Annotated in this window: 56 protein-coding genes and 1 other annotated feature (1 of these 57 running past the window's edge); of the genes, 43 read left to right on the top strand and 13 right to left on the bottom strand. The window is 50.9% G+C overall.

Annotation, left to right across the window (positions count from 1 at the left end; genetic code table 11):
- From dgoD to EV209_RS03245, 3 genes are all read left to right on the top strand, one after another.
- A protein-coding gene (dgoD, locus tag EV209_RS03250; RefSeq protein ID WP_130432999.1) for a galactonate dehydratase crosses the window boundary here: on the top strand, positions 1 to 777 show its 3' portion. Its footprint begins 372 nt before the window's first position; 777 of the gene's 1149 nt are visible here — the last part of the coding sequence; the start codon falls outside the window, past its left edge; the stop codon is at positions 775 to 777.
- A 28-nt stretch (positions 778 to 805) separates the two neighbouring features.
- A complete protein-coding gene (locus EV209_RS16225; RefSeq protein WP_165388797.1) occupies positions 806 to 970 on the top strand; it encodes a hypothetical protein in 165 nt (54 codons plus the stop codon).
- A 62-nt stretch (positions 971 to 1032) separates the two neighbouring features.
- Positions 1033 to 1253 (top strand) — a binding site (T-box leader).
- A gap of 199 nt (positions 1254 to 1452) precedes the next feature.
- Positions 1453 to 4095 (top strand): valine--tRNA ligase, encoded by a 2643-nt coding sequence (locus EV209_RS03245; RefSeq protein WP_130432997.1) that lies wholly within the window; start codon positions 1453 to 1455, stop codon positions 4093 to 4095.
- 182 nt (positions 4096 to 4277) lie between these two features.
- Here EV209_RS03245 and mtnN read toward each other — a convergent pair whose 3' ends face one another.
- Together mtnN and EV209_RS03235 are read right to left on the bottom strand one after the other, a co-directional pair.
- Complete coding sequence (mtnN, locus tag EV209_RS03240) at positions 4278 to 4979, bottom strand: 5'-methylthioadenosine/S-adenosylhomocysteine nucleosidase (protein WP_130432995.1); 702 nt, start codon at positions 4977 to 4979, stop codon at positions 4278 to 4280.
- A gap of 167 nt (positions 4980 to 5146) precedes the next feature.
- Complete coding sequence (locus tag EV209_RS03235) at positions 5147 to 6028, bottom strand: alpha-hydroxy acid oxidase (RefSeq protein WP_130432993.1); 882 nt, start codon at positions 6026 to 6028, stop codon at positions 5147 to 5149.
- Positions 6029 to 6167: 139 nt separating this feature from the next.
- Between EV209_RS03235 and EV209_RS03230 the strand changes: the two genes are divergently transcribed.
- The 3 genes from EV209_RS03230 to EV209_RS03220 all read left to right on the top strand — a co-directional run bounded on the left by EV209_RS03230 (position 6168) and on the right by EV209_RS03220 (position 9012).
- Positions 6168 to 7220, top strand: a complete 1053-nt coding sequence (locus EV209_RS03230; protein WP_130432991.1) for an inorganic phosphate transporter — start codon at positions 6168 to 6170, stop codon at positions 7218 to 7220.
- A 110-nt stretch (positions 7221 to 7330) separates the two neighbouring features.
- Positions 7331 to 8494: an ImmA/IrrE family metallo-endopeptidase gene (locus tag EV209_RS03225; protein ID WP_130432989.1), complete on the top strand. Its 1164-nt coding sequence runs from the start codon at positions 7331 to 7333 to the stop codon at positions 8492 to 8494.
- The gene (locus EV209_RS03220; protein WP_130432987.1) at positions 8488 to 9012 is read left to right on the top strand and encodes a DUF4411 family protein; all 525 of its coding nucleotides are present in this window, start codon (positions 8488 to 8490) and stop codon (positions 9010 to 9012) included. The genes EV209_RS03225 and EV209_RS03220 overlap by 7 nt, the downstream gene beginning before the upstream one ends.
- A 123-nt stretch (positions 9013 to 9135) precedes the next feature.
- Here the strand turns inward: EV209_RS03220 and EV209_RS03215 are convergent, their stop codons facing one another.
- Entirely contained in the window at positions 9136 to 10011 is an 876-nt protein-coding gene (locus tag EV209_RS03215) for an AraC family transcriptional regulator (protein WP_130432985.1), read from the bottom strand.
- Positions 10012 to 10190: 179 nt separating this feature from the next.
- Here EV209_RS03215 and EV209_RS03210 point away from each other — a divergent pair, with 179 nt between their 5' ends.
- Complete coding sequence (locus tag EV209_RS03210) at positions 10191 to 13460, top strand: DUF5107 domain-containing protein (RefSeq protein WP_130432983.1); 3270 nt, start codon at positions 10191 to 10193, stop codon at positions 13458 to 13460.
- Entirely contained in the window at positions 13451 to 16066 is a 2616-nt protein-coding gene (locus EV209_RS03205) for a DUF8487 domain-containing protein (protein WP_165388796.1), read from the top strand. Before EV209_RS03210 ends, EV209_RS03205 begins: the two co-directional genes overlap by 10 nt.
- A 47-nt stretch (positions 16067 to 16113) precedes the next feature.
- On the opposite strand, the gene EV209_RS03200 is transcribed toward EV209_RS03205, so the two are convergent.
- Positions 16114 to 16485, bottom strand: coding sequence for a helix-turn-helix domain-containing protein (locus tag EV209_RS03200; protein WP_130432979.1), 372 nt, complete (start codon positions 16483 to 16485; stop codon positions 16114 to 16116).
- A gap of 158 nt (positions 16486 to 16643) precedes the next feature.
- Between EV209_RS03200 and EV209_RS03195 the strand changes: the two genes are divergently transcribed.
- The 3 genes from EV209_RS03195 to EV209_RS03185 all read left to right on the top strand — a co-directional run bounded on the left by EV209_RS03195 (position 16644) and on the right by EV209_RS03185 (position 20612).
- Positions 16644 to 19160, top strand: coding sequence for a beta-mannosidase (locus EV209_RS03195; protein WP_130432977.1), 2517 nt, complete (start codon positions 16644 to 16646; stop codon positions 19158 to 19160).
- Between the two features lie 112 nt (positions 19161 to 19272).
- Positions 19273 to 19830: an RNA polymerase sigma factor gene (locus tag EV209_RS03190; RefSeq protein WP_130432975.1), complete on the top strand. Its 558-nt coding sequence runs from the start codon at positions 19273 to 19275 to the stop codon at positions 19828 to 19830.
- On the top strand, positions 19827 to 20612 hold the full coding sequence (locus EV209_RS03185) for a hypothetical protein (protein WP_130432973.1): 786 nt from the start codon (positions 19827 to 19829) through the stop codon (positions 20610 to 20612). Before EV209_RS03190 ends, EV209_RS03185 begins: the two co-directional genes overlap by 4 nt.
- A gap of 306 nt (positions 20613 to 20918) precedes the next feature.
- On the opposite strand, the gene EV209_RS03180 is transcribed toward EV209_RS03185, so the two are convergent.
- Both EV209_RS03180 and EV209_RS03175 read right to left on the bottom strand, forming a co-directional pair.
- On the bottom strand, positions 20919 to 23012 hold the full coding sequence (locus EV209_RS03180) for a voltage-gated chloride channel family protein (RefSeq protein WP_130432972.1): 2094 nt from the start codon (positions 23010 to 23012) through the stop codon (positions 20919 to 20921).
- Positions 23009 to 24181, bottom strand: coding sequence for a class I SAM-dependent methyltransferase (locus EV209_RS03175; RefSeq protein ID WP_130432970.1), 1173 nt, complete (start codon positions 24179 to 24181; stop codon positions 23009 to 23011). The genes EV209_RS03180 and EV209_RS03175 overlap by 4 nt, the downstream gene beginning before the upstream one ends.
- 175 nt (positions 24182 to 24356) lie before the next feature.
- Between EV209_RS03175 and EV209_RS03170 the strand changes: the two genes are divergently transcribed.
- From EV209_RS03170 to EV209_RS03050, 27 genes are all read left to right on the top strand, one after another.
- Positions 24357 to 25286, top strand: coding sequence for an ATP-grasp domain-containing protein (locus EV209_RS03170; protein WP_130432968.1), 930 nt, complete (start codon positions 24357 to 24359; stop codon positions 25284 to 25286).
- 78 nt (positions 25287 to 25364) lie between these two features.
- Entirely contained in the window at positions 25365 to 25508 is a 144-nt protein-coding gene (locus tag EV209_RS16220; protein ID WP_165388795.1) for a hypothetical protein, read from the top strand.
- Positions 25508 to 26908: a tetratricopeptide repeat protein gene (locus tag EV209_RS03165; protein WP_130432966.1), complete on the top strand. Its 1401-nt coding sequence runs from the start codon at positions 25508 to 25510 to the stop codon at positions 26906 to 26908. Before EV209_RS16220 ends, EV209_RS03165 begins: the two co-directional genes overlap by 1 nt.
- A gap of 120 nt (positions 26909 to 27028) precedes the next feature.
- Positions 27029 to 27343, top strand: coding sequence for an STAS domain-containing protein (locus EV209_RS03160; protein WP_130432964.1), 315 nt, complete (start codon positions 27029 to 27031; stop codon positions 27341 to 27343).
- 16 nt (positions 27344 to 27359) lie between these two features.
- Positions 27360 to 27806 carry an anti-sigma F factor gene (spoIIAB, locus tag EV209_RS03155; protein ID WP_408608996.1) on the top strand — a complete coding sequence of 149 codons (447 nt, stop codon included), beginning with the start codon at positions 27360 to 27362 and terminating at the stop codon, positions 27804 to 27806.
- A gap of 19 nt (positions 27807 to 27825) precedes the next feature.
- The gene (locus EV209_RS03150; RefSeq protein ID WP_130432960.1) at positions 27826 to 28548 is read left to right on the top strand and encodes a SigF/SigG family RNA polymerase sporulation sigma factor; all 723 of its coding nucleotides are present in this window, start codon (positions 27826 to 27828) and stop codon (positions 28546 to 28548) included.
- A 55-nt stretch (positions 28549 to 28603) separates the two neighbouring features.
- Positions 28604 to 28936, top strand: coding sequence for a hypothetical protein (locus EV209_RS03145; protein ID WP_130432958.1), 333 nt, complete (start codon positions 28604 to 28606; stop codon positions 28934 to 28936).
- The gene (locus EV209_RS03140; RefSeq protein WP_130432956.1) at positions 28933 to 29565 is read left to right on the top strand and encodes a stage V sporulation protein AA; all 633 of its coding nucleotides are present in this window, start codon (positions 28933 to 28935) and stop codon (positions 29563 to 29565) included. Before EV209_RS03145 ends, EV209_RS03140 begins: the two co-directional genes overlap by 4 nt.
- The gene (locus tag EV209_RS03135; RefSeq protein WP_243647477.1) at positions 29562 to 29984 is read left to right on the top strand and encodes a stage V sporulation protein AB; all 423 of its coding nucleotides are present in this window, start codon (positions 29562 to 29564) and stop codon (positions 29982 to 29984) included. Before EV209_RS03140 ends, EV209_RS03135 begins: the two co-directional genes overlap by 4 nt.
- 129 nt (positions 29985 to 30113) lie before the next feature.
- Entirely contained in the window at positions 30114 to 30620 is a 507-nt protein-coding gene (locus EV209_RS03130) for a GNAT family N-acetyltransferase (RefSeq protein WP_243647476.1), read from the top strand.
- 41 nt (positions 30621 to 30661) lie between these two features.
- Entirely contained in the window at positions 30662 to 32335 is a 1674-nt protein-coding gene (locus EV209_RS03125; protein ID WP_130432954.1) for a serine/threonine-protein kinase, read from the top strand.
- A gap of 10 nt (positions 32336 to 32345) precedes the next feature.
- Complete coding sequence (locus EV209_RS03120) at positions 32346 to 33626, top strand: hypothetical protein (protein WP_130432952.1); 1281 nt, start codon at positions 32346 to 32348, stop codon at positions 33624 to 33626.
- Positions 33627 to 33628: 2 nt separating this feature from the next.
- Entirely contained in the window at positions 33629 to 34246 is a 618-nt protein-coding gene (locus EV209_RS03115) for an FHA domain-containing protein (RefSeq protein ID WP_130432950.1), read from the top strand.
- Entirely contained in the window at positions 34237 to 34851 is a 615-nt protein-coding gene (locus EV209_RS03110; protein ID WP_130432948.1) for a 4Fe-4S single cluster domain-containing protein, read from the top strand. The genes EV209_RS03115 and EV209_RS03110 overlap by 10 nt, the downstream gene beginning before the upstream one ends.
- Positions 34844 to 36718 (top strand): AAA family ATPase, encoded by a 1875-nt coding sequence (locus EV209_RS03105; RefSeq protein ID WP_130432946.1) that lies wholly within the window; start codon positions 34844 to 34846, stop codon positions 36716 to 36718. Before EV209_RS03110 ends, EV209_RS03105 begins: the two co-directional genes overlap by 8 nt.
- A gap of 12 nt (positions 36719 to 36730) precedes the next feature.
- Positions 36731 to 37498, top strand: a complete 768-nt coding sequence (locus EV209_RS03100) for a hypothetical protein (protein ID WP_130432944.1) — start codon at positions 36731 to 36733, stop codon at positions 37496 to 37498.
- 32 nt (positions 37499 to 37530) lie between these two features.
- Positions 37531 to 38277, top strand: coding sequence for a PP2C family protein-serine/threonine phosphatase (locus EV209_RS03095; RefSeq protein ID WP_165388794.1), 747 nt, complete (start codon positions 37531 to 37533; stop codon positions 38275 to 38277).
- Between the two features lie 136 nt (positions 38278 to 38413).
- Positions 38414 to 38878 carry a SpoVA/SpoVAEb family sporulation membrane protein gene (locus EV209_RS03090; RefSeq protein WP_130432940.1) on the top strand — a complete coding sequence of 155 codons (465 nt, stop codon included), beginning with the start codon at positions 38414 to 38416 and terminating at the stop codon, positions 38876 to 38878.
- Positions 38879 to 38891: 13 nt separating this feature from the next.
- Entirely contained in the window at positions 38892 to 39893 is a 1002-nt protein-coding gene (gene spoVAD, locus EV209_RS03085) for a stage V sporulation protein AD (RefSeq protein WP_130432938.1), read from the top strand.
- A 98-nt stretch (positions 39894 to 39991) separates the two neighbouring features.
- Entirely contained in the window at positions 39992 to 40222 is a 231-nt protein-coding gene (locus EV209_RS03080) for an HPr family phosphocarrier protein (RefSeq protein WP_130432936.1), read from the top strand.
- A gap of 13 nt (positions 40223 to 40235) precedes the next feature.
- Positions 40236 to 40436 (top strand): hypothetical protein, encoded by a 201-nt coding sequence (locus EV209_RS16215; RefSeq protein WP_165388793.1) that lies wholly within the window; start codon positions 40236 to 40238, stop codon positions 40434 to 40436.
- Between the two features lie 170 nt (positions 40437 to 40606).
- Positions 40607 to 40963 (top strand): stage V sporulation protein AE, encoded by a 357-nt coding sequence (gene spoVAE, locus EV209_RS03075; RefSeq protein WP_130434141.1) that lies wholly within the window; start codon positions 40607 to 40609, stop codon positions 40961 to 40963.
- 100 nt (positions 40964 to 41063) lie between these two features.
- Entirely contained in the window at positions 41064 to 42383 is a 1320-nt protein-coding gene (locus EV209_RS03070) for a glycoside hydrolase family 28 protein (protein ID WP_130432934.1), read from the top strand.
- A gap of 28 nt (positions 42384 to 42411) precedes the next feature.
- Positions 42412 to 43596: an N-acetylmuramoyl-L-alanine amidase gene (locus EV209_RS03065; protein ID WP_130432932.1), complete on the top strand. Its 1185-nt coding sequence runs from the start codon at positions 42412 to 42414 to the stop codon at positions 43594 to 43596.
- Positions 43597 to 43612: 16 nt separating this feature from the next.
- Positions 43613 to 44968: an oxidoreductase gene (locus EV209_RS03060; RefSeq protein ID WP_130432930.1), complete on the top strand. Its 1356-nt coding sequence runs from the start codon at positions 43613 to 43615 to the stop codon at positions 44966 to 44968.
- Between the two features lie 11 nt (positions 44969 to 44979).
- Entirely contained in the window at positions 44980 to 45771 is a 792-nt protein-coding gene (locus EV209_RS03055) for a 3-ketoacyl-ACP reductase (RefSeq protein ID WP_130432928.1), read from the top strand.
- Between the two features lie 29 nt (positions 45772 to 45800).
- On the top strand, positions 45801 to 47825 hold the full coding sequence (locus EV209_RS03050; protein ID WP_130432926.1) for an FAD-binding protein: 2025 nt from the start codon (positions 45801 to 45803) through the stop codon (positions 47823 to 47825).
- Positions 47826 to 47851: 26 nt separating this feature from the next.
- On the opposite strand, the gene EV209_RS03045 is transcribed toward EV209_RS03050, so the two are convergent.
- The 5 genes from EV209_RS03045 to EV209_RS03025 are packed head-to-tail and all read right to left on the bottom strand — an operon-like array spanning position 47852 to position 52145.
- The gene (locus tag EV209_RS03045; RefSeq protein WP_130432924.1) at positions 47852 to 48925 is read right to left on the bottom strand and encodes an ABC transporter substrate-binding protein; all 1074 of its coding nucleotides are present in this window, start codon (positions 48923 to 48925) and stop codon (positions 47852 to 47854) included.
- Complete coding sequence (locus EV209_RS03040) at positions 48922 to 49710, bottom strand: ABC transporter permease (RefSeq protein WP_130432922.1); 789 nt, start codon at positions 49708 to 49710, stop codon at positions 48922 to 48924. Before EV209_RS03040 ends, EV209_RS03045 begins: the two co-directional genes overlap by 4 nt.
- Positions 49704 to 50552: an ABC transporter permease gene (locus tag EV209_RS03035; protein ID WP_130432920.1), complete on the bottom strand. Its 849-nt coding sequence runs from the start codon at positions 50550 to 50552 to the stop codon at positions 49704 to 49706. Before EV209_RS03035 ends, EV209_RS03040 begins: the two co-directional genes overlap by 7 nt.
- A complete protein-coding gene (locus EV209_RS03030; protein ID WP_130432918.1) occupies positions 50524 to 51597 on the bottom strand; it encodes an ABC transporter ATP-binding protein in 1074 nt (357 codons plus the stop codon). The genes EV209_RS03035 and EV209_RS03030 overlap by 29 nt, the downstream gene beginning before the upstream one ends.
- Before the next feature lie 14 nt (positions 51598 to 51611).
- Positions 51612 to 52145: a helix-turn-helix domain-containing protein gene (locus EV209_RS03025; RefSeq protein WP_130434139.1), complete on the bottom strand. Its 534-nt coding sequence runs from the start codon at positions 52143 to 52145 to the stop codon at positions 51612 to 51614.
- Positions 52146 to 52372: 227 nt separating this feature from the next.
- Between EV209_RS03025 and EV209_RS03020 the strand changes: the two genes are divergently transcribed.
- Genes EV209_RS03020 through EV209_RS03000 form a run of 5 tightly spaced genes read left to right on the top strand, consistent with a single transcriptional unit; the run spans position 52373 to position 56977 of the window.
- Positions 52373 to 53431: a lactonase family protein gene (locus tag EV209_RS03020; RefSeq protein ID WP_130432916.1), complete on the top strand. Its 1059-nt coding sequence runs from the start codon at positions 52373 to 52375 to the stop codon at positions 53429 to 53431.
- 8 nt (positions 53432 to 53439) lie between these two features.
- The gene (locus EV209_RS03015; protein ID WP_130432914.1) at positions 53440 to 54543 is read left to right on the top strand and encodes a PTS transporter subunit EIIC; all 1104 of its coding nucleotides are present in this window, start codon (positions 53440 to 53442) and stop codon (positions 54541 to 54543) included.
- Positions 54540 to 55151: an ABC-2 transporter permease gene (locus EV209_RS03010; protein ID WP_130432912.1), complete on the top strand. Its 612-nt coding sequence runs from the start codon at positions 54540 to 54542 to the stop codon at positions 55149 to 55151. The genes EV209_RS03015 and EV209_RS03010 overlap by 4 nt, the downstream gene beginning before the upstream one ends.
- An 8-nt stretch (positions 55152 to 55159) precedes the next feature.
- Positions 55160 to 56146, top strand: coding sequence for an RluA family pseudouridine synthase (locus tag EV209_RS03005; RefSeq protein WP_130432910.1), 987 nt, complete (start codon positions 55160 to 55162; stop codon positions 56144 to 56146).
- Between the two features lie 51 nt (positions 56147 to 56197).
- On the top strand, positions 56198 to 56977 hold the full coding sequence (locus EV209_RS03000; RefSeq protein ID WP_130432908.1) for a polysaccharide deacetylase family protein: 780 nt from the start codon (positions 56198 to 56200) through the stop codon (positions 56975 to 56977).
- Between the two features lie 59 nt (positions 56978 to 57036).
- On the opposite strand, the gene EV209_RS02995 is transcribed toward EV209_RS03000, so the two are convergent.
- Complete coding sequence (locus tag EV209_RS02995; protein ID WP_130432906.1) at positions 57037 to 57228, bottom strand: hypothetical protein; 192 nt, start codon at positions 57226 to 57228, stop codon at positions 57037 to 57039.
- A complete protein-coding gene (locus tag EV209_RS02990; RefSeq protein WP_130432904.1) occupies positions 57221 to 57424 on the bottom strand; it encodes a hypothetical protein in 204 nt (67 codons plus the stop codon). The genes EV209_RS02995 and EV209_RS02990 overlap by 8 nt, the downstream gene beginning before the upstream one ends.
- Positions 57425 to 57520 lie beyond the last annotated feature (96 nt).

Here is a 57520-nt window from a genome sequence, read left to right as displayed (position 1 = left end):
CCTTCTGACGTGGGGGCCGCGGCGCTGGAAAAGAAGAACGCCGGGTTCACAGCTATAAAAATGAACGCTACGGAAGAGCTGCAGATGATTGATTCCTATGACAAGATTGACGCGGTGCTGGAACGGGTTGCGGCGATCCGGGAAGCCTGCGGAAAATATTTTGGAATCGCCATTGATTTTCACGGGCGGGTACATAAGCCTATGGCGAAAGTGCTGGCAAAGAAGCTGGAGGAATTTGATCCTATGTTTATCGAAGAGCCGGTGCTCTGCGAAAACATGGAAAATTTCAGGGAGATAGCCGCAGCCTGCAATGTGCCTATCGCCACAGGAGAGAGGCTGTTTTCCAAGTGGGATTTCAAACGTCTGCTGGAGGCCGGGGGAGTGGATATTATTCAGCCGGATCTGTCCCATGCAGGCGGGATTACAGAAGTGAAAAAGATCGCGGCCATGGCGGAAGCCTACGATGTGGCGCTGGCTCCCCATTGCCCGCTGGGCCCCATCGCCCTGGCTTCCTGCCTGAATGTGGACGCAGTGAGCTACAATGCCGTGATTCAGGAGCAGAGCATTGGGATTCACTATAATGTGGGAAAAAGTGTTCTGGATTATGTGAAAAACCAAGAGGACTTTAAGTTCACTGACGGCTTTGTACAGCTTCCCCAACTGCCGGGCCTGGGTGTGGAAGTGAACCGGGAACTGGTTCTGGAAGAAAACCGGACGCCCCACAACTGGAAAAACCCTGTATGGAGGCACGCGGACGGTTCCGTGGCGGAATGGTAAACCACCGACCCGAATGGAGGAAATAAGTATGGAAAATAATACAATCAACCGCAGTATAATTTCAGTGATCGTAGTGCTGATCCTGGCAGCCATCTCAGCCTACTGGCTGGGAGACTGTATGGTTCTGGCCTTCCCGGCGGGAATCGGATTCATTGTGGACGCGCTGGACCGGAACAGGGCAGAACGGAACTAGAAAAAGATTTTCAAAAAAAGCCTTGACAAAACAAAGTTCAATCGCTATGCTAATGCATATACAAAAAGGTGAAGACGGAGAAAAGTAAGAATCCCGTAGCCTCCAGAGAAGACGGTCCACCGGCTGAGAGACCGTCCAGGCAGAGCAGATTCCCAAAGTGGCTCCCGAACCGACCGCTGAAACAACAGTAAGCAGGTACGCTTTACCCCGGCGTTACAGGGAAAGAGGAGCAGGCCAGGCCTGCTTGAATAAGGTGGTACCGCGCAGACACAGCGCCCTTTTGCAATCAGCAAAAGGGCGCTTTTGGCATTGGCATTGAGCACTTAACGAGCGCAAGCCGAAGGCGCAGCGGGAGTTTAGTGCGAAAGCCCTTCGCGACCCTTAGAGAGCGAACCGGAGGTGAGCGAACTTAGTGGAGCGAAGAAACCGCTACAACGAGCGCAAGCCGAAGGCGCAGCGCATCACACAGAAAGGAAGAAAAAATGAAAGAACTGGAAAAGACCTACAGCCCCAATGAAATCGAAGACCGGCTGTATGAAAAATGGCTGGAAAAAAAATATTTCCACGCAGAAGTGGACAGGAGTAAAAAACCCTTTACCATTGTAATGCCTCCGCCCAACGTGACGGGACAGCTGCACATGGGCCATGCCCTGGACAACACGATGCAAGATATCCTGATCCGCTATAAGCGGATGCAGGGCTACAACGCTCTGTGGCAGCCCGGCACAGACCACGCCAGCATTGCCACTGAGGTGAAGGTTATTGAGCAGCTGAAAAAAGAAGGAATTGACAAACACGACCTGGGCCGGGAAGGCTTTTTAAAGCGTGCCTGGGAGTGGAAAGAAGAATACGGCAACCGCATTGTAAAGCAGCTGCGCAAGATGGGTTCTTCCGCAGACTGGGACAGGGAGCGTTTCACCATGGATGAAGGATGTTCCCAGGCGGTGAATGAAGTTTTTGTCCGCCTTTACAACAAAGGTTATATCTATAAAGGCAGCAGAATCGTGAACTGGTGCCCTGTCTGCAACACATCCATTTCCGACGCGGAGGTGGAACATGTGGAGCAGTCCGGCCATTTCTGGCACATCCGTTATCCCTATGCAGACGGCACCGGCTATGTGATCGTAGCCACTACCCGGCCGGAAACACTGCTGGGAGACGCAGCGGTGGCAGTGAACCCGGAAGATGAACGCTATCAGGATCTGGTGGGCAAAATGCTGAAGCTGCCATTGACTGACAGGGAAATCCCGGTGATCGCGGACGCCTATGTGGATAAAGAGTTCGGAACCGGCTGTGTGAAAATCACCCCTGCTCACGACCCTAATGACTTTGAGGTGGGGCGCCGCCACAATCTGCCGGAAATCAATATCATGAACGACGACGCCACCATCAATGAGCTGGGCGGAAAATACGCGGGAATGGAGCGGTACGCGGCCAGAAAACAGATGGTGAAGGATCTGGAAGAGCAAGGTCTGCTGGAAAAAGTGGAGGACCATGTGCATAATGTGGGAACTCACGACCGGTGCAAAACCACAGTGGAACCGATGGTGAAGCAGCAGTGGTTTGTGCGGATGGAGGAGATGGCAAAGCCGGCTATTGAAGCGGTGAAGAGCGGCGAACTGAAGCTGGTGCCGGAACGGATGGAAAAAACTTATATGAACTGGCTGGAGAATATCCGGGACTGGTGTATTTCCAGGCAGCTGTGGTGGGGACACCGGATTCCGGCATATTACTGCACGGAGTGCGGAGAGATGGTAGTATCCAAGGAGGCTCCCGCCGTTTGCCCCAAATGCGGCTGCACCCATTTCCACCAGGATGAGGATACGCTGGACACCTGGTTCAGTTCCGCTCTGTGGCCCTTCTCCACGCTGGGATGGCCGGAGGAAACGGAAGACTATAAGTATTTCTATCCCACTGATGTATTAGTGACCGGTTATGACATTATTTTCTTCTGGGTGATCCGTATGGTGTTCTCCGGACTGGAGCAGACAGGAAAACTGCCGTTCCATACTGTGATTTTCCATGGCTTGATCAGAGACTCCCAGGGCCGCAAAATGAGCAAATCCCTGGGCAACGGCATTGACCCCCTGGAGATCATCAGCCAGTACGGAGCCGATGCCCTGCGCCTGACGCTGATTACCGGAAACGCGCCGGGCAATGACATGCGTTTCTATATGGAACGAGTGGAAGCCAGCCGGAATTTTGCCAATAAGGTGTGGAACGCTTCCAGGTTCATTATGATGAATCTGGAGCGCGCGGAGATCCCTGCAGAACAGGATCTGAAAGAGCTGACCGCAGCTGACCACTGGATTCTGTCCAAAGTGAACACACTGGCAAAAGACGTGACAGAGAACATGGATAAATATGAGATGGGCATTGCAGTGCAGAAAGTATATGACTTTATCTGGGAGGAATTCTGCGACTGGTATATTGAAATGGTGAAGCCCCGGTTGTATGATGAATCAGACAATACCAAGTCTGCCGCTCTCTGGACGCTGAAGACAGTACTGATCCAGTCCCTGAAGCTGCTGCATCCATTTATGCCCTTCATCACAGAAGAGATTTTCTGTAATCTGCAGAATGAGGAAGAGACCATCATGCTGTCCTCCTGGCCGGAATACCGGAAAGAGTGGAATTTTGAGGAAGAGGAAAACTCCATTCAGACCATTAAAGAGGCAGTGCGCGCGATCCGGAACCTGCGCAGCGGCATGAATGTTCCGCCCAGCAGAAAATCAAAAGTTATTGTGGTTTCCGAGAGTGAAACAATACGCGGGATCTTTGAAAACGGCAGAGCATTTTTCGGAACCCTGGCCTATGCAGGGGAAGTGGCGGTGCAGGAAGATAAATCAGGTATTGCGGAAGACGCAGTTTCCTGCGTGATTCCCGGAGCCGTGATCTACATCCCCTTTGCAGACCTGGTGGATATCGAAAAAGAAATCGCCCGTCTGGAAGCAGAAGAAAAACGGCTTACAGGCGAGCTGGCCCGGGTGAACGGAATGCTTGGAAACCAGCGTTTTATCAGCAAAGCGCCGGCTGCAAAAATTGAAGAAGAAAAAGCAAAGCTGGCAAAATATACAGACATGATGGCGCAGGTACAGGAACGCCTGGCAGCGCTGAAAAAATAAGAATTTCCCCGACAGGGGAACCAAAAGCCAGCAAAAAAGTCAACACAATCTATGGTCAGAAAGAAGACCAGGCAGGGAGACGGCAGAAAAAACGGAGGAGGATATAGCCGATATCTTCTGCCGTCTCCCCGCGACTCCCTTTCAAAGCCCTCCAATAACAGAAATTTATATCAGGGAATCCCTTATGCCCATCCCTCCTGCCTGATCCTGTCAATCAGAAGCAAAGTAATATCCTTAGCCAGCTCAGCAGCTTTTTCACAGTTCAATTCAAACTGTTCACTGCCGCCGTGGTCCGGCGTATCCGTAATAGTTCTGATTGAAACAAAAGGAATTTTATTTACATAACATACATGCGCGATACTGCCCGTTTCCATATCAACAGAAAGCGGAGAAAAATCCTGGTTAATGCCCTCACGCATGCCATCAGTAATAAACGCTTCCCCTGTCACCATTCTTCCAAATACAATTCGATGTTTTGTTTTGCAGTCTGAAACAGCCTTTGCGCATAGCTCCAGCAGTTTCCGGTCAGCTGGAAAATAAACGCTGCTCATCCACGGATGAAATTCGGTGAGAATATCCTTACTGACATCGTGGTATGCAGCTTCCGTTGAGATTACAGTATCAAATATTTCCAAATCTCTGGTCATCCCGCCGCATGTTCCGGAATTAATGATACACTGAACATGAAAACAGTCAATTAAAATCTGAGCAGCAATGGCAGCATTTACCTTGCATACTCCGGAAAAACACGCGGTGACGCAGATATCATTGATTGTGCACTCATAAATTTGCAGCATAGCCCTTTCTGTTACTGTGCAGTTTTTCATGTGTTTAAAAAAAGGTTCAAGTTCCGTATCCGCTGCGCAGATGATCCCTATTTTCATAAATAATATCCTTTCGTAATTATAATCAATAAAGTTCCAGCTTTAATTTTTTAAAGGAAGTCCGTCCTATGAAACAAAACCCTCCGGGTGATGCGCACTACGCGCTGAGGAAATATGGCCGGGAAGGCGGCCGCGCTTGGGCGTGAGAGTCCGGCTCGCAGAACCCTTTAGTTCAGGATATGTACCACAGACGGATCAATATGATTCAGATCGGGAGAAGCAGTCCGGTACATGGCCTGCTTCAGCTCATCTGTCACGGATTTCACATATCTGCTCAGCCCTTCCGGACCGCTTTCATTCAAAACAGGCATAACAGCACGACCCAGTGAAATCGCGTCCGCGCCAAGGGCCAGCGCCTTAAAAGCGTTCAGCCCGTTATCGATACCGCAGTCAACGAAGATTTTCAGTTCCCTGCCCACTGCTTTTTTAATGGACGGAAGCAGGAACAGGGGAGGGACCGCGCTGCGGATTATGCCATGGTGGTGGGAAACCACAATGCCGGCTGCGCCTGCCTGGACACATTTTTCCGCGTCCTGGATGCTGAGCACTCCTTTCACCACAAAAGGAAGTCCGGCAGCCCGGGTCAGTTCCGCAAGCTCGCCAAAACTCAAAGGCTTCATGGGATATCCCAGACAATCCCCAAAGGCGTGGTCGATATCCACGCCCACCGCCAGAGCCCCGGAATCCTTCGCATGGGACATGCGGCGGTACAGAAGATCCCGGTCAGCATAAGGTTTAATAATTTTAATGGTTTCAGCGCCTGTGGACAGAATGTCCTCCAGCTCCGCCTCATCCCCCATGCCGGCCCACATCACGCTGCCCGAGAGGACGGCGCCCATGGCCATGGCAGTCATGCCGGGCACGCCTGATTCCAGAGGTTTCAGGTGGGACAGAGGAGACATCATCACCGGCGTTTCAAAGTGTTTGCCAAATAATTCCATAGAAGTATCGGGAGGAACACAGTCCAGCTGGCGCAGCTCAATGGCGATTTGTTCAAAATATTCTCCTGTGATCCTGTTGGAATCACCGGAAACAGTAATTTGCTCCATAAATAATACCCTCCGTTCTTTTTCCTCAATATAGCATAGGGAAACTGACGGCACAAGCATAATTTGGCCTCCTGTTCAGTCTTTTTCTCTGCGTTGCCGCATTTATTAGAGCAGGGCGGCAGTCCGGAAAGGAGAACCTATGGAAATGTCGTTTTTGTCCCTCTGGAATGAAATGATTGCGAATCCGATCCTGTTCATGACAGTTGTTCTGACTCTGGGAGTGATTTTTGTGAACGGCTGGACAGACGCTCCCAATGCCATTGCCAGCTGTGTATCCACAAAATGCTTAAGCTTCCGGGCGGCAGTTTGGATGGGAGCGGTATTTAACCTGCTGGGCGTCCTGGTCATGACACAGATCAACAGTTCCGTGGCGGCTACCATCAGCCAGATGGCGGATTTCGGGACAAACACACAGAGCGCATTGGCCGCTCTGTGCGCCGCTTTATTTTCCATTGTGGTTTACAGCATGGCCGCCTCCGTCTGGGGAATCCCTACCAGCGAAAGCCACAGTCTGATTGCGGGAATAACAGGTGCTGCCATTGCGATTCAGCATGGAACCAGTGGAATCCATATGGAAGAATGGAGGAAAGTCCTCTATGGGCTGGGGCTCAGCCTAGTTTTAGGATTTGCGGCCGGCTGGGCGGTGTGCAGGCTGGTGGTATTTGCCTGCAGAAAGCTGGACCCCGGAAAAACAGAAAAATTTTTTAACGGCGCGCAGATAGCCGGAGCAGCGGCCATGAGCTTTATGCACGGCGCTCAGGACGGACAGAAATTTATGGGCATTCTGCTGCTGGGAGCTGCATTTTCTGCCGGCAGAGCAGATATTGCCGGAATGGCGGTTCCGGCTTGGATGATGTTTTTGTGCAGCGGAATGATGGCATTGGGCACTTGTACAGGAGGAAAAAAGATCATACAATCCGTAGGGGAGGATATGGTGCGGCTGGAAAAATACCAGGGATTTTCCGCGGATCTGGCAGGCGCTGCCTGCCTGCTGTATTCCAGCCTTTTCGGCATTCCTGTGTCCACCACCCATACAAAGACCAGCGCCATCATGGGGGCAGGCGCTGCAAAGAGCCTGACGGCAGTAAACTTCAGAGTGGTGCGGGAGATGGTTCTGGCCTGGGTCCTGACGTTTCCGGTCTGCGGCGTGATCAGCTTTATCATGGCAAAAATGTTTATGGAAATCCTGTGAGCTCCATGCTCATGATTCTATAAAAAATTTTGAAAATCCGTAAAAAAGTAGTGATTTTTGGATTTTTTTTGATATACTATAATTAAATATGGTCGAAAGGAGGACGTACTATGCCAACAGTAAATGTTAATATACACCCAGCAATTTTAAGTTGGGCACTTAGCCAAACTAGCGAAGAAAAGTTGGGTACAAAACTTTTAGAAAATATTAAGCATTGGATTGATGGTACTAAAAGTCCAACTTTTAATCAGATAGAAGATTTTAGCAAAAAATCTCATATTCCATTGGGATACTTTTTTTTGCAGACACCGCCAGTAGAGCAGATTAGTTTGTTGAAATATAGAACGCTTGATAGTGTAGAATTAGCTAATCCGAGCCGAAATCTGATTGATACTATTCATGAGATGGAAATGGTTCAGGAATGGATGATTAATTACAGGAAAGAATGGAATTACGACACCATTAGAGTTATCGGAAGCTTAAAAGATGTAACAAATATAATTATAATTGCAGATAACATTCGTAATGATCTGGGACTTACTATTGAGTGGTATAAAGAATGTGCAAATTCTTCTGAGGCATTCAATAAAGTTAGAAGTCTTTTGGAAGAATGTGGAATAGTTGTGATGATGAATGGTGTTGTTGGGAAAAATACCCATCGTGCTTTAGATGTAAACGAGTTCAGGGCGTTTGCAATGGCAAATGAATGGGCTCCGTTAATTTTTATTAATGGTGCGGATTCTGCAGGTGGAAAACTGTTTTCTTTGTTCCATGAGATTGCACATCTTTGGGTTGGAGTAAATGATCTATATAATGACAGGAGATATTCTGCAAGTGAAATAAAGCCAATTGAGGCTATTTGCAACGCAGTTGCGGGAGAGTTAATGGTACCGAATGCAGCATTTCTTGAAAAATGGAATAACCATATAAGTGTTGATATATATGAAAAGATAAAGGAATTTGCCAAAATATTCCGTTGTAGCGGCAGTGTCATTGCCCGTAGGGCTCTAGACAATAAGAAAATAAATAAGAATGTATATAATCAGGTTATAGAAGAAGCCATTGAAGCATCCATCCAGGCTAAGCAGGAAAAAGGTTCTGGTGGAGATTATTATAAAGTTGCCCGCAGTAAATTAGACGGCGTTTTTGTACGTGCGTTATGTGAAAGTGTAAAGAGTGGCAGAACATCCTTTACAGAAGCATACCGATTAACGAATACTACCAGCAAAACATTTTTTGAAGTTGCAAGCGGACTTGGAGGTGTTTTATGGTAAATTTATCAGAAAGATTTTTGATTGATGCGAATACATTGATGACAGCATCAAGGTTTTTTTATGCTTATGATTTAACTCCTTCATTTTGGAAAACTTTTGAAGATGTGATAAAAACTGGTAATATAGTTTTGCTTGATATGGTAAAAGCCGAGATTGATAAGGGGGAAGATGAGTTAAAAGGGTGGGTATCTGAAAGGAAAGATGATTTTCAAGTCTGTAACCACGTTGATCCAGAAATAATCCCTAAATATGCGGAAGTGATGCAGTATATTCAGGAATGCGGCTTTTACAATGAAAGAGGGTTAAATGAATGGGCCAGAAATGAAGTCGCAGACCCATGGCTTATTGCAGCAGCGGCTGCTAAAGATTATAAGTTGATTACATTTGAACAATCTGCAGGTTCATTAAATGTTAAAAATAAAAGTGGCCGTGTAAAGATACCGGATGTTGCTAAACATTTTAATGTTGAGGTACATACTTTATTCCAGATGATGCGTCAGCTTAAGATAAAAATTTAATGAAGAAATAATTTACGGGGGCTGTCGCACAAATTATTTAGTGCGACAGCCCATATGATTACGGAAAATAACATCAAATGGTCAAAAATATGATACATCTGACATCATAATCGAGGTATTAAATCAGGTAGAAGCAATAAGCGGCCCGGAAAATTCTTTTTTATACTGCGCCGGGCGAAGTCCGGTATGCTTTTTAAACTGAGCAATATAGCTGCTGGCATCGGAAAACCCGCAGGCGGAGGCAATTTCTGCCACGGAGAGCTCAGTACCCCGCAGCAGCAATTTGGACTGGTTAATCCGGCAGTGGATCAGATAGCTGTAGGGCGTGACGCCCATGACCCGGCGGAACAGCCGGATAAAATGATACTTGGAAAGATGCACTGAGCCGGCTATCATATCCAGGGTGAGCGGTTCCGCGAAGTGCTCCCGGATGTAGGATGCCGCAAGCTCCGCCTCCTGGCAGGAAGCATGCGCTGCCTTGTCCGCATTCCGCACAGAGGACAGAAGAAGCTGGTGGAAAAGCTGGTGAAATTCTGAGGAAAGCCCGGAAGCATTTACAATATCCGTGTATTGAATGCGCGGCATCAGGCGGACCAGCTGCTGGCGGAAACTCTCTGAATCCTGCAGGTCAATGGCCCTGGGCTGTTTCTCATACAGCAAATTGTAAAAAGAACAGGCGCCCTGTCCCTGGAAGTGAATCCAGAGGAAATCCCATCTGCTGTCTGAGGAATAATAGTGGTGGAAGCTGCGGCAGTCCAGAAGAACAGCGCAGCCCGGAGGAAGCAGAAAGGAACAGCCGCCGGTTTCCACAGTCCCCGCCCCGCCGGTGGTAAACAGCAGCAGAAAACTGTCATGGAAGTCCCGGGAGACAGAATAATTTTCCAGCGCCGAAAAACGGCCGGCTTCTGAAGCGTAAAACGGAAAGGCGCTGGACGCCTCTGTGGGGGTAGCGGTGACCCAGACCGAATCTTGAGTGAACCTCTCTTCTGATCTTCTCATTTTCTGTTCCTTTCTCAGCAATATCTGCAGCGGTTTTTTCTGTTTACAGTCTACAACAGAACGGGATCCCGGCGCAAGTGAAAAGCAATATTTTCTTATTTTACAGCAATAATCCGGACTGCCCAGTGGAAGGAACAGTGCTATAACTGTACTATCAGAGTCTGTCAGGAGGAAATGAAATGGGAAAAGTAGAAGTGCGCAGGGAGAAAATTGTGATCCCGACCTATGAAGCCGCAGAGTACAGCAAGAATCCAATGTTTTTGGAAAAAAGAGTCTACCAGGGTTCCAGCGGCAGGGTATATCCCCATCCGGTGTGTGAGAATATATCAGATATCAAAACGAATAAAGAATATGAAGCAATTTTTTTGGAAAATGCGTATATTCTGGTCATGCTTCTGCCGGAAATCGGCGGACGGGTACAGCGCCTGTATGATAAGACAAACGGGTACGACGCGGTTTATTATAATGAGGTGATCAAACCGGCGCTGGTGGGGCTGGCGGGTCCCTGGATTTCAGGCGGGATTGAATTTAACTGGCCGCAGCACCACCGTCCTTCCACCTTTGATCCGGTAGAATATGCGATAGAAGAACATCCGGACGGCTCTGTTACCGTTTGGATGGGAGAAGTGGAGAAGATGTTCCATACCAAAGGGATGGCGGGCTTCACAGTATATCCGGACAAGGCATACTTAGAAATCAGGGGACAGCTCTATAACCCCACGGACCGGGTCCAGACTTTTTTATGGTGGGCGAACCCGGCTGTGGCAGTGAATGATCACACCCAGTCAATTTTCCCTCCGGACGTCCATGCAGTGACGGATCACGGAAAGCGGGCCGTTTCGACCTTCCCCATTGCTACAGGAACTTATTACAAAGTGGATTACAGCAGCGGGGTGGATATTTCCCGCTACAAAAATATCCCGGTGCCCACTTCTTATATGGCCTGGCACTCAGACTATGATTTTATCGGAAATTATGATTACGGAAAACAGGCCGGGCTGCTCCATATTGCGGACCACCATGTGGCTCCCGGAAAGAAACAGTGGACCTGGGGAAACGGAAGCTTTGGCCGCGCCTGGGACAGGAATCTGACAGATGAAAACGGTCCGTATATCGAGCTGATGACAGGCGTGTTTACGGACAACCAGCCGGACTTTACTTTTTTAAAACCTTATGAGGAAAAAAGTTTTGTACAGTATTTTATGCCCTATAAAAATGTGGGGGCCGTAAAAAACGCCTGTATTAACGGCGCTGTAAATCTGGAGATCAGGGATGGAAAAGCAATTTGCAGCGCCTTTACTCCGGCAGAACTGGGTGAAGTAACAGCAGAGCTGCGCTGGGAAAACAGAGTGCTGTTTTCAGAAACGGTGAATTTGTCTCCCCGGAATACATTTCTGCGGGAAGAACACCTTCCTGAGGATTTCTGTCCGGAAACAGAACTGAACGGGCTTCGTTTCCTTTTGAGTAAGGATAGTAAGGAAATTATCTCCTATTCCCCGGAATTGGATCATCAGGAGCCGGCGCCTTCCCCGGCAGAGGCCCTGCCGGAACCGGAAGAACTGGAAACGACAGAAAAACTGTTTCTGGCCGCGGTGCATCTGGAGCAGTACCGCCATGCCACCCGTTCTCCGGAGCCCTACTACCTGGAGGGTCTGAAACGGGACCCATCTGATATCAGGCTGAACAATGGATACGGAAAATATCTGTACCAAAAAGGCTGTTATGAGAAAGCTCTGGAATATTTCAGGAGGGCCGCGGACTCTTCCATATGGAAAAATCCCAATCCCTATGACTGTGAACCCTTTTACAATCTGGGGCTGGCATACAAGGCGCTGGGCAAGAAAAGTAAGGCTTATGACGCGTTTTATCGCGCTGCCTGGGACGGTTCCATGCAGAATCGGGCGTTTTATCAGCTGGCCTGCCTGAGCGCAGGGGAAGGGCGGTATTCTGAGGCGCTGGAATTTACGGAAAAATCCCTGCTTTGCGGCGCGCACCACCTGAAAGCACGAAATCTGAAGACCACGCTTCTGAGGCTGCTTGACCGGACAGAAGAGGCAATTTCTTTTGCGGAGGAAACCTGCAGGATAGATCCTCTGGATACCGGATGCAGATACGAGCTGTATCTCCTGTTTCACGATAAAAAAAGACAGGAGGAATTGAAAGCACTGCTGCGGGAGGATTCACAGAATTACATTGAATTGTCTCTGAACTACAGAGAAGCATATCTGTTTTTAGAAGCCGCGTCTGTGCTGGAACTCTGCTCTGACAGCGGGGATCCCATGGTACATTATCATCTTTACAGCAATACAAAACGGAAAGATGCGCTGAGGCGGGCAGAGCAGTGCAGCAGCCACTATTGCTTCCCTAACCGCCTGGAGGATATGGAAGTGCTGCAGGAAGCGGTAAGGACAGGCGGAAAATGGGCCGGATATTACCTGGGCGAGCTTCTGTATGACCGGGGGAGATGGGAGGAAGCCGTGGAGCTGTGGGAAGCCTGCTGCTGTGAGATTTCACTGCCCACTGTCTGGAGAAACCTGGCACTTGCTTATTATAATAAACGAAAAGACGGTTCCAGGGCCAGAGAAGCTATGGAACGGGCATTTTCCATGGACCCAACGGACGCCAGAGTATTTTACGAGCTGGATCAGCTGTATAAAGTGCTGAACCTGCCATATGAAAACCGGCTGGCGCAGATGGAAGCACATCAGGAACTGCTGGCCGGGCGGGACGATTTGTATACGGAATATGTGACACTGCTGAACCTGGACGGGCAGTATCAAAAGGCTCTGGCGGCCATGGAACAGCATAGATTTCATCCCTGGGAAGGCGGAGAGGGGAAGATCACTGCCCAGTACAGGATTGCCAGGGTAGGCCTTGCCAAAGAAGTATTTGCCGAAAAACCGGAAACAGCAGAAGCGCATCTTCAGGCCGCGCTCTGTTATCCGGAAAATTTGGGCGAGGGAAAGCTGGCTGGGGCGGAAGACCAGGATATTGATTATCTGCTGGGCTGCCTGCGTCAGGGAAAAGCCGGGGAAGATGCGCTGAGGCGGGCTGCCAGAGGGCCGGGAGAGATTTCTGCTGCGGTTTATTACAACGACCAGCCCCCGGAAATGCTTTATTATTCCGGCCTGGCCCTGGGAAAGCTGGGACGTGAGAGAGAGGCGTCAGAATGCTTCAGAAGGCTGCGGGAATTCGGGCTGGCTCATGAAAAGGATGAAATAAAAATAGACTACTTTGCGGTATCACTGCCGGATTTCCTGATCTTTGAAGGGGACAGACGCCGGAAAAACCGGGTGGACTGCTGCTTCCTGACTGCTTTGGGATATTTGGGGGAAAGTAACTGGGAAGAGGCGGCGCGTTACGCAGAAAAGGGCCTGGAAGAAGATCAGTCTCATTTCGGGCTGCGGCAGGTGAGAAAGGCGGCGGAACAATGCAGATCATGGATTTAAGCGGAAGCTGGGATTATGAAACAGATGAGGAGAACACGGGACTTGACAGAAAGTTGTTTCAGCGGAAACTGAAAGGGGCAGGCTTTCTTCTGCCGGGAAGCGCCTGCCAAAATCAGATCGGCAGAAAACAGGAGTATGCCGCAGAATTTACCCCGGAAGCGGTCCGGGCGCCCAGGGAGCGGTATGAATATGTGGGCCCTCTGTGGCTGCAGCGCCAGGTACGGGTACCGAGGGGATGTGAAGGAAAGGACGTCAGGCTGTTTCTGGAACGGGTGAATATGGCTTCTCAGGCCTGGGTGGACGGAAAATGCGCAGGGCGGCAGGTTGTGGAGCTCTCCGCGCCCCACTGCCATGACCTGACGGGGCTGCTTACCCCAGGAGTCCATACCATTACGCTGCGGCTGGATAACAGGAATCTTCTGAATATCGGCGGTATGGCCAGCGGCTACAGCATTGATACCCAGGGGATCTGGAGCGGCGTGATCGGGCGGATGGAACTGCAGTTTTTAAACCAGGAGCGCATGGAGGATATCCAGGTTTATCCCTGTGATAACGGGATAGATGTAAAAGTAGTGACTGCCAGCGGGATTTCTTCTCCGGGGAAAAAGTCAGCTGCCAGACTGAGGCTCACCATTGTTTCTCCGGATGGGGAACCGCTCCCTTGTGTCAGCCGGGAAGTTGAGCTCTACCAGGCCAGACAGACGGAGCGCTTTCATTGTGAAATCAGAGAGATCTGCTGGTGGAATGAATTTCATCCCTGTCTCTACCGGCTGGATGCCGTGCTGGAAACAGAAAATGGAGGCGAGGACAGAAGGACGGTCACCTTTGGGATGCGGCTGGCCTGTTCCAGAGAAAAAAATCTTCTGCTGAACGGCCGCCCTATTTTCCTGCGCGGCACCACGGACTGCGCGATTGATCCCTTAACGGGGTACCCGTCCATGGAGGAAGAGACCTGGGTAAAAAGATTTTCCACTGTAAAAGAATACGGGATGAACCATGTCCGGTTCCATGCCTGGTGCCCGCCGGAAGCTGCGTTTGCCGCTGCGGACCGGCTGGGGATTTATCTGTCAGTGGAGATGCCGTTCTGGCTGAACCGGGATGTGGGCTGCCCGGCGGCGGGGGAGGATATCCTGCACAGGTATTACTTCACCCAGGAAGCGCTGGCGATTTCCAAAACCTATGGCAATCACCCTTCTTTTCTGATGTTCTCCAACGGGAATGAAATCATGGGAGATTTTGAACTGCTGGAAGATATTATTATCATGATGAAAGCCCAGGACCCCAGACACTTGTATACGCTGACCTCAAATTTTGACCATCCTGTTTCGCCCTGCGAAGATTACCTCTGCGCTTTTGAGGCGGGAGGACACCCGGTGAGGCTGCAGCATCTCCAGGAAGCCGCGGCGGAGCATTCCTGCCTGGACTACCGGGAGGCAGTGGAAGATGTGCCGGCGCCTGTGGTTTCTTTTGAAGTGGGTCAGTACTGTGTATTTCCGGATGTGGATTTAATCCTGGAATATCAGGGAAATATGCTGCCGGTGAATCTGGAAGCCATCCGGCGGGAAATGATAAAAAATGGAATTTATGACAGGAGAAAAGATTATATAGCGGCTTCAGGGGCTATGGCGGCACTGCTGTATAAAGAAGATGTGGAAACCGCTCTGAGGACAGAGGGGTTCGGCGGCTTCAGCCTGCTTTCCCTGTGCGATTATACGGGACAGAATACGGCTGCCGTGGGTCTTTTAAATGCGTTTTGGGAAAGTAAGGGAATCCTTACCCCGGAAGAATTCAGGCAGTTCTGCGGCCCGGCAGTGCCTCTGTTTCTGTCAAAGCGGGTGTATTCCACAGAGGAAACGCTGAAAGCCCGGCTGAAGCTGTTTGACAGCAGAGAAGAACGGGCCGAAAGCCCGCTGTTTCATCTGGAGTTATGGAATGGGAAAGAATTGTTTTTCAGGACAGAGACCAGGGAACAGCAGGTGGAAATCCCGCTGACAGGCCTTTCAAATCCCGCCGGCCTCAGAGTGAAGCTTTCCGCAGAAGGGGGCAGCAATTCCTGGATGGTCTATGTATATCCGGAAAAAGAAAAAACTGGCCTGCCCATGCTGCGGGGGGACTCCGAAGAACTAAAACGCCTGATCCGGGAAGGCGGCAGAGCAGTTGTGTCGGGAGAGGGGCTGAAATGCCCGGTAGAAGGGAGCTTCACGCCAGTATTCTGGTCGCCGGTATTTTTCCCCAGCTCCAGGCCCTGCGGCGCCATTATTGATTCCGGGCATCCATTGTTTGAGAATTTTCCAACTGAAGAATATCCGGGATTTCAATGGAAAGCTCTGATCGACGGCTGTGCCGGAGCAAAACTGCAGCAGCTTGGAAGCGGCTTTCGCTCCATTGTGGAACTGGCGCCGAATTTCCTGACACAAACGCCCGCCTCTCCTTTGTTTGAAGGAAAAGTGGGCGCTGCGGAAATTTTATTCTGCGGTTTTGACCTGCAGGGAGAACAACTGCCGGTGAAAGGGCTGAGGCAGAGCATTGCAGAGTACGTCTTGTCAGACAAGTTCCGCCCGGATCAGGAAATCAGCCCGGAAACATTTCTGGGAATGTTTTTCTGACGCCGCAGTGCGCATCCCCCGGAGGGTTTTATAGCATAGGAAACGGATCAGGGCTGCCTGGTCCGTTTTGCGCGCCGGGGCAGATCGGCAGCTTGAGACGTGTCCAGCAGCAGATCAAACAGCTGACCGGCGCCATTGCGGCGGCGGTCATCCAGAGCCCGGTATTTCCGGATCAGCGCCTGCTCTTCAATAGACAGATCCCACTCGGAGGCAGGGCGCTGGAGACAGTCCTGAAACAGATAATTGGCATCCACCTGCAGCGTATCAATTAATCGATATAAAATTTCTTCTTTCGGAAAGCTGTAATCCTGCTCATAATTTGTGACCGCAGAGGCAGTGACGCCTATCAGCTTAGCCAGTTCATGCTGCCGGTACCCCAGAGCTTCCCGCGCTTCCCTGATTCGAAACCCAATTCCCATAAAGCCCTCCTTTGTGTGCTGTCATCGTGTATTTTCAGTATACTCGCATAAAGACAGAATGTAAAGAAAAATATATATAAACATCCGCTCCTGTGCTTTACTTTTCCTTCCGGAGAGGTATAATGAAAAAAATGGCCGAAAGGCGCCGGGGAGGAAAAATGAAGATACATAAACTGCATGAAAAATGGATGCTGAAGATTATGCCGCCGGGAACGTTTGCCGGAAAAGAGATGGGCGCGGGAATCTGGAGAGACAAGGCGCCTGTCCGGTGCATTCCTGCCCAGGTCCCGGGCGGGGTTTACGACGCGCTGCTGAAGGCCGGAGAGATGAAAGATCCCTACTGGCGGGACGAAGAGGAGGGCGCGCTGAAATGGATGGATTTTGATTTCATATTTGAAAAGGAGTTCGTCCTTCCTGCGGATCTGGAAGAGTGCCCGCAGATTCTGCTGCACTGCGCCTGCCTGGATACCATCGCCTGGGTATACTGCAATGGTATCCTGACAGGAAAAGGGGAAAATATGCACCGCGTCTATGAATTCGACCTCACGGGTCTGCTTCATCCGGGAATAAACCAGATTCAGATCTGCATCCAGTCGCCGGTAAGCTATATCCGGGAAAAGCAGGAACAGGTGGAGGTGCTGGGAACGGCAGACGCGATGAACGGATTCCCTCATATCCGCAAGGCCCACTGTATGTTCGGGTGGGACTGGGGGCCTCATCTGCCGGACGCGGGAATCCGGGGTGATATCTGCCTGTATGGTCTGGAAGGCGTCCGGCTGGGGCAGGTCCGCGTCCGCCAGCAGCATGGGGAGGGGAGTGTGATCCTGCGGGTACATCCTGAAATTGTGCGGCAGAGCAGCGCCTTTTTTGTTGAGGAAAAGCCGTTTTCCTGGAAACTTGAGCTGTTTGACCCGGAAGGGAATCCGTTAACATGCCAGGAATATCCAGGAGAAATCCTGTCCGCGGGGACTGCTGTGAAAGAGCCGCGGCTCTGGTGGCCAAATGGTCTGGGCGGCCAGCCTCTTTACAGGGTACGGGTGAGTTTGCTACAGGGAGAGCAGGTGCTGGAAGTTCAGGAAAAGAAGATTGGGCTGCGCACAATGACGGTGCGGCGGAGGAAAGATGAATGGGGCGAGTGCTTTGCCCATGAGGTCAACGGACTGACGGTGTTTGCAATGGGAGCGGATTACATACCGGAGGACTGCATTTACGGGAGGATGAACAGAGAGAGGACCAGAAAGTTGCTGACGGCGTGCCGGGACGCTCATTTTAATTGTGTGCGGGTCTGGGGCGGGGGCTGGTACCCTTCCGACGACTTCTTCGACCTGTGCGATGAGCTGGGGCTGATGGTCTGGCTGGATTTTATGTTTGCCTGCGCAACTTATCATCTGGATGAGGAATTTGACCGGAATATTCAGGCGGAGCTGAGGGATAATATCCGCCGCGTCCGCCACCATGCCTGCCTGGCGCTGTACTGCGGAAACAATGAGATGGAACAGTTTGTGGCGGAAGGGCAGTGGGTCGCCCGTCCAAAACATTTCGCGGATTATTTTAAGATGTATGAATATATTTTCCCCAGAATCGCGGAAGAGGAAGACGGGGAGACTTTTTACTGGCCGGCCAGCCCTTCTTCCGGGGGCAGCCTGGACTTTCCCAATGATCCGGACAGGGGAGATGTGCATTACTGGGAGGTTTGGCACGGCAATAAACCTTTTACAGAATATAGAAAACATTTTTTCCGCTATGCCAGCGAATTTGGTTTTGAATCCTTTCCCAGTGAAAAAACCATTGAGAGCTTTACGCTGCCGGAGGACCGGAACCCGTTCTCCTATGTGATGGAAAAACATCAGCGGTGCGTGGGCGGGAACGGCAAGATTCTGACTTATCTCTATCAGACTTTTTTGTATCCCGGGAGCATGGGCGCGCTGGTCTATGCGTCCCAGCTTCTTCAGGCTGAGGCGATGAAATATGGCGTGGAGCATTTCAGGAGAAACCGCGGCAGGTGCATGGGAGCGGTATTCTGGCAGCTCAATGACTGCTGGCCGGTGGCATCCTGGTCCTCAATCGACTATGAAGGGCGGTGGAAGGCTCTGCACTATTATGCCAAACGTTTCTTTGCCCCACTGCTGCTGTCCTGCGAGGAAGAGAGCGTGCTGACTCAGGATTGGGAGATCAATCAGCCGGAAAAACATCTGCGCAAGTCTGTGCGCTTTAATGTATCCAATGAGACCAGAGAAGCCCGGGAGGCGGAGGTCCGGTGGCAGCTGCGCAGCGCGGGGGGAGAGATTCTGCGGGAAGACAAACTGTTTATTTCTGCGGCCCCTCTTTCTGCGGCCTGGACAGAGGCCGTTGATTGCCCGGACGCAGATGAACGGAGGAACTATGTGAGCTTTCAGCTGTATGAAAATGGGGAATGGATCAGTTCGGGAAGCGTGATATTTACAGTGCCCAAGTTCTTCTGCTGGGAGGATCCGGGACTGACTGTGCATGTACAGGGCCGGGAACTGGTGGTGCGCGCAGACGCATACGCTAAGAGCGTGGAGGTCAGGAACAGATCGGATAACCTTATATTAGAGGATAACTTTTTTGATATGGACCCCGGAGAGAGGAGAATCCGGATATTGGCCGGAGAACCGGAGGGGCTTGAGATCCGAAGTGTTTACGATATCAGATAAAAACATCAGTTGTTGAAAAAGAATCCCGCTTGCGGGATTCTTTTTCAACAACGCCGGAATGATTTTTCCTACATAACAGACAAAGGCCTTAAACAGGAAGGGAGGTTATGAAATGGAGGATCAGGAAATTATCCGCCTGTTCTGGGCGCGCACAGAACAGGCAATACAAGAAACAGATCTGAAATATGGAAAATTTTGCAGCGGGATTGCGCTGAGGATTCTGAAGGACAGGCAGGATGCGGAAGAATGTGTGGATGACGTTTATCTGGCAGCCTGGAAGAAAATCCCCCCTGCGAAGCCGGATTGTCTGCCTGCTTTTTTAGGCCGGATCACAAGAAATATTGCGTTGGACTGCTATGACAAGAAGCGGGCCAAGAAGCGGGAACACGGAACATTGGTCCTGCTGTCTGAGCTGGAGGAATGTATTCCCTCAGGAATGACGCCGGAAGAGGAGGCTGACGCAAATCAGACTGCCCGGTGGATCAGCAGTTTCCTGTCAGAACAAACTGCAGAAAAGAGATGCATGTTCCTGAGACGCTATTGGTACGGGGATTCCATTGCAGAATTGGCGGAGCGCTTCGACAGCAGTGAGGAGCGTGTAAAATCTGTTCTTTTCCGTCTCAGGAAAAGCCTGAAAAAATATCTGGAAAAGGAGGGCGTTGCCATATGACAGGACGTCAGTTGTTTTCAATTATGGGTGAAGTGGAGGACAGCATGATACAGGAAGCAGAAACTTATCGCATTCTGAAAGGAAGCAGGAAGAAAAAAATAATGGGAAAGGCTTTGATCGGGGCTGCGGCCTGCGCTCTGCTGGCAGCAGGAGGCTGGCTGGCTTTCCGTGCCCTGGGCGCCGGGGAGAATGGGAACAGTCTGGATCTTCCTAATTCGCACAATGTGGCGGCATATTACGCGGAGCCGGAGTCTGGGAATACAGCCATGGCAGACCTGCCCTGGTTTACGGAGGAAGAGCTGTTTCATGGGGAGAATACGGATATATTCCGCGGGAAAGTGACCAGCCTGAAGAATATCAGGGTGGAATTTGGGGAAGAAACATTGGAAGAGCTGCAGTACAGAGCAGTTGCGGAAATTCAGGTGGATAAAGTATACAGAGGTTCCTGCACGCCGGGACAGACTGTGAAAGTGCTGCTTCCCTGCCCGGCAGGGCTGGCGCTGTGGATCGAGGATACGAAAACAGTTTCCCAGATGGAAGAGGGGACAGAGGGAATATTTATGCCTGTGCGTTATGACGAAACGGATGTCTGGAAAGAAGGAGACGGCGCGCTGCAGTTGAGTGACCTTGCGGAATATGGTTTTCTCGACGGTGAGCGGTATGCCTTTTTAGAGAAGGAAGGAAAGCTGATCTATGCGGACTGGGCATACCCTTCCCTGGAAAGCTCCTCGGGGCTGGAGGATGTGGAAGCGCTGATTGCGCGGCAGCTGGCAGAGGGTTAATGAAAAAGAATCCCGCTGGCGGGATTCTCCGCCTGCGGCGTGTCGCTTTAGCGACGTGATTCCTCACGCCGCAGTGCGATCCCCCGGAGGGTTTTGTTACATAGGGAACGCAGTTTCCTATGCAAGAATAAAGAGTCCGGCTCGCCGGACTCCCGCGCCGAAGCGCGGTCGCTTTAGCGGCCATATTTCCTCGGCGCGAAGTGCGCATCCCCCCGTAGGGTTTTGTTACATAGGGAACGCAGTTTCCTATGTGACAAATAAAACAGGGTGCAGGCGGCTTGTCCGCCCGCACCCTGTTTTTGAGGTTCACTGCCAAAATTGGAGATGGTAATAAAAATAATAAAACAATTCAGGGTTCAGATCCTGCAGCTTCATAGCGCCGTCTGTGAACACCAGGAGCAGATGGAAGGCCATTCCGGCGACAAAGGCGGCTGCCAGATAGAGCCACAGCCCTCTGGAGGCGCAGGGCCTGCCGGCCAGGTATACCGAAGCAGCCAGCACCGCCAGCACGGAAGCCAGCATGATCAGCCACCCGAAATCACTGTAATAGCGCAGCAGGATTCCCGCGCCCTCCGTATCAATGCAGATGATCAGGACAGCCAGGAGCATGGCGCAGACGCCGGCAGTCCAGAGCCTGCGGTCGGAGAACCATTTCCGGATGCGGAACAGAAAAAGTCCGGACAGAGAAATTAGGTTGACAGCAAAGAACCCGCCGAAAGTTCCCTCTGAGATGGTGCGGCCCAGGTAGGCTGTCTGCAGGGTTACTTTATTGATGAAGGGGAACTGGGAGGTTATGACCGGCGGCTGGAACAGATAGGTGAACAGCCCGATCGGCAGCCTGGCAGCCACAATTCCCCGGTTGGTCATGTCATTGGTGGTCAGGTTGTAATTAGCCCCGAAATCCAGAGGGGAGCCAAAACGGATAAAGTTGTAGTACATCAGGCCGCAGGCCACCAGCACATAGGGCAGGGCAGCCAGCAGCGTGGGCGCCAGTCCCTTTTTCGAGAACAGCAGCCGCTTTCTGAAAACAGCGTCCCAGAAAATCGGAAAAATCAGCAGAGAACCCAGACAGATCTGCGGCCTGCAGGCTGCTACCAGAGCCATGAAAAGGCAGCCCAGAAAAATTTTTCCTTTGAGGATCCTGTCCGGCCGGATGGAAGACAGCCAGCAGTTCAGGCCAAGGATGGAAAGGGTTACTCCCATGATAATAGGCAGGGAATAAAAATCCGGCCGCCGTATGATAGCCAGCACGCCGCAGCTGTTGATGAACAGTGTGGTGAGCAGAAGAAATACGGGATAGGGGATTTTTTTGGAGTCGAACCTCTGTATCAGCAGGGCCATCAGCCGGTAAACCGCAAATATAAAAATAATTCCGGTGATGAGCACCCCCAGGAAAGTGGGAAAAGCACTTCCTGTGATGAGATACCAGGGGAGATAAAAGATCAGAACTGGCAGGACCCCGAAGTACACATAGTACTTTCCGTCATAATAGGCATGATCAAAAAGATAACTGCTGTCTGACTCATCCATCACAATCTCCCGCTGAGCGCTGTCATAGGGATTTTCCATATTGATCAGAGACTCCGGCGGTTCCTGGTCCAAGTAGACATGCCCTTCGCTGATGGCCACTGCCAGTTCATGGTATTGCTTGTGGTGGCGGGAACTGGGGTCCAGAAACCATGGGTTGATGCAGATCACAGCCGCAAAGAGCAGAATCTGTATGGACATGGCCGCTGAGGTGACAGACTGCTGGCGGCGGCTGTTTTTCCGGTAAGGAATGCGGAAATATCCCGCTTTTGGACGGAGATAGAACAGGACGGTAAGAATCAGCGCCAGCAGGGAAATACGCAGCGGAGATATCTGCATGGGAATAACTGGATTGACAGTGAGCCCATTGATATAGATCCGGTCATTTTCGTCCGCGTCAAAAAGTATTTTTATTTTATCCGTATCGCCTGCCAGGTGCAGCGTCATATATTGGCTGTGTTTGACAAAAGGAAGGATATTGCGGGAGGGGAGTTTCATATACTGGCTGTTGGCCGCGTCCGTTACATAAAGTGTTACCGACGTGATCAGCTGATCTGCCCCTCGTTTATTTTCCCGGTACACATTGAGGTACAGAGTGGATACATGGCGGTCCAGCCCTGTGATTTCCACATAGGCCTGATTTGCACCGGAGACAAGATAACTGCCGTCCTCCCGCAGTTCCATATTTTTGCTGGCTTTCAGCTCTGTGACAGGAAGCGGGTCTTGAAACATGGTCATATAAAATTTGTAATTAAACAGTGTCAGCTCCAATACAAGAGCCAGAAGCAGGAATATGCCTGCCGTAGAGGCGATGTGTTTCAGGCCGGCCAGCCCGGCCCTCCAGTTTTTCCATTGAGTGTATAACTGCTTCATTTTCCGGTCTCCTTTTTCACAGAGGCTTTGTCCAGCAGAATTTTCAGCATTGGCTTCGCGTGGAGGAAATTCAGAACAGCGTCCAGGCCGTCCTCCTCCGGAGCGCTCTTCCTGCCTGTATATACGGCGCGGATCAGGATGTTTTTAGGGGTATGTTCCATATCAATAAATTCCAGGATCTGTGCACGGTACCCTGCGCGTTCTAACAGACGGGCCCGGATTGCGTCAGTAAACAGGGCGGCCGACCGTTCCCGGATCAGGCCGTATCCAAGCAGAGGCTCCAGAAGGCCGCAGGAAATCTGACTGTTCAGTTCGTGCTGGCAACAGGGAACGGAGAGGATCACTCTGGCTCCCCAGGAAACAGCTTTTGCCAGGGCGTAATCTGTGGCGGTATCGCAGGCGTGCAGGGTCATCACCAGGTCTACCTGACTGATGCCGGTATAGGAAGCGATGTCGCCGCAGATGAAAGTAAGACCGTCATACCCACAGCGCAGGGCCAGCTCATTGCAGCGGCGGATCACGTCCTCTTTAAGATCCAGGCCGATAATGCGGACAGGGAGCCCTTTCAGCCGGGAGAGATAATAGTAGGCGGCAAAAGTCAGATAAGATTTTCCGCAGCCAAAATCTATGATTGTCAATTCTCTGTTTTCAGGCAGCTCAGGAAGCACGTCACGGATAAATTCCAGAAAACGGTTGATCTGCCGGAATTTATCGTAACGGGCATGGACTACATTTCCTTCCGGGGTCATGACCCCCAGTTCCACCAGAAAATCCACCGGCGTTCCTTCCGGAAGCAGGTAGTTTCTGACACGGTTATGTGAAAGAGGGGAGGGGGAGAGGGAAGCAGTATTAATTTTTCTGGATTTCACTGTTATTTTCCCTTTTTTGCTTACCAATACAGAAGCCTGCATATCCGCAGCTTGAATCTGAGCCTGACGGAAATGGACGGTCAGACACTGTTCAATATAAGCGCAGGCTTCGTCCTGACTGAGATTTTTATGAAATACTTGTTTCCCCCGGAATTCCTCGGCCTGGAAACAGAGAGAATCCCGTTTCAGCAGGGGGCGCAGGCGGGCTTTCAAAAAAACCTCGTCCCGGGGGCTGCTGAGAATCAGTGATTTCAGACGGTCGTTCAGGCACTGCGTCAGCAGCGCATGCAATTCTTCCATAAAGGACCTCCTGTGATGCAAAAATGAATAAAAATTTAGATATTAGCAGTTTATCACATTCAGTTTGATTTCACAACAGATTGGGGTGGCTTTTCTGCCTGTTTTGTGGTATTCTTTTATCTGATATCCGCCGGGGAGCGGAAGAATGGAGACATTAAGGAGGATCAGAGCGTAAATGAGCAACAGTACATCCTGTTATGTGAAAATGATCCGTGAAATATGCAGGGAGGAGAATATTTCGCTGGAATCCTTCGGGGGGGACTGGGTATTCCGGTTGGAACGGGGAGATAAAGAAGGATATATTCTTGGCTATCAGTTCGGCCTGAACCTGGCGGTGGCGCAGCAGATCTGCGCGGATAAAAGCGCTGCCAGCGAAGTGATGAAAGCCCACGGAATCCCCCATGTGCCCCATCATTGTTTTATGACTCCGGAAAAACTGAAATATATTGATAAAGAGGGAAACTGGGAAGAGATGCTTTCCGTATTCCGTATGTATGGGGATGTGGTAGTGAAGGACAATCAGGGCACCGGAGGGGAACTGGTTTACCGGGTGCGCTCTGTGGACTGCCTGGAACAGGCGGCGCAGGAAATTTTCAGGACCTGCCAGTCTCTGGCAATTTCACCTTATGTGGAGATTGAAAAGGAATATCGTGTGATTCTGCTGGACGGAGAGATCCAGCTGGTTTTTCATAAACTGAGAGATTTTGTGACGGGCGACGGGCGCAGCACCCTGAGGCAGCTCTACGCCGGACATCTGATGGGAGGCGGAGCCCAGGCGTCCATACCTGCGGGAAAACTGGAAAAAATCCTTCCGGATGGGCAGAGACATTACCTTAACTGGAAACATAATCTGGGCCAGGGGGCCAGGGCCGTGGTAGAGGAAGACCCGGCTGTCACCGGCCCTGCGGTGGCGCTGGCTCTCAGGGCGGCGCGGCTGTTCGGCCTGCGGTTCGCATCTGTGGATGTGATCCGGTGTTCAGAAGGCCTGCAGGTTTTGGAGATCAATCCAGGGGTGATGATGGAAAACCTGGCGTCCTCTTCTCAGGAGTTATACAGGAAGGCAAAGGAGATTTACAGGAGGGCGGTTTTGAAAATGCTTTCTTAATTTTTCCTGATATTTGGAAAATGGGTTGATTTTTCTGATGAAAATCGGTATGATAAGAGGGCGTAAGGAGGCTGTCTGATGATTAATTTTGAAGAGGAACTGGCAAAATTTACTCCCAGCCTGGAAATTGACGAAGCGGAAGATTCCATCAAGGATGAAGATCTGACGGATGTTACGGACATCATGGTGGAACTGCTGGAGGAAGTAAGGAGCCGGAATTAATGAAGTGCTATCACTGTGGATGCAAGCTGGGGGAAGAGGATACCTGCGGCCGGTGCGGAGCGGATGTTCGGCTGTACCGGAAGATTATCCGCACCTCCAACGCCTATTACAACCGTGGGCTGGAAAAGGCCAGAGTGAGGGATCTGACCGGCGCGGCTGCGGCGCTCAGAACCTGTCTGGACCTGAATAAGCGGCATGTTGAGGCGCACAACCTGCTGGGCCTGGTCTACTATGAGATGGGGGAAGCAGTACCTGCGCTGAGGGAGTGGATGATCAGCAAAAACCTGAAGCTGCGCCATAATATTGCCGGAACCTACATCAAAGATATTCAGGAGAACCGTCTGGACCTGGACAGCATGAATCAGACGATCCGCAAATATAATATGGCGCTGAGATATATCCAGGAAGACAGTGAGGATCTGGCGGTGATCCAGCTGAAGCGGATCATCATCGTGAATCCCCGGCTGATCCGGGCATACCAGCTCCTGGCTCTGCTCTATATGCGCAGGGAACGTTTCAGTCTTGCGTCGGAGGTGCTGGAAAAGTGCCTGGAGATCGACAGGGGCAATACAGTGACCCTGCGTTATCTGAAGGAAGCCCGGGCGGGCATAGCAGAACAGGGCAGGCGGAAACAGCGAAGGGTTTCTCATGGAGAACCGGAAGCACTTAAAGAAGAGCTGAACGGGGACCAGAATATTATTCCGGTACATGTGCGGGGGGTTGCCACATACTTTATGACGGCTGCCTACGTGCTGTCAGGAGTGATACTGGGAGTCCTGCTGGTGTTTTTCCTTGTGGTTCCGGGCGTCAGGAGGGCGGAGCGGTCAGGCTACCAGGAGCAGCTCAGGGGCTATGAAGAAAAGATATCCTCCCGGGATCAGAACGCGGCGGCGCTGGAGCGGCAGATCGCTTCCCTGGAAAAAGAGAAAAAGGATCTGCAGGACGCCCTGAATGCAAATACTGAGGACGGCGCGGGAATCCTGAATGCCTACGGTGTGCTTCTGGATATTATGGAAGCTTACAGGACCGGCAATCTGGCGAAAGTGGTGGAGCTGTATCCCAGTTTGAATGGGGAAGCTGCGGATCAGGCGAAGTATCAGGAAATGGTTCAGAACATCAAAAATGATTATGAAGGAGGCCTGTTTGACAGGCTGATGGCAGAAGCGGCGGAAGCCCGGGAAGCAGAAGGAGAAGAAGAGCTGCGCAGATCGCTGGCAGATTATGAAGCTGCTCTTGTGATCCGGCCTGAAACTCCGGAAGCCATGTTCTGGGCCGGAAATATTTATCACCGTCTGGGGCAGGCGGAGGAGGCCAGAGAATACTATACAAAAGTCATCGAGGAATATGGGGATACAGAATGGGCCGGACAGGCTGAAGCTCAGAGAAATCTTCTTCCCTGATGGAACTACTACGAATGATAAGGCATACTGCACAAGGAAGCAGTATGCCTTTTTATGCGCAGACGGAGGAATCCGTTGGCGGGCTGTGTCTGAAAATGATTGGAAAGGAGTTTGAAAAGGATGAAACATGCGATCTATGAGGTTGTGGACGACAGGCTGGTGGTCCATCTCCCGGGCGAGGTGGACGACCACAGCAGCGGCCGGATACAGGAAGAAACGGAAAAATATCTCCAGGGAGGGGGGATAAGGTATATGATTTTTGATTTTACTAATACCAGCTTTATGGACAGTTCGGGAATAGGCGTGCTGCTGGGCAGGTATAAAAGGATGAAGCAGCTGGGAGGAAATGTTGCTGTTTTTGGAGAGGATAACAGGATTAAAAGGATTTTAAACATATCCGGAATATATCAGATTATGGAGAGCCTGACGAAATAGGCGGAAAGGGGAAAGGATGAGTCAGATGGAGGAAACAAGAGGAAAAAAGGAAACCATGAGGCTGGAGATAGAGAGCCTTTCCTGCAATGAGGCTTTTGCCCGCGTTGCCGTGGCTGCCTTTATGGCCAGGATGGACCCTACAGTGGAAGAAGTTGACGATGTGAAAACAGCCGTATCGGAAGCTGTGACAAACTGCGTGATCCATGCTTATGGCGGCGGGGAAGGGAAAATATGGATTCAGGCGGAAGTAGAGGGCAGCCTGCTGACCGTACAGGTCAGGGATTCCGGGGTTGGAATATCGGATGTAAAAAAAGCCATGGAGCCTTTGTATACCGGAAAGCCGGAAGCAGGGCGCTCCGGGATGGGATTTTCTTTTATGGAAGCTTTTATGGATGAAGTGCAGGTAGACTCAGTGCCGGGAGAGGGGACCGTGGTAACTATGAAAAAGAAGCTGGGACAATGAGCGATAGGAAGGTGCAGGAATGGATCACACAATGGAGTTGATACAGACAGCGCACGCAGGGGATAAACAGGCCAGGGACCAGCTGGTGGAAGAAAATATGGGTCTGATCTGGAGCGTAGTGCGCCGGTTTCTGGGGCGCGGTTACGAGCCGGAAGATTTATTCCAGATCGGGAGCATCGGTCTGATGAAGGCCATCGATGGATTTGACACTTCGTTCGAGGTGCGCTTTTCCACCTATGCCATTCCGAAAATAACAGGAGAAATCAAGCGTTTTATCAGGGACGACGGAATGATTAAAGTCTCCCGCACCCTGAAAGAGAACGGCTGGAAAGCCGCCCAGGCTTCCGAACATCTGAAACAGCAGCTGGGCCGGGACGCGACTCTGGAAGAGATCGCCGCGGAAACCGGGATTACAGTGGAAGATCTGGCCATGGCTATGGAAGCCAATATTGAAATAGATTCTATTTATAAAACAGTTTACCAGGGAGACGGAAAAGAAATCTACCTGGTGGACAAGCTGGAAGACAGCGGAAGAGAGCGGGAACAGCTGCTGGATTCCATGGTGCTCAAGCAGCTGTTGGAAGAACTGCCGCCGGAGGACGCGGCGATCATCAGAATGCGCTACTTCGGCGAAAAAACGCAGACAGAAGTGGCGAAGAGGCTTGGAATCAGCCAGGTGCAGGTTTCCAGGCGGGAAAAGAAAATACTTCAAAAAATGCGAAAACAATTTTTACAGGGATAATTTTGCAGTTTCTGTCCAGACTGATGGTAGATAACGGACAAGGAGGAAATTGCAAATGGAAGAATGTAAATGCAAATGCGGGTGCCGGTGGAAAATGTGGGCCGGGCTTGTCATCGTCGGTCTGCTTGGGGCCGGGATTCTCTGCTATATCTGCAGCGGCAAAAAGAGCAGCTTCGCGGACTGCACACTGGTAGATAACGCAAAAGACCATATGAGAAATATGAAAAAAGATACTGCCAGCTTCTGTAAAGAAGCGGGAGAAATGGGTGAAGACCTGAAAGAAGACGTGGCTGAAGCTGTCAGGGAGAAAGCAGAGGATGCGGAAGAGGCCTACGATAAAACGAAACATGTGGTAAAAGAGCATTTGCGGAGAATGGAAGAGCTATGAAAGAGACACTTTATTTCAGTGTGGACCAGAACGTAGAGGTGACCAACGAAGAGATTTATCTGGGAAAGATCGCCACCCTCTGGTGCCGGGACAAGGCTGTGCTCAGCAAGGCCATGGCCTGCAAGCTGGGGAAAATGCCTTCCGGGAAAGAGAGCTTTCGCGTGTTTTCGGCAGTGGAGGTGATTCAGGCATTGCAGACTGCTGACCCCAATGTGGAGGTAACGAATCTGGGAACACCTGATTTTGTGGTGCACTACCACAGAGGGAAAAAGCCGGATGCCCTTTGGGAATTCATTAAAACCGCTGTAATCTGTCTTGTAGTATTCTTCGGCGCGGCCTTCGCGATCATGACCTTTAATAGTGATGTGAGCATACGGCCGATGTTTCAGGAGGTCTATAAAATGCTGACCGGAGTGGAGCAGGAGGGCTTTACGATTCTGGAACTCACTTATTCTATAGGCCTGGCAGCAGGCATTCTGGTCTTCTATAACCATTTCAGAAGGAAAAAAGTCATGGAAGATCCCACGCCTCTGGAAGTGCAGATGCGGCTGTATGAGCAGGATGTGAATACGGCTGTGATTGAAAACAGCAATCGGGGAAAAGAACAGAAAGGAGTTGACGGCGCTTGAAGGAATTAGGCGTACAGGCTCTTTTAGGATTGTTCGGTCTCGCCGGAGGTATGGTTACGGCCGCAGGAGTGTTTGCCCTGATCACTGTGATCGGAATTATTCCCAGGCTTGCAGGGCGCAGCAGGACAGGGGCCAGAATCCATACTTATGAGACTGCCATCTGCCTGGGCGGCATTCTGGGAAATTTGGCGGATATCTATCATGTGCCGCTGGGCCTGGGAGTCCCGGGAGAAATTCTTTACGGACTGTGCAGCGGCGTTTTTGTGGGCTGCCTGGTCATGTCTCTGGCAGAGACTGTAAACGTGATTCCTGTGATGGTGAAAAGGAGCAGACTGCGTGTCGGCATACAATATGTGGTGCTCGCTTTTGCAATCGGAAAGTGCATTGGATCGATCATATTTTTTAACAGCTCGTTTTAATCTGATCATGAGGGACGTTTCGCTTCGGCGGACGTTCTTTTTTTGTGCAAAATTGTTTATCGCGTTGACAAGTCCGCATAAAACAAATAAGATTATTTGTATATATCAAAAAGATTGATGAGGAATGAGATGAATAAGATAATGAAAACTGCCAGATTGGTCATGAAACCTTATGAGGAAGCAGATCAGAATGATTTGGCCGAGTTATTAACGAATGATGAAATCAAGAAAACGTTTATGATTCCGGATTTTCTGACAAGGGAAGAATTGCTGCATATGGTAGAAGCGCTTATGAACCGTTCCTTATGTGATGAACATTTCCACCGTGGAATTTACTCGAACCGTGTTTTGATTGGGTTTGTAAATGACGTAGAGATAAATAATGGAGTAATTGAACTTGGCTATGTCATTCATCCGGAATATCATAACAAAGGATATGCTACGGAGATGCTGCAGGCGGTTATAGAGGAATTGCTTCATAGCGGATTTTCAGCTGTTACAGCAGGCGCATTTATCGAAAACGCGGCGAGCATACGGGTAATGCAGAAATGTGGGATGGAAAAGATTGACAGGGAAGAGGATATTGTTTATCGTGGGATAAAAAGACATTGCGTTTATTATACAAGGAAGCCGTGAGGCTGCCGCAAAAACCGGAAACCGCAGAAGGGGGAAGAGAAATGAGCGATCACACACAGTTAAACCGGGATTTAAATGCTACGGTTTTAAATTCGCAGGCTGCAGCTGAATTTTCTGACAGCACTGTTTTGAACCTGCAGGCAGGCGGACAGGGAGTTCAGATGCTGGGGGAAGTGATAGAAGGAAAGTATACTGTCCAAACCAGACTGAACATATCCACAGGAGAAGCCGATCTCTATATTTGCTCGGACGGCACTGACCAGTATGTGGCAAAAGTATACAGAAGAAAAGTTGCTATTAAAGAAGAGGTGACAGAGAAATTAAAAGCCATAGATTCTCCCTATGTAGCGAAGGTCTATGCAACAGGAGAGATCAAGAGCTTTCCCTATGAAATTATTCCATATTATAAAAACGGAAGCCTGCAGGGCAGAACTTTTACCTATGAACAGCTGAAAACCGGAGTGATCCCCGCGCTGAATGAAGGACTCAGAGTGCTGCATGAGAACGGCATCATCCATAAGGATCTGAAACCATCCAACATTATGCTGGCGGACAATGGGCGGGATGTGGTGATTATTGATTTTGGCATCAGCTCCATAAGGGAGGACGGGAATACAGTTGTCGTTACAAGAACGGGGATGACGCCGGAGTATTCTGCGCCCGAAACATTTAAAAATCTTTTTCTCGGCGAGTCAGATTATTATTCCCTGGGAGTCACGCTGTATGAATTATACTGCGGCCATACGCCGTATGCCCGTATGACCCCGGATGAAATAGAGCAATTCGTATCCGTGCAAAAACTGCCGTTGCCGGCGGAGATGGACGATGAACTGAAAGTGCTGATCAGCGCATTGACATATCCTGATATCACGAACAGAAAAAACAAATTGAACCCTAACAGGCGCTGGGGGTATGAAGAGATACTTAAATGGTGCGTCGGCATCAAACAGCCTGTTCCTGGCGAAATGACAGGGGAGGCAGTTATGAACGGCGATATCAGGCCCTATAAATTCCTGGGCGAGACGTATACGGATAAGAAAAAATTGCTTAAAGCATTGACGGATCACTGGGAGGAGGGCAAGAAGCAGCTTTTTCGCGGCCTGTTATCCGCCTATTTTAAAGGATTTGACGCGGAAACAGCTGGATTTTGTTTGGATGCCGAAGCGGAAGCAGACGGTGGGGATGAGGATATCATCTTCTTTAAAACGTTGTATAAAATTGACCCCGCCATGATAACATTCCTGTGGAAAGGAAAGCAGTATAAAGATGTTGCGGAGCTGGGAAATGAGTTTTTAGAGACATTGTGGAAAAAAGATCCGTCCATGAACAGTTTTGTGGACGAGCTGCTGGAAAAAGGCGTCCTGTCTCAGTATGTTCTCTGCATGAGTGATGAAGACACACAGAAAGTTTCCGCTTTAAAGGCGCTGGAATCCAGCCACCGTGCATTTGCAGACGATTCCCGGCAGAAATCACTGAACTACTATCTTCTGGCATATATGCTTTCCGGCAGGAAAGCATTCCGAATAAGGGGGACGGAGTTTAGCAGTATTAAAGAGCTGATGTATTCTTTAAAAGCTGCGCTGGAAAAATCCTATGAGGATTTTGAGAAGTTCTGCCATGAATTAATTGACATAAAGGGCAGACTGGACCCTCAGTTTGAGGGCTGGCTGCTGGCGTTGGGAAAAAAGGAAGAGCTGGAGCAGTGGAGAGCATAAAGGGGGATATATGAGCGGACCGAAGACATCCAGATATGATCTGGAAAAAGAGCGAAGAAGACAGATGGAGGAGCAGCTGAGAATCAGGAGGGCGACAAAAGCGGCCCAGGACCGGTATCGTTCTCTGTACGGAAAAAACCAGAGAAACCTGTCTGAATTAGACCGGCTGCTGGCAAAATTAGAAGGCCTGCGCGCCGAATCGGGTAAAGGCGGAGCGGAAGCAGCCGATTTTAAGGAGCAGGGAGAAAGCCTGAAGCGGATGCTGGAATCGGGAAAGCGTAACCTGGACGATGTGCCCTTAGAACAGCTGATAACGGAAAATGAAAAGCTGGAAAAGACCGGGAAGCAGATCTGGAGCGTGCTGCTGCAGTGCCGCGAAACGGTCAGGTATCTGGGCAGCGAGCTGAAACAGGAACTGACGGAAGAAATTGCCGGAGGCTTTGAAACATCTTTCTCCGGGCTCGGTTCAGACAGAAAGTTCAAAGATAACGCCTGTGAGAAAAAGATTAACGATGCGCTAAAGAAGATTGAAGAGATTGATTTATCGCAGGAAATGCAGGACAAATTTGATTCGTTAAAGAAAAGAGCCGCCGGGATAACCAGCCTGGAATTCCTGGAAAATTTCTGCTCCATGCAGGTATATCCCTTTGTGGAAGAATGTGAATACTACAGGGACCACTGGGCTGAATATGAGGAACTATTGAGCCGGTACCATTATCTGACAGAGGAGGTTGGAGAGCCGGCAATGATATTCCATTTTTCTGCAAACACAATTAAAAGGCTTGAACAGGAAATTGCGCGTTTAGAGGAACAGGAAATGGATCAGAAAGCGCAGATCTATATCAGCGAAGCCATCGATGAAGCGATGCTGGAATTGGGTTATGAACTTGTGGGAGAGCGCCTGGTGGTGAAGAAAAACGGGAAAAAATTTCGGAACGGCCTGTATCATCTGGAGGATGGGGTAGGCGTAAACGTCACATTTTCTGATTCCGGACAGATTTCCATGGAATTGGGGGCTTTGGACACAGATGATCGAATGCCTGCGGAGAGTGAAGCTGTGGAACTTGCCGATGATATGAGAGCTTTCTGCTGTGATTATGCGGAACTGGAAAGGAAACTGGCGAAAAAGGGAATTGTAACGAAAAGAATCTCCGCTTTACCGCCTTCCGCCGAATACGCGCAGGTTATCAATACGACGGAGTATGATTTGAAACGTCCGCTGGAGACGTACAGCAAAGAAAAATCCAGGAAGAAAGCTGTATCAGCAAATTACTTACATAGAGAAGGTTGAGCATGGAAAAGTATAAAGTGTGTCCGTACTGCGGCAAACATAATCCGCCTAAAATGCTGGAATGCGTAGAATGTGAGACGGATTTGTCAAATATAAGCGTAGTTGACAGTGAAACAGAACAAAAAAACAGAGAGAAGGAAACAGCGGGTGGGGCAGAGCCAATGCCTGAAATGGTGCGGATCTGCGACTGCGGGACCCACAATCCGGTGAGCGCCAGGAAATGTGTGAATTGCGGAGAAGACATATCTGATGTAATTCCGGAAACGGAAGGAGCAGGCGCGGAAAAGCAGACGCGCTATGTTCTTGCCGCCCTGGAGGGAGAATACGTGTACGAAGTGACTGAGCGGGCGGTCGTGGGGCGCGAAGCCGGGATGCAGGAATACTTGTCTTCGAAACCATATGTCAGCAGGAGACATGCCGAGCTGTGGGCGGAGAACGGCCATTTGTTTGTGAAAAACCTCAGCCAGACAAACTATACCTTTGTCAATAATCAAAAAATTCCTGAAGGAGATTGCGAAGTGCATGAAGGCGACGAAGTAGGGTTGGGGGGAAACATACAAAATGGGCGGAGACAGGAGGCCGCCGCATATTTTCAAGTGAGGACCGGTTCATGTATATAGCAAGATTGCTGTTTCCGGTAAAAGTCCTGGGGCCGGGAAACCGGATCGGCATCTGGATGTCAGGGTGCGGTCACAAATGCGCCGGCTGCAGCAATCCGGAATTATGGGAGCAGCGGGAACAGCAGCGGGTTACGCTGGAGAACCTGAAGAAAATGGTTGATCCGATATTTGAGAACTATGAGGTGGACGGGGTTACTCTGACCGGAGGGGACCCGTTTTTCCAGGCCGGAGACTTAGAAGAATTGCTGGCATACCTCTCTGTGAAAACCAGAGACATATTGGTCTATACCGGATATGAGTTTGAGCAGATCAGACAGAGGCACAGCAATCTGTTACAGTATATCTCTGTGATTGTCGATGGAAAATATATAGAAGAGCTGAATCATGGCACGGCATTAAGGGGATCGGATAATCAGAAAATCATATTTTTGGATGAGAGCTATAGGGAGCGGTATGCTGCGTATCTGGAGCAGGGCCCCGGCAGAATCCAGAATTTTGCAATGCCGGACGGAATTGTTTCAGTGGGAATCCATCTGCCCGGTTATGAAAAAAAACTGAAACAGAAAGCAAAAGAAAAAGGATTGGAGGAAATGCAGAATGGATGAGTACATTCCGAAATGGCATCGGGAATTGGATATATTCTGCAGAATAAAGCCCGTGATCCTACTGGAGGGGAACGTTTTGGACCGTTACCAGTATCCGGTGGAGGGCAGTATTGAGAAGGGCAGTATTGTTCGTCTTGCGGAATATCTGCATTATTACTTTAAAGATCAGGGCTATCAGAACATTGTTTTTTACGACAGTATCCGGGGATTTTACAACCACTGCGAAGACGGCTATCTGCAGAAATTTGCAGGGTTGGTGGGCGGCAGGGCTGACGGCGGCGCTCTGAAGGCAGAATTTAAGGGGAAAAATAATACTGCTGCGGTTATGATTCAAACCGCGGTTACACAGGCGGAAGAAGCCACCGTGGCGGTGCTGGATTTTGCTTCCCGGTATATTGCGGATCCCACCAATATGGAGCAGTCGGAAATAGACAGCTTTACAATTCTGCTGCAGTCTTCGCTGGAAGGCAGGGACGTCAGGACCGAGCGGGGAATCCTGAAAAATCTTGTAGTGATTCTTGTCAACAAAGTCAATGACGTTCCGGCATGGTTTTATTTAGATAATCCGAATGTGAAAACAGTCATGCTGAGGACTCCGGCCAAGGAAGAACGGGAAAAGCTGGTAAAAGGAGATAATTTCCCAAGCTTTTTTGCGGGAGACATCTATGATGAGGAGTTTCCTCATTATGTGGAATGTCCCGAAGAATTAGAAAAGATCCAGGACAGATTTGTAGCGTTAACGGAGGGGTTTACCTTTACAGAACTCAACGGTCTCCGGAGGCTCTGTAAAAACCAGCGAATTTCTATAAAAAATATGTGCGACGTGATCGATCTGTATAAATTCGGCATCAAAGAGAATCCCTGGAATACGCTGGATTATTCCGAGATGAAGCACGCATATGAAGATTTCCACAAGAGAGTGAAAGGGCAGGAGTGCGCGCTCACAAAAACGCTGGATGTAATCAAAAGAGCGATCACAGGTATGGCAGGCCTGCAGTCTTCGTCGCACAGCAAGCCTAAGGGCGTCCTGTTTTTTGCTGGTCCCACCGGAACAGGCAAAACGGAAACTGCGAAGACCTTAGCAGAGAAGCTGTTTGGCGACGAGAGCTGCTGCATCCGTTTTGATATGAGCGAGTATGGGCAGTCTCACAGCGACCAGAAGCTGCTGGGAGCGCCTCCCGGATATGTGGGATACGAAGCGGGAGGCCAGCTGACAAATGCAGTGAGAAACAATCCCTTTTCCATTCTTCTGTTCGATGAAATAGAGAAAGCGCACCCGTCCATATTGGATAAATTCCTTCAAATCCTTGAAGACGGGAGGATGACAGACGGACAGGGGAACACTGTTTATTTTTCTGAATCCATCATTATTTTTACAAGCAACCTGGGGATATACCGGGTAAATGACAGGGGGGAAAGATACCAGAGCGTTACCTCAGATATGTCCTACGATCAGGTGCAGGAAAAGGTTCGAAGAGGCATAGAGGATTACTTCAAGCTGCAGCTGGGAAGGCCGGAGATCCTGAATAGAATAGGTGAAAACATAGTCGTGTTTGATTTTATCAGGGAAGAGGCTGCGGATGAAATTTTGCTGTCGCAAATCAATAAGATTGTCAGCCGCCTGAAAACAGACAAAAATATTGCGCTGCAAATTTCTGCCCCTGCCAGGGAGACTCTTCGGGACAAGGCGATCAACAACCTGGACAACGGGGGCCGCGGGATAGGAAATATCGTAGAGAGCCTGCTGATCAACCCGCTTTCCAGATATATGTTTGATCATGAACTGTTTTCTGACTGCAGCATTACCATTGAGTCGATTGATGCAGTGAGTATGCCGTATTCACTGGAATGTACGGTTGAAAAGTAAAGGGGGATCGGGATGGCTGTAATATTTCTTTTGCTGCTGCTGTTTTTAGGAGGATTGGGGACGGTAAATCATATAAATTTTTTATTGGAAGCAGAGACAATAACCCCGTGGATTGTGACAACTGCCTGCGGCATTATTGTGTGTATCGTGGTTTTCGTTAATAGGTTTCGCGAAGAATCAAAAATTATGCCGGTGCTGCTCGTTATAGGGGGAGTTGGCATTGTGCAGCTGATAGTATATGGAAACATAGATATTCCATCATATATGAAAGGAGATGACGGATGGTCAACGTTAGCTTTTACTGCTTTAATAAGTCAAATTCCGTACTTATTGATAGGCTATGCAATTTCCTGGTACTTACAAAAAGTACTGAACAGAAAATTCAATGTCGCAGTTGATACATTAAAAATGGTATTGGACAATCAGATCGTTGCAGTTGACTGGATGTTACAAATTATTGGGGGGAATAATCGGTCAGATTGGCTGGCAGAAAAAGTTGTTGATTTATTTCGATTAATTGACGGTGATGAGCTGAGAGATGCATATGTTGTGGTGCAAAATGCAAAAAATGCAAATGTGATTCAAAAAGTCAGGGAAATATCTCCAAAAGCTGAGGTGACTATTTATGATAATCAGGCATTATCAGATATCGTTAAGAGTGTAGTGGAAAGACGAAACGAAATCAAGAATGAGATTGAAGAACTAATCAATTTAAGAATTTCTTATCATAATTTATTGTTTATTAAAAAAACGTTGAAAAACTACAATAGCGAGTTTTAGTAAAAAGAGGTGAGGCGGAAATGGCATTTCGGATGACTTATAGAATCCAAAAGGGCATATATAAAGAAAAGTGTGATGATTCCGCATTGCTTGGCACTTATATCGCGAACAACGAAGCGGGGGAAATAATAGCGGAGGGGCCGCTGAAAATTTGCGTCGGGGACGGCGTGGGCGGCAATGCAGGCGGTGATGAAGCCTCACTATTTGTCATGGACCGGGCGGCTAATATTCCGGAACAAATATCATGTGAGGATTTGACCGATTCTCTGAGAGAGATAAACCGCGCATTGATTGCCCATGCCGGCAAAATACAGGGCCATGAAACTATGGCGACTACCTTCACCGGACTGTTCCTCACAAAAAAGCAGGCGCTTCTTGCACATTGCGGAAATACCAGGCTGTATGCTGCGCAGGGCAGCTTTCTGAAACAAATAACAGAAGACCAGACGATCAGTCAATGGCTGATCAATACCGGGAACGCGGCTGCCGCGGAAGTTTGCAATAAAAATGAAATAAGAGGAGCGTTTGGCGGGGGGAATGTGAAATTTATCGAACCATTAGAAGTCAGCCCTGTTTTTGAAAGAGGACTGCCCGCGAAAATTCTGATGACATCTGACGGCGTACATGAGTATCTGAGCGCAGATGAGATGGAGGATATTCTGCGGGAGAATTCTTCCCGGGATGCGGCGGAGATTATGATTCAAAAAGCGGTTGCAGCAGGGTCAGAAGATGATTGTACAGTGATTATTATGGATACAATTTCTGATTCCACAATTTAAAACGATTAATATTTACAGGAATAGGATTACAATTTCTGCCCAGACTGTAGAAAAAGGGAATTGATAGAACAGGTGGGCAGGAAGCTGCGACAAAGAAGACCGCGCAGAGCTTGCCCAACAGAAAGGCTGGTTGGGAATGGAAGAAAAAGAAAAACAAAAAAAGGCGTATCAGGAATATGTAAAACAGGTGACGCCTACGCACAATATTTTCCTCAGCATGCTCCGCGCGTTTTTTTGCGGCGGTCTCGTCTGCCTGCTGGGGCAGGGGCTGATCAGCTGGTTTATGTCCTCCGGTATGGAGAAAGATGCTGCGGCCGCATGGGAGCTGCTTGTGCTGGTAGGACTGGCCGTGCTGCTCACAGGGTTCAACTTGTTTTCCAAGCTGGTAAAATTTGGCGGAGCAGGATTTCTGGTGCCGATCACAGGGTTTGCCAATTCTGTGGCTGCCCCTGCGATTGAGTATCAGAAGGAGGGGCAGGTTTTCGGCATTGGCTGTAAAATTTTCACCATTGCCGGACCGGTGATTCTGTACGGAATCTTCACCTCCTGGCTGTTAGGGCTGATCTATTTTATTCTGCAGCAATGCGGAGTTTTGGCATGAGGAGGGGCTGAATATGAAACAGGGAAAAGCAAGCATTCGGTTTGAACAGCCCCCGGAAGTGGTGGCCGCTGCGTCTGTGGTAGGCAAAAAAGAAGGCGAAGGCCCGCTGGGCGCCTGTTTTGATGAAATTGAACAGGATCCCATGGCAGGCCAGGATAACTGGGAGGCTGCGGAAAGCGAACTGCAGAAACGGGCCGCGGAGACTGCCATCCGAAAAGCCGCGGTGGGCAAGAGCAGGATCCGGTATATTTTTGCGGGAGACCTGCTGGGCCAGGGCATCGCTACCTCTTTCGGCATGGCCGGGCTGGGAATACCGGTGTTCGGCCTGTACGGAGCCTGCTCCACCATGGGGGAATCCCTGCACCTGGGAGCTATGACAGTAGCGGGGAACTGCGCGGAGTATGTGCTCTGCGCCACCTCCAGCCATTTCGGAAGCGCGGAGAAACAGTTCCGCTTCCCTCTGGAATATGGCAATCAGAGGCCTTTGTCCGCCACCTGGACAGTCACCGGGGCTGGAGCGGTGGTTCTGGGCCGCCAGGGCGGTACTGTCAGGATTACAGGAGCAACTGCGGGAAAAATCGTGGATTACGGCATCAAGGATTCCATGAATATGGGGGCAGCCATGGCGCCTGCCGCAGCGGACACGATTTACAGAAATCTTGTGGATTTTGGGCTGGAACCGGGATATTATGATAAGATCATCACTGGGGATCTGGGAACCGTAGGAAAGGAAATCCTGCTGCAGCTGCTGAAGGATAAGAACATGGATATTGAAAAACAGCATATGGACTGCGGCCTGGAGATCTATGACAATGAAAAGCAGGACACCCATGCAGGCGGGAGCGGCTGCGGCTGTTCTGCCACAGTATTGGCGGCCATGATCCTGCCGCAGATGGAAAAACGCAAATGGAGAAGGGTCCTGTTTGTACCAACGGGCGCCCTGTTGTCCACTGTCAGTTTCAACGAAGGCCAGAGTGTGCCGGGGATTGCTCATGGGATATCGTTGGAATATTAATTCCGGCTGCAGTAAAATTTTGTGAGAATCTGATATTGAGGAATACAGAGCAGCCGTGTATAATTATACCTTGAAGATAAAAGATTGGAGTGACACAGATGCAGGAAATAAAAGTTCATTTAAACAGCATCGGTGCTGTAAAGGAATTTTCCGCATTGATGAACAAGGTGGATACGAAAGTATCCCTGATATCCGGCCGGTATGCCGCAGACGCCAGATCCATCATGGGAATACTGAGTCTGGATCTGAGCCGGGCCATTGATGTAAGAGTGGAAGGAAAAGAGCCGGAGAATTTTCGGGAGATTATCCGGGAGTATCTGGTATCCTGACGATACTTGGGAGATGCGCAGGAAAGAAGTTCCTGAAAAGGAAATAATTGCAGAAAGCATGGAGAATGGCAGACGATGTATGAGACAGCCATTCTTCATGCTTTTTCATTGCTGCAAAGGAAACTGCGTTCCCTATGCAACAACCCCTCCGGGGGATATAGATCCTGTAAAAAGGAGGGGGCAGGCACTGTTCTCAGCGCCTGCCGTATTATGAAAAAAAAGTTTAGCTGTTTGTTGATTGCTATGGTTATAGTATAGAAACCAGATATGGAAATCCTGTGACGGTAATTTGAACAAATTGTGAAGGATTTCAAAGAAAAAAATGAATAATTTCCGCAGTGTGCAGCACCCTATTTTTGTAAGCAAAAGAATGGAGGTCTGATGATGGAATTTGTAAAAGCTTTTTTGGTAGGCGGCGTAATCTGCGCTCTGGTACAGCTTTTGATGGATAAGACAAAACTGATGCCCGGCAGGATTATGGTACTGCTGGTTGTGGCGGGAGCTATATTGGGAGCGGTGGGCATTTACGGCCCGTTTGCTGAATGGGCCGGCGCCGGCGCAACTGTGCCCCTGCTGGGTTTTGGAAACACATTGTGGAAAGGGGTCCGGGAAGGCATCGCTCAGGACGGGATTCTGGGGATCTTCAAAGGAGGATTCAAAGCCGGCGCAGTTGGAATCTCTGCGGCTCTTGTGTTTGGCTATCTTGCATCCCTGATTTTTTCACCGAAAATGAAAGATTGAGTTGCCGGAAGCCGGAGGATATGGTAAACTATCAATATGAAAAAATTACACTTCAGGAGAATAAATTACTGCTCCTGAGGCGGAGAGGGAGGAACTGACAATGACTTATGATATTCTGGCTTATGGGGCTGCGGGAGACGGCAGGAACAATGACGGGCCTGCGATTCAGGCCGCAATCGACGCCTGCGCCCGGGATGGAGGCGGCAGAGTCCTGGTACCAGGCGGCAGAACCTATAAGACTGGGTCGCTGGTGCTGAAGGATTATGTGGAACTGCATCTGGAGATGGGGGCTGTACTGAGGGCCAGTGAGAAAAAAGAGGATTACGGCGCGTTCACGGATATGGAGAAACTGGATACCGCTATCAAAGTCCCTACTTATATGAACTGCGAATATGCCGGGAAGCCTGAAAATTATTTTATATATGCAAAAGATGCAAAATATGTGGCCATTACAGGTTCCGGGAAAATTGACGGCAATGAAGAAATTTATTACGGGACCGTGACGAAATGGCATATTGACGGTTCTTATTATCCCCGCATCCCGCTGTTGTTTTTTGAACATGTGACGCAGCTTACCTTGACCGGAGTAACGCTCACCGGCAGCGCGTTCTGGACAACTCATCTGGTGGGATGCGAGGACGTGCTGATCGACGGCATACGGATTCTGAACAATCTGCGCCTCGCCAACTGTGACGGCATTGATCCGGACCACTGCAGGAATGTGCGCATTGCCAACTGCCATATTGAATCAGCTGACGACTGCATCGTGTTTAAAAATACCGGCAGCGCAAGGCAGTACGGCAACTGCGAGAATATAGTGGTGACGAACTGCACTTTGACCTCTACCAGCGCTGCGGTCAAGTTTGGAACTGAGAGTGAGGATACATTTAAAAATATCAGCGTGAGTAATTGTGTGATCACCCGGACAAACCGGGGGATTTCCCTGCAGCTGCGGGACGGCGGCGCCATCGAGAATTGTAATTTTTCCAATATCAGCATTGAGACAAGACGGTTTTCAAAGCACTGGTGGGGCGAAGGGGAGCCGGTTTCCATCACCGCAATAGACCGTAAACCGGGAGTAAAGGCGGGCAGGATAAAGAATATACGCTTCCAGAATATTAACTGCAAGGGCGAGAACGGTATTTTCATCCATGGTATGGAAAATAACCTTGTGGAAGACCTTTACTTTGAAAATGTGCGGGTGGAGCTGGTGGAGACCACGGACTGGCCGAAGATCAACCACGATCTGCGCCCTTGCGAGGGAGAAGGAATTATTCCGGGCACGCTGAACGCAGTGTACTGCCGTTACGCAAAGGGAGTAAAATTTAATAACCTGAAAATAGAGGTTCATGAAGAAGTGAAGAAGTTTGTGGAACAGGAAGTCGATGCGGCGGACACAGAGGATTTTGTGATTGCCTGAGCTTAAAATGAGGCGGGGATAACTGAAAATGATAAAGAAAAGAAAATGGAGCGGGATAGCTGCTCTTCTGCTGGCAGTCATTTTGGCAGCAGGCGGCTGCGGAAAACCTGTGGCTGCCCCGGAGAGCAGTGTTGTTGGCACAAGTACGGAATCACCGAAAGAAGAAAATACCGGTGCATCTACAGCCCAGCAACCAGGGGACAGGGAAACGGAGACAGATGCGGCAGAAACCTCTGCCGAAGAAACTGAGGTTGAGTCAGGGAAGGAAACCGAACCTTCTTCAGAAGAGCATTTTGAAGACGTTTCCGAGCAGGTAACAGCTGAGGCTTCAGTACGGCTGCGCCAGGCGCCGTCCACAGACAGCGCCGTGCTGGGCGTTCTGGAAGCAGGGCGGGGAGCGCTGCGCACCGGAGCCGGAGAGACCTGGAGCCGGCTGGAAGTGGGAGGCATGGTGTGCTATGCGGCCAGCAGGTATCTGCGCGTCGGTGCGCCGGAAACCGCCGGGGCGCCGGAGACTTCCAAGGCGCCTGAATCTGCCGCTCCCCAGCCCACTGTCCCAGTCCAGCCTCCTGTTACCGGGAGCGGAAGAATCGTGGCGATTGATCCGGGGCATCAGGGCAGAGGCTGGAGTGAGCTGGAGCCCATCGGGCCCGGCTCTACGGTGATGAAAGCCAAGACCACCACCGGAACCCAGGGCTGTGTGACAGGAATCCATGAATCACAGCTGAACCTGACCGTTTCCCTGAAACTGAGGGAAGCGCTGCAGGCCAGAGGGTACCGCGTATTCCTGGTGCGGGATTCCCAGGACGTCCTGCTGTCCAATAAGGACCGCGCAGATATGGCTAATGCCAGCGGCGCAGAGATTTTTCTGAGGATTCATGCCAACAGTTCCGCAAATTCAGCCCAGCGGGGCGTGCTCACCATGGCGCCCACCGGCGCAAATCCTTTTGTGGCCCATCTATCAGCTTCCAGCATTTCCCTGTCTCAGTCAGTGGTCAACCATATTTCAGCCAGGACCGGATTCCGCAATATCGGTGTTCTGGGTTCAGATGATATGAGCGGCATCAACTGGAGCAGGATTCCCGTGACCATTGTAGAGATGGGCTATATGTCCAATCCCGATGAGGACAGGGCGCTGAACACTCCGTCCGTACAGGACCAGATCGTCCAGGGAATCTGCGACGGGGTGGACGAATATTTTGCATCACATTGATAAGGAGAGATATACTATGCAGTTTGAAAAATTTCATTATGATTCCCTGAAATCCATTCAGGACAAAGCGGCGGAGCTGGGCGTGACGATCCCTCTGTCTGAGGATATGAAGATTCTGGCAGAGCCTATGACCTTTGGCAGCCACAGCGCGCCCAACCGCCTGGCGATCCAGCCCATGGAAGGCTGCGACAGCACGCCGGAGGGGGCGCCGGATGTGATGACCAAACGCCGGTACAGAAGGTTTGCCCAGAGCGGCGCCGGGCTGATCTGGTATGAAGCCACCGCCGTGGTGCGGGAAGGGCGGGCGAATCCGCTGCAGTCCATGCTGACTGAGCAGAATGTGGACGAGTTTAAAGCGCTGATCACTGAAACACGGGATTTCTACGCAAAGGAACACGGATATCAGCCGGTGATCATTCTGCAGGCCACCCATTCCGGGAGATATTCCAAACCTGACGCACCTGCTCCGATGATCGCCTGCCACAATCCTGTTCTGGAAAAAACGCCGCTGCCGGATTCCTGTATCGTTACAGATGATTATCTGAAAGGGCTGGCGGAAGCGTATGGACGGACCGCACGCCTGGCAAAAGAAGCCGGCTTTGACGGGATTGACATAAAGGCCTGTCACCGCTACCTGTTCAGCGAACTGCTTTCAGCGTACACCAGGCCCGGCATCTACGGAGGAGACTTTGAGAACCGCACCAGGATGATCAGAGAGGCCTATGCAGCGGCTGAGGCAGCGGTGACCGGAGATTTCATTTTTACTTCCAGAATGAATACATATGACGCGATCCCATATCCTTATGGTTTCGGAGTATCCAAAGAAAGCGAGCTGGTACCGGATGTGTCTGAGCCAATCGCCCTGATTAAGCGGCTGCAGAAGGATTACGGCCTGGAACTCATCGATTTGACCATCGGAAATCCTTATTTTAACCCCCATGTGAACCGCCCTTACGATATCGGCGCATACGAGCCCCCCTATCACCCTCTGGAGAGCGTTGCCAGAGCGGCGGAGTGCTTCCGCCAGGTGAAGGAAGCCTGCCCGGATGTGAAGGTGATCGGCTCCGCAGTGACTTACCTGCGCCAGTACAGCGCGAACCTGGCGGCAGGCATGGTGGAGCAGGGATACTGCGATATGGCTGGTTTTGGCAGACAGGCCTTTGCTTATCCGGAATTTGCGAAGGACATCCTGACAAAGGGCTGCCTGGATCCGAAGAAGTGCTGCGTCACCTGCAGCAAGTGTACGGAGCTGATGCGCAGCGTGGCTCCCGCGGGCTGCGTAGTGCGCGATTCGGAGGCTTATATGCCGCTGTACCGCCAGCATGTTCTGAATAATGAGAAAGATGTGCGCCATATGGTGTCCAATGTGTGAGGAGAATTGAAATGACAGAAAAAGTTGCAGTGGTGACCGGCGCCAGAAGAGGCATTGGTTTGGGAATTGCAAAACGTTTTCTGCAGGAAGGGTATCAGGTGCTGCTGGCGGCGGCTTCTCCGGAGAGCGCGGCAGAAGAACTGGTGGGGCAGCTGAATGAGCAGTACGGCCGGGAGGAGTCCCGGCCCGCCCTTTATCTGCAGTGTGATATTTCTTTGGAAGAGGACAGGAAAAATCTGTTCGCCTTTGTGCAGGAACATTACGGCAGGATGGATGCGCTGGTGAACAACGCAGGTGTGGCTCCCAATGTGAGACTGGACTTGCTGGATACCACGCCGGAAAGCTTTGAACGGCTGGTGCGGATTAATTTGGAGGGAACTTTCTTCATGTGCCAGGGCGGAGCGAACCTGATGCTTCGCCAGCTCCGGGAAGGCCTGGAAGATTTCAGGCCCAGAATTGTGAACATTTCCTCTATGTCAGCCTATACTTCTTCCACAAACCGCGGAGAATATTGCGTGACAAAGGCTGGGATTTCCATGGTGACGCAGCTCTTTGCGGACCGCCTTGCAGAGGCCGGAATCGGCGTTTTTGAGGTGCGTCCCGGAATTATTGCCACGGATATGACAGAAAAGGTACATGAAAAGTATGCGAAACTGATCGAAGAAGGCGTAACACCCATCAGGCGTTTCGGCAGGCCGGAAGATGTGGCGGACTGTGTCTGGGCTGCGGCCGGAGGGCTGCTGGATTTCGCCACAGGCCAGGTGCTGAACGCGGACGGAGGCTTTCATATCAGAAGGCTGTGAACTACAGTTCAGGCAGAAGGCGGTAAAGTATGGCGGAGTGGAAAATCAACGGAATTACGATTCCGGTACTATGTTTTGATACGATTGTAGTGGGAAGCGGCTGCGCCGGATTCAACGGCGCGGATTGGCTCTGTTCCCTGGGGCAAAAGAATGTGGCGCTGGTGACAGAAGGGAGAAATCTGGGGACTTCCCGCAATACCGGAAGTGACAAGCAGACGTATTATAAACTCTCACTGTCCGGCGGCGGGGCAGATTCCGTGGAAGAGATGGCGGAAACTCTTTACTCCGGCAGCGGAGTAGACGGTGAAACAGCCCTGGCGGAGGCCGCGGGTTCTGTCCGTTCGTTTATGAAGCTGGCAAACCTGGGCGTGCCGTTTCCCACAAACCGTTTCGGAGAGTATGTGGGGTATAAAACGGACCACGACCCCCGCCAGCGGGCTACTTCAGCAGGGCCGCTGACTTCCAGGTTTATGACAGAAAAACTGGAGGCCTCTCTGACGAAGTGGGAGGCCTGCGGCGCGGCGGAGGTCCTGGACGGCTGGCTGGCAGTCAGGATCCTAAAAGAAAAGGGCCGTGCCTGCGGGTTGCTGTGCGTGGAACGAAAGGAACAGGAAAAGCAGGATTATGGACTGCGGGTGCTGTTGGCTGATGCAGTCCTCTGGTGCTCCGGAGGTCCGGCCGGGCTGTACGAGGATTCCGTCTATCCGCTGGGGCATCAGGGAATGACGGGAATTCCCATGCTGGCAGGCGCACAAGGCGCTAACCTGCAGGAATGGCAGTACGGGCTGGCTTCTGTAAAATTCCGCTGGAATGTGTCCGGCACCTACCAGCAGGCGCTGCCCAGATATGTGTCTGTGGACAAAGAAGGGCAGGAACACGAATTCCTTCCAGAATACTTTGACTCTCCGGAAGAAGCGCTGTCAGCCGTCTTTCTGAAAGGCTACCAGTGGCCTTTTGATATCCGCAAGCTCCCTGGCTCTTCTGTGGTGGATATGCTTGTCTATCACCAGAAATATGATCTGGGGAGAAGGGTTTATCTGGATTTCAGGAAAAATCCCTCTGGTCTGGAGCAGGGCTTTGAAGGCCTGTCCCAGGAAGCCCGCGTATATCTGGAGAAGTCAGGGGCGGTGGGCGGAACACCTTATTCCAGGCTGGAAAAAATGAACCCGCAGGCCATTGAGCTTTACCGCGCCCATGGAATAGATCTGGCGGAAGAAATGCTGGAGATCAGCGTCTGCGCCCAGCATCAGAACGGTGGGCTGAGGGTGGATTCGGACTGGCAGACTACGGTTCCCGGCCTGTACGCGGCAGGAGAAGCGGCAGGGACGTTTGGCATATACCGGCCCGGCGGCAGCGCGCTGAATTCCACTCAGGTGGGGTCCATGCGGGCCGCGGAGCATATTGTCCGGCGAAGACGCAGAAAGGCAGGAGTGGCTGAAGAGAAGTCAATTTCCGCCGTCTGCGGGCTGGAGGAGCCGGTATGTCCCCCCGCTGCGGTTCAGGTGGAAGAAGCATTGAACTGGCTGATGAACTTGGGCTGCAGTCTGGCGGAGAAAAAAAGCCAGGAAGAACGACAGGAAAGCAGTAAAAAATCTCCGGCAGAACTGCGCCGTATGCTGCGCCGTGAGATGAGCAGGTATGCCGCAGAGCTGCGGTCTTTGGATGAGATCAGGGCTCTGAAAGAACAGACCTGCAATATGCTGAATCATCTTCAGGACTATGCGGATTGCTCCGGCAGCAGCCCCGAGCACTGCTTCCGGCTGCTGGACCAGCTGGCTGCCCAGACCGCGGTGCTTTCCGCCATGGAGCTGTCGGGAGAGAGGTGGAGCAGCAGAGGCTCTGCCCTGGTGCTGGAAAGCGGGGGAAGAGTCCCTTGTACGGGTCTGGAAAGTCTGGCCTATGCGCCGGAACGGCCGGACGCTTCCAATCAGAGGGTGCTCACAAGGCTGGAGGAGCAGGGCGCGGTGTCCTGGACAGAAGAGGTCAGGCCTGTTCCGGAACGGGATCAGTGGTTTGAAACTGTCTGGGCGGATTATCGGGAGAGGATGGAATAAAGAAAGAGATGGAGGTTCTGCCGGAATCATTCCGACAGAACCTCCATCCAATATTCATCATAAATTGCTTCTGCGTCAGGCCCCAGATATTGAAATACTTCGCATTCCTCCAGCAATTCCTCATCCGGAAACAGCACCGGATTTTCCAGCAATTCTTCATCCATCATTTCCATGGCGCCGGTATTAGGAGTGCCGTAGGTGATGTAATCAAAATTATCATAGGCGATGTCCGGGCGGCACATGAAATTGATCCAGGCCTCCGCGTTTTTCTTGTTAGGAGCATTGGCGGGGATTACCCAGGAATCAAACCAAAGATTGGACCCTTCCTTTGGAATCACATATTCCAGGTTTTCATTTTCCTCCTGGGTATACAGGGCCTCACCGGAATAGATCACCCCGATCGCGGCTTCATTTCCGATCATCATATCTCTGACCTGGTCGATGACATAGGCCTGTACCAGAGGTTTTTGCTCGATCAACAGGTCCCTGGCGGCAGCCAGTTCCGGCTCGCTGGTGGAATTCAGCGAAAAATCCAGCTTTTTTTCAGCTACCGCAAAAGCGTCCCGTACAGATTTCTGCATCAGGATTTCGTTTTTATATTTGGGGTCCCACAGGATATCCCAGCTGTCCACCGGTTCCTCTACCATGGTTTTATTATACAGGATTCCTACCGTACCCCAACAGTAAGGGACAGAATAGGAGTTTTCCGGGTCGAAAGCCCGGCTGTACTCCAGATACTCGCTGCCGATATATTTCAGATTGGGGACATTGGAAAAATCAATGGGCTGCAGGAGGCCGTTTTCCCGCATCTTCTGAATCATATAGTCAGAGGGGCAGATCACATCATAGGCCACCGCGCCGGATTCTACTTTGGGATACATTTCCTCATTTGTTTCAAACATGTCATAGATCACCTGTATGCCGGTTTCTTCCTCAAATTTTGCAATGACGTCTTCCCCGATGTATTCTCCCCAGTTGTAAACGATCACCTGCCCGTTGGGGTACCGGCCGCTGTTATCCTCCCGGGAGCTGCCGCAACCGGCTGAGGTGAAGGAAATTACCAGGGCAGCTGCCAGGAAGAAATAGTTTCTCTTTGTCATACGGCCTCCTTTTTGCGCTTCGGGCGGCCCGCCAAAGCCAGCAGCACCAGAGCGGCGATGAACATGATGGTGGATAGCGCGTACATGGTGGGCTGAATGCCCCGGCGCACTTCACTATAAATCAGGGTGGACAGGGTATTGATGCCTGCGCCTTTTGTAAAATGCGTGATAATAAAATCATCCAGGGACATGGTAAAGGCCATCAGAAAACCGGAGAGGATGCCGGGAAAAAGTTCCGGAAGAACGACCTTCACAAAGGCCTGCACAGGGGCCGCCCCCAGATCCATGGCGGCTTCATAGGTGCTGCGGTTTGTCTGGCGCAGCCGGGGCAGGACGCTGAGCACCACGTAAGGAATATTGAAGGTGGTATGGGCGATCAGAATACTGCCGTAGCCAAAGGTGATTCCGAAAGCGATGAATACCAGCATCATGGAAATGCCGGTCACAATATCTCCATTCAGCAATGGGATATTGTTCAGCGCAAGAAAAAGCCCCTTTGTGGATTTGCGCATACGGTTTATTGCAATGCAGGCCAGAGTACCGATTACCGTGGCGATCAGGGCGCTGAAAAACGCAATGGAAAGCGTGTTCATCAGCGCCTCCATAATTTCAGGGCTGTCCAGAAGTTTTTGATACCAGTCCAGGGTAAATCCGCCCCATTTGGCCCGGGACTTGCTGCTGTTGAAGGAGAGCACCATCAAAGTGGCGATGGGCGCGTACATCAGCAGGAAAATGATGCCCAGATAGGCATCGGCCAGAATACGTTTCAGCCGTTTCATCAGAATGCGTTTCCCTCCCCGTTTTTATCATATTTGTTCAGGACGGCCATGCTGATCAGAATGAAGATCATCAGCACCAGCGACAGGCCGGAACCTACATGCCAGTTGTTGGCAGTGGTGAATTTCTGCTCGATAATGTTCCCGATCAGCAGTACCTTGCCTCCGCCCAGGAGATCGGAAATCACAAAGGTGGTGAGCGCGGGAATGAACACCATGGTGACGCCGCTGATGATGCCGGGCACGCTCAGGGGCAGGATCACCCGGAAAAAAGTCTGAAACGCATTGGCTCCCAGGTCTTTTGCCGCGTTGATCACATCATTGTCTATTTTCATCAGGCAGTTGTAGACGGGCAAAATCATGAAGGGCAGGAAGTTGTAGACCATACCCAGCACAATAGCGGCCGGCGTGTTGATGATCTGCAGCGAAGGAAGCCCCATAAGATCCAAAAGGGCATTGATTACGCCGTTTTTCTCCAGCAGCGTCCTCCAGGCCAGCGTGCGCAGCAGAAAATTCATCCACATAGGCAGAATGAACAGAAATACCATGAATCCTTTCCGTCCGTTTCCCCGGCTGCGCAGGATCATCGCCAGAGGATAGGACAGCGCCAGGCAGATCACTGTGCTGAGCAGCGAAAGGCCCAGGGACAAAAGCAGCGCTTTCATATAGCCCCGCTGCGCCAGCAGAGTCAGGTTGTCCATGGTAAAAACACCGGTCCTGTCTGTCAGGCCGTACACGCCGACCATGCACAGAGGGATGATGGTAAAGGCGATCATCCACACCAGATAGGGGCCTGCCAGCAATGTTTTGGACAGATTCTTTTTAATCTTCAATGTGAACAGCCTCCTCATCCTCCGATTCCGGTTTGTTCATGATCTGAATATTGAAGGGGTCCACGCGGATGCCCACCTGTGTGCCCACAGGCCACATGCGGGTGCTGTGCACCAGCCACTCGAAGCCGCAGGCCTGCACCTCCATCTCATAGTGCACACCCTTGAAGATCATATGGCTCACCACCCCGGTGAGGCCGCCCTCCTCCGGGGCAGTCAGCTCCACATCTTCCGGGCGGATCACCACATCCACAGGCTTATTCCGTCCAAACCCCACGTCCACGCAGGGGAACTTTGCGCCCAGGATCTGCACCAGCTTATCCTCCAGCATCAGCCCGTCCAGGATGTTGCTGTCTCCGATGAAGTCTGCTACAAAAGCATTTTCCGGCTCATTATAAATTTTTTCCGGAGAGCCCATCTGCTGAATATACCCCTGGTTCATGACCACAATCTGGTCTGACATGGTCAGGGCTTCTTCCTGGTCGTGGGTGACATAAATAAAGGTGATTCCCAGCTCGTTTTTCAGACGGATCAGTTCATACTGCATATCCTGGCGCAGCTTCAGGTCCAGAGCGCCCAGCGGTTCGTCCAGCAGAAGGACTTTGGGTTCATTCACAATGGCCCTGGCAATCGCGATCCGCTGCTGCTGGCCGCCGCTGAGAGAATCAGGCATGCGGCGGCCATAGCCGTCCAGGTTCACCAGTTTCAGCGCATACTGGATTTTATCCTGGATATAGGATTTGCTTTTATTTTTAATTTTCAGGCCGAAAGCAATGTTGTCGGAAATATTCATATGAGGAAAAAGCGCGTACTTTTGGAATACGGTATTCAATTCTCTTTTATAAGGAGGCAGGGAGGTGATATCAGCGCCGTCAAAGATCACCTGGCCTTGATCCGGCGCCTCAAAACCGCCGATAATGCGCAGCGTGGTAGTTTTTCCGCAGCCGCTGGGGCCAAGCAGGGTGACAAATTCATTTTCATGGATGGTCAGGTTCAGGTCATCCAGAACCAGCTGCCCATCGAAAGATTTGGTGATGTGTACTAAATCGATCAATGTATTGCTCATGTTTTCTCCTTTGTTCAAAAACTGGGCGGCGAACTTACCCACAGCAGTACAGCCCCCTGTTTTGAAGTGATATAATGTTTGGTATCCGCTGTAAAATAGAAGGATTCTCCTTTTTTCGCCCTGCAGGTGCGGCTTCCCAGGGTGATGGTGACTGCGCCGGACAGAACATAGCCAAATTCCTCCCCCTCATGGGGATTGTCAGGATAAGTTGAACCGCCCGGCTCCAGCGTCAGGAGAATGGGTTCCATTTCATTTTTCTGCGCGTTGGGTATGATCCATTGAACTTTGTTTTTCAGTTCCCCATCCTGCTTTTCAAAGTAATCGTTCTTTCCGAATACAATCTGCTCCTCTGCGGCCTCGTTGAAGAAATCATTGACAGTCGTGCCAAGGCACTGGAGAATGTCCAGCAGCGTGGCGATGGAAGGGGAAGTCAGGTCCCGCTCCAGCTGGGAGATAAATCCTTTGGACAGCTCCGCCCTGTCCGCCAGCTCTTCCTGTGTCAGCCCCTTGCGGACGCGCAGTTCTCTGATCTTTTTTCCAATTTCCATTTCGGTATCCATTCCTTTCCTGCAGAAATCCTATCAGAAAAAGTAAAAGTAAAAATAAACCAAAAGTTTAGAATTACTAAACAGCGTTATTATATACTATGGCGGCTGATTTGTCACCTGGTATTTAAAATTTTTTTCGGAACCCGTCCCCAGGTCAGATTTTTTCTTGTAGAACCAGAGGAAATGTGCTATGATATCCCTATCATACAACACAGGAGGAATAGAAAATGAGCCAGAATTATACAGCATATATCGGCAGCTATACGTTCCATGGTTCCAGCCAGGGGATTGCTGTCTGCGATGTGGATATGGAGAACGGGCAGATGACAGTGCGCAGCGAAGTTCCGGTGAATAATGCGGCCTATCTGACAGTCTCAGCGGACAAGCGTTTTCTTTATGCTGTAGTGGATGAAGGGATCGCGGCGTTCCGGGTGCTTTCCAATGGAAACCTGAGGCATCTGAACACTGCGGGCATCAAGGGAATGCGCGGCTGCTATGTTTCCACAGATAAGAGAAACAGATACATTTTCGTGGCGGGATATCATGACGGGAAGGCTACAGTGCTCCGTCTGAACCAGGACGGATCGGTGGGAGACATCACTGCTGAGATCTATGACCGGGGAGTGGGCAGCGTGGCGGAACGGAATTTCCGGCCTCATATCACCTGCGTGCGTCTGACGCCGGATGAAAAATTTTTGTGCGTGGCAGATCCGGGCATCGACCAGGTGAAGATATACAGGTTCAACCATGAAGATGGATCGCTGCGGATGGTGGACATCATCCGCTGCGAACTGGAATCAGCGCCCCGTCATCTGGGCTTCAGTCCCGACGGGCGGCATATGTATCTGCTTTCAGAACTGAAAAACTATATTACTACTTATGATTACAATGGGGAAGGGTCCCATCCGGAATTCAAATTTAAACAGCTGGTGTCCACCCTTCCCAAGAAATACAATGAGATCAGCGCGGCCTGCGCGATCCGCATGAGCAGGGACGGGAAATATGTGTTCTGTTCCAATGCCGGCGACGACAGCGTGGGGATTTTTTCCAGGGACGAGGAGTCAGGGCTGCTCTATCAGGAGTCTGTCCTTCCTATCAGCGGTGAATATCCCAAGGATATTATCCTGTTTCCTGACGGAAGGCATCTGGCCAGCCTGAACCAGGATTCTAATTCAGTGACGTTTTTTAAGATTGATTATGAAAAAGAAGTGCTGATGATGCACGGCGCTCCTATCCGGCTGGATTCTCCCAACAGCGGCGTGATTGTCCCGCTGCCTGAGAACTAGGAGGCGCTGTGGAAGAGAAACAGATAAAAAGGCGGGGATTGTTCCGGCGTGTGATTGCACTTGTCAGCGACATTTTCATGCCGGTGATTCCGGTACTGACCGCCGCGGGGATTCTGAAGGGGCTGTTGATTCTGGCTGCTTCTGCCGGAATCTTGACAGAGAGCGCCGGAACCTACAGGATATTATATGCGCTGGCAGACGGATTCTTCTATTACCTGCCGGTATTTTTAGGCATCTCGGCATCGAAACGTCTGGGGGTCAATGTATATGCGGGAGCATTGGTGGGCGCCGCGCTGCTGTACCCGGATCTGGCTGCGGCGTTTGCAGAAGGAGCGGAAACACTGAGCTTTCTGGGAATCCCGGTCATTTCCGCCACTTATCAGTCCAGCGTGATCCCGATTCTGCTGGGGATATTGCTGATGCGCTATGTGCAGCGCTTTTTTGAAAAAATTCTCCCGGAAATTATTCAGCCGTTTTTTGTGCCGTTGTTTTCTGTACTGATCGTATTTCCTGTGACGATTTTGGTTTTTGGGCCCATGGGCACTATCGTGGGCAACCTTCTGGCCGGCGGCTACCAGAGCATCTACGGGCTAAGCCCTATTGCAGCCGCCTGTGTGGCCGGGCTGCTGCAGCAGCCTATGGTGACCATGGGATTTCACTGGGGGCTTGTCCCTATTGTAATGAGCAATCTGGCAGCTTCTGGAACGGATACGATTATGCCCCTTTTCGCGGCTCCGGTGGGCGGGCAGACGGGTGCCGTGCTGGCGGTGGCCCTGCGGACAAAGCTGAAGGAACGGAGGGCAACTGCGATGTCGGCGGCGGTTTCCTGTGTGTTCGGTGTGACGGAGCCCGCCCTGTTCGGCGTCAATATTCCGCTGAGAAAGCCCATGGTGTTCGGGTGCATCGCCGGGGGGATTGCCAACAGCATTACCGGGGCGTCAGGGACGCTGGCTACAGCGTTCGCTTTTCCGGGGCTGGCGACGCTGCCGGTTTTCATGAGCCACGGAGTAGGCGGAATGCTGGCTGCCTGGGCGGCGGCTTTTGTGATCGGGTTTGTGCTGACCTGGTTTACCTGGAAGCCTGAAATGGATGACATAGGAGGAGAAAAATGAGTGTAATGGACGCGGCAGGATCTCTGCTGGGCCGGATGGAAGGGGGCTGGGGAGGCGTTGCGGCCGGCATCGGTATTGTGATCGCCCTGCTGCACTGTTTTCTTGGCTACCGGCTGCTGAAAGTGTGGATTTCTGTCATTGGATTTTTAATTGGATTTCTTGTATCCTTCGGCACGGCCATGCATTTTCTGGATGATAAAACCGGAATATGCGTGCTGATCGGCATTGCTTTGGGCGTGGCGGTGGCGTTTCTGGCCTACAAGGTATATCTTCTGGGAGTATTTCTGCTCTGCGGAGGCATGACCATGGCGGCGGTCTATCTGTTTATGACAGGAAACTGGCCGGGACTGGAATCATGGATCCCGCTGCTGGTTTCCGGGCTTTCCGGCGTGCTGGCAGGCGTGTTGTCCGTGATGTTCACAAAACCGCTGATTATCCTTACTACAGGGATCAACGGAGGGCTCTCCGCAGGGACCATGATTTTTGAGGTGTTGGGCATTGTGAACCCAGTGGCCCAGTGGATTCTCTGCGCCGTGATCGCTGCCGCAGGTACGGTGGTACAGTTTGTTACATCCGGTAAGAGTACTGGGAGGCGGCGCCGGCGCTGATCGATGAAATGGAAAGAAAACTGGAGATTTTTATTGATGAAGAGGATGAAGGCCGTTCTGTCAGCGATATTCTCCGCAGAAGGGCCGGGATGACCCGTGCACAGATCAGGAGCGTTAAATTCCGTCCCGGCGGGCTGACAGCGGACGGCTGCCGTGTACGCAGCAGTGACTGTCTGATCCGCGGCCAGGTTCTCCAGGTCCTTTTGGGAGAGGAGGCCGAGGAGGAACAGGGATGTCTTTGGATTCCGGATCCTTCTCCGTTGGAGATTCTGTATGAGGACGAGGATATAATCGGAATTAATAAACCTTCCGGGGTGGTGACGCATCCTTCCCCGGGACATTTCGCTGATTCGCTGGCCAACAGGCTGGCGAATTATTTTTCGGCCGGCAAAGATGAGTACAGAATGCAAATCCGGCCAATAGGAAGGCTGGATAAGGATACTTCCGGAATTGTGCTGTTTGCAAAGAATCAGGTGGCAGCTTCAAAGCTGGAGGCCCAGCGGCGGGTGGGGAGGCTGGAAAAGGAATACCTCGCTCTGGTGCGGGGGTGCCCGGCAGCACGGACCGGAGCGGTAATGGCTCCCATCGGAAAAAGTCCTGACAGCCTGATGAAGATGCAGGTGTGTTCCGGAGGAAAGCCTGCCTGCACCTACTACGAGACAGTAGAAGAGGGGACAGAGTGGAGTTTACTGCGGCTGCGGCTGGAAACCGGGCGGACCCATCAGATCCGGGTGCACATGGCCTGGCTTGGCCATCCCCTGCTGGGAGACTCCCTGTATGGGAGCGGACCGGAGCATGGGGTGGACAGGGCTGCGCTTCATGCGGCAGGACTGTTTTTTGACCAGCCATTCAGTGGAAAACGTATCCGTTTGGCCGCCGCCCTTCCGGAAGACATGCGCGGGATCTGCAAAGAGATGTTTTCGTGTTTCATAGGAAACTGCGGCCCCTATGAAACAAAACCCTCCGGAGGGATCACGCTGCGGCGTAAGGAATGATTCAGGCATAAGCGCCGCCGGAAGGACATATGATTTGATAAACGGTTCTGGATGGTGGAAATGAGACAGTTCTGGAACAAATATGTTCTGCATAATGGAATGGCCTGGCTGGCGGCGGCTCTGGTTGTGATTGGGGCGGCGGTATATCTGCCTGCAGCCTTGATGACCTCCGGACAGGCAGCGGGGAGAAAGATCCCGATATACAGTGTGGAGACAGAGAAAAAACAGGTGGCGCTCAGCTTTGACGCCGCCTGGGGGAATGAAGATACTTCCAAAATACTGGATATTCTGGAGAAACATCAGATTCACTCTACTTTTTTTATGACCGGCGGCTGGGTGGAAAAATATCCGGAAGATGTGCAACGCATCGCCCAGGCGGGCCATGACCTGGGGAATCACAGCCAGAATCATAAAGAAATGAGCCGGCTGGACAGCGGTCAGGCGAGAGACGAGATTATGAAGGTACATGAATCAGTAAAAGAACTGACCGGAAAAAGCATGGAGCTGTTTCGCCCGCCTTATGGGGATTATGATGATGAACTGATCAGCACAGCAGAGAATTGCGGTTATTTGCCAATTCAGTGGTCTGTGGACAGCCTGGACTGGAAAAATTACGGAGTGGAAGATATTGTGAACCGGGTGCTGAACCATAAGGAACTCCGCAGCGGAGCGATTATCCTGATGCACAACGGAGCGAAATATACCGCACAGGCGCTGGAGGCGCTGATCTCCGGCCTGGAAGAGAAAGGATATGAAATTGTGCCTGTTTCCCGGCTGATCTATCAGGAAAATTATCAAATAGACCAGGAGGGGAGGCAGTTTCCCGGGTAAAAATCTGACAAGAGCCGCGCAGGATACGATCCGCGCGGCCTTTTGTCTGCAACCATATTCTATTCTTTTTCCACCGGAAAACCGAAAGGCTTCCCGTGTCTGGGAGCAGCCGCGGTCGCTTCAAATTCGTAAAGCGCCTGATAGGCTTCCAACTGGGATTCAGAAACAGGAGCAAAAGGAATCAGGCCGGTACACTCCGTAGCAGAGACTACATTTCTGCTGAAAGCCTCTTCAATGTGATCCTCATCCATTGCTCCGGCCCTCCTCGCCCCCAGGGCCGTCCTGGCGGGGACGGCTGTCCGGATACTCGCTTTCCGGGGACATATCATTATCCTGAGGAAAATCGCTTTCCGGAATGTTGCCGTCGTCATAACTCATGTTCACAGGCATGATTTGAGAGGGGACAGGGAAGTACTGAGGAATTTCTACTAAATTGTCCAATGGCATAAAATCAGCTCCTTTCACAAATACTAATTCAGATACAGAAATATTTTCTGAACTGTTATTAGTCTGTGTGAAAGGAGCTGAATCATACAGGAATGA

The organism is Cuneatibacter caecimuris (genome assembly GCF_004216775.1).
Classification (GTDB): domain Bacteria; phylum Bacillota; class Clostridia; order Lachnospirales; family Lachnospiraceae; genus Cuneatibacter; species Cuneatibacter caecimuris.
This window is presented reverse-complemented; position numbering and strand designations above follow the sequence as displayed.

Bases quoted from the DNA above. Each gene is read 5' to 3' on its own strand.
- EV209_RS16225 (WP_165388797.1), top strand. From the start codon at position 806: ATGGAAAATAATACAATCAACCGCAGTATAATTTCAGTGATCGTAGTG.
- EV209_RS03245 (WP_130432997.1), top strand. From the start codon at position 1,453: ATGAAAGAACTGGAAAAGACCTACAGCCCCAATGAAATCGAAGACCGG.
- mtnN (WP_130432995.1), bottom strand. From the start codon at position 4,979: ATGAAAATAGGGATCATCTGCGCAGCGGATACGGAACTTGAACCTTTT.
- EV209_RS03235 (WP_130432993.1), bottom strand. From the start codon at position 6,028: ATGGAGCAAATTACTGTTTCCGGTGATTCCAACAGGATCACAGGAGAA.
- EV209_RS03230 (WP_130432991.1), top strand. From the start codon at position 6,168: ATGGAAATGTCGTTTTTGTCCCTCTGGAATGAAATGATTGCGAATCCG.
- EV209_RS03225 (WP_130432989.1), top strand. From the start codon at position 7,331: ATGCCAACAGTAAATGTTAATATACACCCAGCAATTTTAAGTTGGGCA.
- EV209_RS03220 (WP_130432987.1), top strand. From the start codon at position 8,488: ATGGTAAATTTATCAGAAAGATTTTTGATTGATGCGAATACATTGATG.
- EV209_RS03215 (WP_130432985.1), bottom strand. From the start codon at position 10,011: ATGAGAAGATCAGAAGAGAGGTTCACTCAAGATTCGGTCTGGGTCACC.
- EV209_RS03210 (WP_130432983.1), top strand. From the start codon at position 10,191: ATGGGAAAAGTAGAAGTGCGCAGGGAGAAAATTGTGATCCCGACCTAT.
- EV209_RS03205 (WP_165388796.1), top strand. From the start codon at position 13,451: ATGGATTTAAGCGGAAGCTGGGATTATGAAACAGATGAGGAGAACACG.
- EV209_RS03200 (WP_130432979.1), bottom strand. From the start codon at position 16,485: ATGGGAATTGGGTTTCGAATCAGGGAAGCGCGGGAAGCTCTGGGGTAC.
- EV209_RS03195 (WP_130432977.1), top strand. From the start codon at position 16,644: ATGAAGATACATAAACTGCATGAAAAATGGATGCTGAAGATTATGCCG.
- EV209_RS03190 (WP_130432975.1), top strand. From the start codon at position 19,273: ATGGAGGATCAGGAAATTATCCGCCTGTTCTGGGCGCGCACAGAACAG.
- EV209_RS03185 (WP_130432973.1), top strand. From the start codon at position 19,827: ATGACAGGACGTCAGTTGTTTTCAATTATGGGTGAAGTGGAGGACAGC.
- EV209_RS03180 (WP_130432972.1), bottom strand. From the start codon at position 23,012: ATGAAGCAGTTATACACTCAATGGAAAAACTGGAGGGCCGGGCTGGCC.
- EV209_RS03175 (WP_130432970.1), bottom strand. From the start codon at position 24,181: ATGGAAGAATTGCATGCGCTGCTGACGCAGTGCCTGAACGACCGTCTG.
- EV209_RS03170 (WP_130432968.1), top strand. From the start codon at position 24,357: ATGAGCAACAGTACATCCTGTTATGTGAAAATGATCCGTGAAATATGC.
- EV209_RS16220 (WP_165388795.1), top strand. From the start codon at position 25,365: ATGATTAATTTTGAAGAGGAACTGGCAAAATTTACTCCCAGCCTGGAA.
- EV209_RS03165 (WP_130432966.1), top strand. From the start codon at position 25,508: ATGAAGTGCTATCACTGTGGATGCAAGCTGGGGGAAGAGGATACCTGC.
- EV209_RS03160 (WP_130432964.1), top strand. From the start codon at position 27,029: ATGAAACATGCGATCTATGAGGTTGTGGACGACAGGCTGGTGGTCCAT.
- spoIIAB (WP_408608996.1), top strand. From the start codon at position 27,360: ATGAGTCAGATGGAGGAAACAAGAGGAAAAAAGGAAACCATGAGGCTG.
- EV209_RS03150 (WP_130432960.1), top strand. From the start codon at position 27,826: ATGGATCACACAATGGAGTTGATACAGACAGCGCACGCAGGGGATAAA.
- EV209_RS03145 (WP_130432958.1), top strand. From the start codon at position 28,604: ATGGAAGAATGTAAATGCAAATGCGGGTGCCGGTGGAAAATGTGGGCC.
- EV209_RS03140 (WP_130432956.1), top strand. From the start codon at position 28,933: ATGAAAGAGACACTTTATTTCAGTGTGGACCAGAACGTAGAGGTGACC.
- EV209_RS03130 (WP_243647476.1), top strand. From the start codon at position 30,114: ATGAATAAGATAATGAAAACTGCCAGATTGGTCATGAAACCTTATGAG.
- EV209_RS03125 (WP_130432954.1), top strand. From the start codon at position 30,662: ATGAGCGATCACACACAGTTAAACCGGGATTTAAATGCTACGGTTTTA.
- EV209_RS03120 (WP_130432952.1), top strand. From the start codon at position 32,346: ATGAGCGGACCGAAGACATCCAGATATGATCTGGAAAAAGAGCGAAGA.
- EV209_RS03115 (WP_130432950.1), top strand. From the start codon at position 33,629: ATGGAAAAGTATAAAGTGTGTCCGTACTGCGGCAAACATAATCCGCCT.
- EV209_RS03110 (WP_130432948.1), top strand. From the start codon at position 34,237: ATGTATATAGCAAGATTGCTGTTTCCGGTAAAAGTCCTGGGGCCGGGA.
- EV209_RS03105 (WP_130432946.1), top strand. From the start codon at position 34,844: ATGGATGAGTACATTCCGAAATGGCATCGGGAATTGGATATATTCTGC.
- EV209_RS03100 (WP_130432944.1), top strand. From the start codon at position 36,731: ATGGCTGTAATATTTCTTTTGCTGCTGCTGTTTTTAGGAGGATTGGGG.
- EV209_RS03095 (WP_165388794.1), top strand. From the start codon at position 37,531: ATGACTTATAGAATCCAAAAGGGCATATATAAAGAAAAGTGTGATGAT.
- EV209_RS03090 (WP_130432940.1), top strand. From the start codon at position 38,414: ATGGAAGAAAAAGAAAAACAAAAAAAGGCGTATCAGGAATATGTAAAA.
- spoVAD (WP_130432938.1), top strand. From the start codon at position 38,892: ATGAAACAGGGAAAAGCAAGCATTCGGTTTGAACAGCCCCCGGAAGTG.
- EV209_RS03080 (WP_130432936.1), top strand. From the start codon at position 39,992: ATGCAGGAAATAAAAGTTCATTTAAACAGCATCGGTGCTGTAAAGGAA.
- EV209_RS16215 (WP_165388793.1), top strand. From the start codon at position 40,236: ATGCGCAGGAAAGAAGTTCCTGAAAAGGAAATAATTGCAGAAAGCATG.
- spoVAE (WP_130434141.1), top strand. From the start codon at position 40,607: ATGGAATTTGTAAAAGCTTTTTTGGTAGGCGGCGTAATCTGCGCTCTG.
- EV209_RS03070 (WP_130432934.1), top strand. From the start codon at position 41,064: ATGACTTATGATATTCTGGCTTATGGGGCTGCGGGAGACGGCAGGAAC.
- EV209_RS03065 (WP_130432932.1), top strand. From the start codon at position 42,412: ATGATAAAGAAAAGAAAATGGAGCGGGATAGCTGCTCTTCTGCTGGCA.
- EV209_RS03060 (WP_130432930.1), top strand. From the start codon at position 43,613: ATGCAGTTTGAAAAATTTCATTATGATTCCCTGAAATCCATTCAGGAC.
- EV209_RS03055 (WP_130432928.1), top strand. From the start codon at position 44,980: ATGACAGAAAAAGTTGCAGTGGTGACCGGCGCCAGAAGAGGCATTGGT.
- EV209_RS03050 (WP_130432926.1), top strand. From the start codon at position 45,801: ATGGCGGAGTGGAAAATCAACGGAATTACGATTCCGGTACTATGTTTT.
- EV209_RS03045 (WP_130432924.1), bottom strand. From the start codon at position 48,925: ATGACAAAGAGAAACTATTTCTTCCTGGCAGCTGCCCTGGTAATTTCC.
- EV209_RS03035 (WP_130432920.1), bottom strand. From the start codon at position 50,552: ATGAGGAGGCTGTTCACATTGAAGATTAAAAAGAATCTGTCCAAAACA.
- EV209_RS03030 (WP_130432918.1), bottom strand. From the start codon at position 51,597: ATGAGCAATACATTGATCGATTTAGTACACATCACCAAATCTTTCGAT.
- EV209_RS03025 (WP_130434139.1), bottom strand. From the start codon at position 52,145: ATGGAAATTGGAAAAAAGATCAGAGAACTGCGCGTCCGCAAGGGGCTG.
- EV209_RS03020 (WP_130432916.1), top strand. From the start codon at position 52,373: ATGAGCCAGAATTATACAGCATATATCGGCAGCTATACGTTCCATGGT.
- EV209_RS03010 (WP_130432912.1), top strand. From the start codon at position 54,540: ATGAGTGTAATGGACGCGGCAGGATCTCTGCTGGGCCGGATGGAAGGG.
- EV209_RS03005 (WP_130432910.1), top strand. From the start codon at position 55,160: ATGGAAAGAAAACTGGAGATTTTTATTGATGAAGAGGATGAAGGCCGT.
- EV209_RS03000 (WP_130432908.1), top strand. From the start codon at position 56,198: ATGGTGGAAATGAGACAGTTCTGGAACAAATATGTTCTGCATAATGGA.
- EV209_RS02995 (WP_130432906.1), bottom strand. From the start codon at position 57,228: ATGGATGAGGATCACATTGAAGAGGCTTTCAGCAGAAATGTAGTCTCT.
- EV209_RS02990 (WP_130432904.1), bottom strand. From the start codon at position 57,424: ATGCCATTGGACAATTTAGTAGAAATTCCTCAGTACTTCCCTGTCCCC.